Origin of the sequence: Streptomyces venetus, assembly GCF_039540295.1 — a bacterium.
Taxonomy (GTDB): Bacteria; Actinomycetota; Actinomycetes; order Streptomycetales; family Streptomycetaceae; genus Streptomyces; species Streptomyces venetus.
Genome location: NZ_BAABET010000008.1, coordinates 1 through 56552, shown reverse-complemented (window position 1 = coordinate 56552; position 56552 = coordinate 1). Strand labels below are relative to the sequence as shown.

General features: G+C 71.2%; 49 protein-coding genes and 1 pseudogene (1 of these 50 running past the window's edge). 23 read left to right on the top strand and 27 right to left on the bottom strand.

Going from position 1 to position 56552, the window contains the following annotated elements:
• The 3 genes from ABEA82_RS25430 to lanKC form a co-directional block, all read right to left on the bottom strand.
• A protein-coding gene (locus ABEA82_RS25430; protein ID WP_345663967.1) for an ABC transporter ATP-binding protein crosses the window boundary here: on the bottom strand, window positions 1–1733 show its 5' portion. 19 nt of this gene lie to the left of the window's left edge; 1733 of the gene's 1752 nt are visible here — the first part of the coding sequence; the start codon lies at window positions 1731–1733; its stop codon lies beyond the left edge, outside the window.
• An 84-nt stretch (window positions 1734–1817) separates the two neighbouring features.
• Window positions 1818–1937: a SapB/AmfS family lanthipeptide gene (locus ABEA82_RS25425; protein ID WP_345663966.1), complete on the bottom strand. Its 120-nt coding sequence runs from the start codon at window positions 1935–1937 to the stop codon at window positions 1818–1820.
• 84 nt (window positions 1938–2021) lie between these two features.
• The gene (gene lanKC, locus ABEA82_RS25420; protein WP_345663964.1) at window positions 2022–4616 is read right to left on the bottom strand and encodes a class III lanthionine synthetase LanKC; all 2595 of its coding nucleotides are present in this window, start codon (window positions 4614–4616) and stop codon (window positions 2022–2024) included.
• Window positions 4617–4802: 186 nt separating this feature from the next.
• On the opposite strand from lanKC, the gene ABEA82_RS25415 reads away from it, so the two are divergent.
• From ABEA82_RS25415 to ABEA82_RS25385, 7 genes are all read left to right on the top strand, one after another.
• On the top strand, window positions 4803–7253 hold the full coding sequence (locus ABEA82_RS25415; protein WP_345663963.1) for a SpoIIE family protein phosphatase: 2451 nt from the start codon (window positions 4803–4805) through the stop codon (window positions 7251–7253).
• Window positions 7254–7351: 98 nt separating this feature from the next.
• Entirely contained in the window at window positions 7352–7771 is a 420-nt protein-coding gene (locus ABEA82_RS25410; RefSeq protein ID WP_345663962.1) for a CBS domain-containing protein, read from the top strand.
• A 180-nt stretch (window positions 7772–7951) separates the two neighbouring features.
• Window positions 7952–8134 carry a hypothetical protein gene (locus tag ABEA82_RS25405; RefSeq protein ID WP_345663961.1) on the top strand — a complete coding sequence of 61 codons (183 nt, stop codon included), beginning with the start codon at window positions 7952–7954 and terminating at the stop codon, window positions 8132–8134.
• Window positions 8135–8238: 104 nt separating this feature from the next.
• On the top strand, window positions 8239–9306 hold the full coding sequence (locus ABEA82_RS25400) for a glucose-1-phosphate thymidylyltransferase (RefSeq protein ID WP_345663960.1): 1068 nt from the start codon (window positions 8239–8241) through the stop codon (window positions 9304–9306).
• Window positions 9303–10283, top strand: coding sequence for a dTDP-glucose 4,6-dehydratase (gene rfbB / locus ABEA82_RS25395; RefSeq protein ID WP_345663959.1), 981 nt, complete (start codon window positions 9303–9305; stop codon window positions 10281–10283). Before ABEA82_RS25400 ends, rfbB begins: the two co-directional genes overlap by 4 nt.
• Window positions 10280–11155: a dTDP-4-dehydrorhamnose reductase gene (rfbD, locus tag ABEA82_RS25390; RefSeq protein ID WP_345663958.1), complete on the top strand. Its 876-nt coding sequence runs from the start codon at window positions 10280–10282 to the stop codon at window positions 11153–11155. The genes rfbB and rfbD overlap by 4 nt, the downstream gene beginning before the upstream one ends.
• Window positions 11152–11955 carry a class I SAM-dependent methyltransferase gene (locus ABEA82_RS25385; protein ID WP_345663957.1) on the top strand — a complete coding sequence of 268 codons (804 nt, stop codon included), beginning with the start codon at window positions 11152–11154 and terminating at the stop codon, window positions 11953–11955. The genes rfbD and ABEA82_RS25385 overlap by 4 nt, the downstream gene beginning before the upstream one ends.
• Window positions 11956–12064: 109 nt before the next feature.
• On the opposite strand, the gene ABEA82_RS25380 is transcribed toward ABEA82_RS25385, so the two are convergent.
• Window positions 12065–14008: a glycosyltransferase family 2 protein gene (locus ABEA82_RS25380; RefSeq protein ID WP_345663956.1), complete on the bottom strand. Its 1944-nt coding sequence runs from the start codon at window positions 14006–14008 to the stop codon at window positions 12065–12067.
• A 209-nt stretch (window positions 14009–14217) separates the two neighbouring features.
• Between ABEA82_RS25380 and ABEA82_RS25375 the strand changes: the two genes are divergently transcribed.
• Window positions 14218–14727 (top strand): metallophosphoesterase family protein, encoded by a 510-nt coding sequence (locus ABEA82_RS25375; RefSeq protein ID WP_345663955.1) that lies wholly within the window; start codon window positions 14218–14220, stop codon window positions 14725–14727.
• A 33-nt stretch (window positions 14728–14760) separates the two neighbouring features.
• A pseudogene (locus ABEA82_RS25370) lies at window positions 14761–15575 on the top strand (methyltransferase domain-containing protein).
• Between the two features lie 58 nt (window positions 15576–15633).
• On the opposite strand, the gene ABEA82_RS25365 reads toward ABEA82_RS25370, so the two are convergent.
• Both ABEA82_RS25365 and ABEA82_RS25360 read right to left on the bottom strand, forming a co-directional pair.
• Window positions 15634–16299: a TetR/AcrR family transcriptional regulator gene (locus ABEA82_RS25365; RefSeq protein WP_345663954.1), complete on the bottom strand. Its 666-nt coding sequence runs from the start codon at window positions 16297–16299 to the stop codon at window positions 15634–15636.
• Window positions 16296–17591 carry a PucR family transcriptional regulator gene (locus ABEA82_RS25360; protein WP_345663953.1) on the bottom strand — a complete coding sequence of 432 codons (1296 nt, stop codon included), beginning with the start codon at window positions 17589–17591 and terminating at the stop codon, window positions 16296–16298. The genes ABEA82_RS25365 and ABEA82_RS25360 overlap by 4 nt, the downstream gene beginning before the upstream one ends.
• 189 nt (window positions 17592–17780) lie before the next feature.
• On the opposite strand from ABEA82_RS25360, the gene ABEA82_RS25355 reads away from it, so the two are divergent.
• Genes ABEA82_RS25355 through ABEA82_RS25330 form a run of 6 tightly spaced genes read left to right on the top strand, consistent with a single transcriptional unit; the run spans window position 17781 to window position 23313 of the window.
• Window positions 17781–18539 carry an ABC transporter ATP-binding protein gene (locus ABEA82_RS25355; protein ID WP_345663952.1) on the top strand — a complete coding sequence of 253 codons (759 nt, stop codon included), beginning with the start codon at window positions 17781–17783 and terminating at the stop codon, window positions 18537–18539.
• The gene (locus ABEA82_RS25350; protein ID WP_345663951.1) at window positions 18536–19342 is read left to right on the top strand and encodes an ABC transporter ATP-binding protein; all 807 of its coding nucleotides are present in this window, start codon (window positions 18536–18538) and stop codon (window positions 19340–19342) included. Before ABEA82_RS25355 ends, ABEA82_RS25350 begins: the two co-directional genes overlap by 4 nt.
• Window positions 19339–20229: a branched-chain amino acid ABC transporter permease gene (locus ABEA82_RS25345; RefSeq protein ID WP_345663950.1), complete on the top strand. Its 891-nt coding sequence runs from the start codon at window positions 19339–19341 to the stop codon at window positions 20227–20229. The genes ABEA82_RS25350 and ABEA82_RS25345 overlap by 4 nt, the downstream gene beginning before the upstream one ends.
• A complete protein-coding gene (locus tag ABEA82_RS25340; RefSeq protein ID WP_345663949.1) occupies window positions 20226–21329 on the top strand; it encodes a branched-chain amino acid ABC transporter permease in 1104 nt (367 codons plus the stop codon). The genes ABEA82_RS25345 and ABEA82_RS25340 overlap by 4 nt, the downstream gene beginning before the upstream one ends.
• An 11-nt stretch (window positions 21330–21340) precedes the next feature.
• The gene (locus ABEA82_RS25335; RefSeq protein WP_345663948.1) at window positions 21341–22612 is read left to right on the top strand and encodes an ABC transporter substrate-binding protein; all 1272 of its coding nucleotides are present in this window, start codon (window positions 21341–21343) and stop codon (window positions 22610–22612) included.
• 41 nt (window positions 22613–22653) lie between these two features.
• Complete coding sequence (locus tag ABEA82_RS25330; RefSeq protein ID WP_345663947.1) at window positions 22654–23313, top strand: TetR/AcrR family transcriptional regulator; 660 nt, start codon at window positions 22654–22656, stop codon at window positions 23311–23313.
• Here ABEA82_RS25330 and ABEA82_RS25325 read toward each other — a convergent pair.
• The 3 genes from ABEA82_RS25325 to ABEA82_RS25315 are packed head-to-tail and all read right to left on the bottom strand — an operon-like array spanning window position 23297 to window position 27605.
• Complete coding sequence (locus tag ABEA82_RS25325) at window positions 23297–24664, bottom strand: phenylacetate--CoA ligase family protein (RefSeq protein ID WP_345663945.1); 1368 nt, start codon at window positions 24662–24664, stop codon at window positions 23297–23299. The genes ABEA82_RS25330 and ABEA82_RS25325 overlap by 17 nt on opposite strands.
• A complete protein-coding gene (locus tag ABEA82_RS25320) occupies window positions 24661–26322 on the bottom strand; it encodes a carboxylesterase/lipase family protein (protein WP_345663944.1) in 1662 nt (553 codons plus the stop codon). The genes ABEA82_RS25325 and ABEA82_RS25320 overlap by 4 nt, the downstream gene beginning before the upstream one ends.
• 44 nt (window positions 26323–26366) lie before the next feature.
• Window positions 26367–27605 (bottom strand): choice-of-anchor Q domain-containing protein, encoded by a 1239-nt coding sequence (locus ABEA82_RS25315; RefSeq protein ID WP_345663943.1) that lies wholly within the window; start codon window positions 27603–27605, stop codon window positions 26367–26369.
• Between the two features lie 262 nt (window positions 27606–27867).
• Between ABEA82_RS25315 and ABEA82_RS25310 the strand changes: the two genes are divergently transcribed.
• Window positions 27868–28527 (top strand): TetR/AcrR family transcriptional regulator, encoded by a 660-nt coding sequence (locus tag ABEA82_RS25310; RefSeq protein WP_345663942.1) that lies wholly within the window; start codon window positions 27868–27870, stop codon window positions 28525–28527.
• 15 nt (window positions 28528–28542) lie between these two features.
• On the opposite strand, the gene ABEA82_RS25305 is transcribed toward ABEA82_RS25310, so the two are convergent.
• From ABEA82_RS25305 to ABEA82_RS25280, 6 genes are all read right to left on the bottom strand, one after another.
• Entirely contained in the window at window positions 28543–29058 is a 516-nt protein-coding gene (locus ABEA82_RS25305; RefSeq protein WP_345663941.1) for an SDR family NAD(P)-dependent oxidoreductase, read from the bottom strand.
• Complete coding sequence (locus tag ABEA82_RS25300) at window positions 28950–29345, bottom strand: SDR family oxidoreductase (RefSeq protein ID WP_345663940.1); 396 nt, start codon at window positions 29343–29345, stop codon at window positions 28950–28952. The genes ABEA82_RS25305 and ABEA82_RS25300 overlap by 109 nt, the downstream gene beginning before the upstream one ends.
• The gene (locus ABEA82_RS25295; RefSeq protein WP_345663939.1) at window positions 29338–29943 is read right to left on the bottom strand and encodes a carboxymuconolactone decarboxylase family protein; all 606 of its coding nucleotides are present in this window, start codon (window positions 29941–29943) and stop codon (window positions 29338–29340) included. The genes ABEA82_RS25300 and ABEA82_RS25295 overlap by 8 nt, the downstream gene beginning before the upstream one ends.
• 74 nt (window positions 29944–30017) lie before the next feature.
• Window positions 30018–31070, bottom strand: coding sequence for an alcohol dehydrogenase catalytic domain-containing protein (locus ABEA82_RS25290; protein WP_345663938.1), 1053 nt, complete (start codon window positions 31068–31070; stop codon window positions 30018–30020).
• A 40-nt stretch (window positions 31071–31110) separates the two neighbouring features.
• A complete protein-coding gene (locus ABEA82_RS25285) occupies window positions 31111–32118 on the bottom strand; it encodes an NADP-dependent oxidoreductase (protein WP_345663937.1) in 1008 nt (335 codons plus the stop codon).
• A 140-nt stretch (window positions 32119–32258) separates the two neighbouring features.
• A complete protein-coding gene (locus ABEA82_RS25280) occupies window positions 32259–33272 on the bottom strand; it encodes an AraC family transcriptional regulator (RefSeq protein ID WP_345663936.1) in 1014 nt (337 codons plus the stop codon).
• A gap of 147 nt (window positions 33273–33419) precedes the next feature.
• Between ABEA82_RS25280 and ABEA82_RS25275 the strand changes: the two genes are divergently transcribed.
• Window positions 33420–34355: an enoyl-CoA hydratase/isomerase family protein gene (locus tag ABEA82_RS25275; RefSeq protein WP_345663935.1), complete on the top strand. Its 936-nt coding sequence runs from the start codon at window positions 33420–33422 to the stop codon at window positions 34353–34355.
• 20 nt (window positions 34356–34375) lie between these two features.
• On the opposite strand, the gene ABEA82_RS25270 is transcribed toward ABEA82_RS25275, so the two are convergent.
• From ABEA82_RS25270 to ABEA82_RS25240, 7 genes are all read right to left on the bottom strand, one after another.
• The gene (locus ABEA82_RS25270) at window positions 34376–34708 is read right to left on the bottom strand and encodes a putative quinol monooxygenase (protein ID WP_345663934.1); all 333 of its coding nucleotides are present in this window, start codon (window positions 34706–34708) and stop codon (window positions 34376–34378) included.
• A 161-nt stretch (window positions 34709–34869) separates the two neighbouring features.
• On the bottom strand, window positions 34870–35949 hold the full coding sequence (locus ABEA82_RS25265) for an ABC transporter ATP-binding protein (RefSeq protein ID WP_345663933.1): 1080 nt from the start codon (window positions 35947–35949) through the stop codon (window positions 34870–34872).
• Between the two features lies 1 nt (window position 35950).
• On the bottom strand, window positions 35951–37039 hold the full coding sequence (locus tag ABEA82_RS25260; RefSeq protein WP_345663932.1) for an ABC transporter ATP-binding protein: 1089 nt from the start codon (window positions 37037–37039) through the stop codon (window positions 35951–35953).
• Complete coding sequence (locus ABEA82_RS25255; protein ID WP_345663931.1) at window positions 37036–37881, bottom strand: carbohydrate ABC transporter permease; 846 nt, start codon at window positions 37879–37881, stop codon at window positions 37036–37038. Before ABEA82_RS25255 ends, ABEA82_RS25260 begins: the two co-directional genes overlap by 4 nt.
• Window positions 37878–38756, bottom strand: coding sequence for a carbohydrate ABC transporter permease (locus tag ABEA82_RS25250; RefSeq protein WP_345663930.1), 879 nt, complete (start codon window positions 38754–38756; stop codon window positions 37878–37880). The genes ABEA82_RS25255 and ABEA82_RS25250 overlap by 4 nt, the downstream gene beginning before the upstream one ends.
• An 80-nt stretch (window positions 38757–38836) precedes the next feature.
• Entirely contained in the window at window positions 38837–40438 is a 1602-nt protein-coding gene (locus ABEA82_RS25245) for an ABC transporter substrate-binding protein (RefSeq protein WP_345663929.1), read from the bottom strand.
• A gap of 17 nt (window positions 40439–40455) precedes the next feature.
• On the bottom strand, window positions 40456–41481 hold the full coding sequence (locus ABEA82_RS25240) for an NAD(P)-dependent alcohol dehydrogenase (RefSeq protein ID WP_345663928.1): 1026 nt from the start codon (window positions 41479–41481) through the stop codon (window positions 40456–40458).
• A 184-nt stretch (window positions 41482–41665) separates the two neighbouring features.
• On the opposite strand from ABEA82_RS25240, the gene ABEA82_RS25235 reads away from it, so the two are divergent.
• Both ABEA82_RS25235 and ABEA82_RS25230 read left to right on the top strand, forming a co-directional pair.
• Entirely contained in the window at window positions 41666–43450 is a 1785-nt protein-coding gene (locus tag ABEA82_RS25235; protein ID WP_345663927.1) for a sigma-54-dependent Fis family transcriptional regulator, read from the top strand.
• A 175-nt stretch (window positions 43451–43625) separates the two neighbouring features.
• Entirely contained in the window at window positions 43626–46040 is a 2415-nt protein-coding gene (locus ABEA82_RS25230) for a SpoIIE family protein phosphatase (protein WP_345663926.1), read from the top strand.
• Window positions 46041–46080: 40 nt separating this feature from the next.
• Here the strand turns inward: ABEA82_RS25230 and ABEA82_RS25225 are convergent, their stop codons facing one another.
• Window positions 46081–47187 (bottom strand): XdhC family protein, encoded by a 1107-nt coding sequence (locus ABEA82_RS25225; RefSeq protein ID WP_345663925.1) that lies wholly within the window; start codon window positions 47185–47187, stop codon window positions 46081–46083.
• Between the two features lie 188 nt (window positions 47188–47375).
• Here ABEA82_RS25225 and ABEA82_RS25220 point away from each other — a divergent pair, with 188 nt between their 5' ends.
• Entirely contained in the window at window positions 47376–49349 is a 1974-nt protein-coding gene (locus tag ABEA82_RS25220) for a GTP-binding protein (protein ID WP_345663924.1), read from the top strand.
• 82 nt (window positions 49350–49431) lie between these two features.
• Window positions 49432–51291, top strand: a complete 1860-nt coding sequence (locus tag ABEA82_RS25215) for a cellulase family glycosylhydrolase (protein ID WP_345663923.1) — start codon at window positions 49432–49434, stop codon at window positions 51289–51291.
• On the opposite strand, the gene ABEA82_RS25210 is transcribed toward ABEA82_RS25215, so the two are convergent.
• Window positions 51284–52540: a YncE family protein gene (locus ABEA82_RS25210; RefSeq protein WP_345663922.1), complete on the bottom strand. Its 1257-nt coding sequence runs from the start codon at window positions 52538–52540 to the stop codon at window positions 51284–51286. The genes ABEA82_RS25215 and ABEA82_RS25210 overlap by 8 nt on opposite strands.
• Before the next feature lie 147 nt (window positions 52541–52687).
• Between ABEA82_RS25210 and ABEA82_RS25205 the strand changes: the two genes are divergently transcribed.
• Complete coding sequence (locus ABEA82_RS25205; protein ID WP_345663921.1) at window positions 52688–53347, top strand: TetR/AcrR family transcriptional regulator; 660 nt, start codon at window positions 52688–52690, stop codon at window positions 53345–53347.
• Between the two features lies 1 nt (window position 53348).
• Here ABEA82_RS25205 and ABEA82_RS25200 read toward each other — a convergent pair whose 3' ends face one another.
• Window positions 53349–54338 (bottom strand): GlxA family transcriptional regulator, encoded by a 990-nt coding sequence (locus ABEA82_RS25200; RefSeq protein ID WP_425588558.1) that lies wholly within the window; start codon window positions 54336–54338, stop codon window positions 53349–53351.
• 150 nt (window positions 54339–54488) lie between these two features.
• Here ABEA82_RS25200 and ABEA82_RS25195 point away from each other — a divergent pair, with 150 nt between their 5' ends.
• Window positions 54489–55370, top strand: coding sequence for an NAD(P)-dependent oxidoreductase (locus tag ABEA82_RS25195; protein ID WP_345663919.1), 882 nt, complete (start codon window positions 54489–54491; stop codon window positions 55368–55370).
• Window positions 55371–55427: 57 nt separating this feature from the next.
• On the opposite strand, the gene ABEA82_RS25190 is transcribed toward ABEA82_RS25195, so the two are convergent.
• Both ABEA82_RS25190 and ABEA82_RS25185 read right to left on the bottom strand, forming a co-directional pair.
• Window positions 55428–55769, bottom strand: a complete 342-nt coding sequence (locus ABEA82_RS25190; RefSeq protein ID WP_345663918.1) for a hypothetical protein — start codon at window positions 55767–55769, stop codon at window positions 55428–55430.
• 5 nt (window positions 55770–55774) lie between these two features.
• A partial coding sequence (locus tag ABEA82_RS25185) for a cytochrome c oxidase subunit I (protein ID WP_345663917.1) occupies window positions 55775–56552 on the bottom strand: 778 nt, incomplete at its 5' end.

The following is a 56552-nucleotide window of genomic DNA, read 5'->3' as shown; positions in this document are numbered from 1 at the left end:
TCGGTGTCGGTCGCGGCGGACGGCGGCCCTTCCCCGAACACCGCCCGGTACTCGGCGACCCGCCACAGCTCCTCGTGCCGCCCCACCGCCCGCACCCGCCCCCCGTCCAGCCAGGCCACGGCGTCGGCGCACGCCGCCGTGGCGCTGCGGTGGGCGACCAGGAGCCGGGTGCGGTCCGGTCCGTCGCCGAGGAGGGCGTCGGTGATGTGGCGTTCCGTCACCGTGTCCAGGCTGGAGAGGGCGTCGTCGAGGATCAGCACGCGCCCGCCGTGCGCGAACGCCCGGGCGAGCCCCAGCCGTTGGGACTCACCGCCGGAGCGCGGGGCGTCGGTGACGTCCGTGTCGTATCCGTCGGGGAGCCGGCGGACGAAGTCGTCGGCCAGGGCCGTGCGGGCCGCCTCGCGGATCAGGCCGGGGGAGGGGGACGGCAGGCCGAGGCCGATCGCCTGCTCGACCGTGCCGCCCAGCAGGGCCGGGCGCGCGAAGGCGTAGCCGACGGCCCGGCGCAGGTCGTCGTGGGGCAGCTCGCGCAGGGGCACGCCGTCGAGGAGCACCTCGCCCGCGTCCGGGTCGGACAGCCGCCCGGCCAGGGCGGCCAGCAGCGACTTGCCCGCGCCGGACCGGCCGACCACGGCCAGGGTCGTGCCGCCCGGCACGACGAGGTCCACCCCGTCGAGCACGGCGCGTCCGCCCCGCCGGGCGGTCACGCCGCGCAGTTCCAGCCGTCCGGGGCCGTCGGGCAGACGGCGCGTACCGAACGCGGTGGCGGGCTCGGTCTCGACCTCACCGAGGCGGCGGGCCGCCGCCCGGGCCCGGGCCAGGCCCGCGAGCCGGCCGACCATCACGCCCACGCCCGTCGCGAGCACCGCGTACCGCGAGGCCGCGAGGACGTCCCCCACCGACAGCCGGTCCCGGGCGAGCAGCACTCCGGCCACGGCGACGACACCGAGATGCAGCAACGGGGCCACGGCGATCGCCTGCGCGGCGGCCCGCCCCTGCACCCGCCACATGCGGTGCCCGGCCCGGGACAGGGCGGCCAGCGGCCGCAGGACACGGGCGGTCTCCTTGTCCTCGGTCCCCGCCGCCCGGACGGTGCGGACCCCCTCGACGGCCTCCGCCAGCGCCGCCGCGATCCGGCCCTGGGCCTGCTGGTAGCGCGCCGCGCTCTCGGAGGTGTCCCGGGCGACGGTCCGCAGGAGGAGGGTCAGGACAGGGGCTCCGGCCAGGAAGACGGCCGCGAGCGACCAGTGGATCACGCCGAGCGCGACCACACCGCCGACCGGACCGGCGAGGGCGGCCGGCAGAGCCGCACGGGCGGCGGGCGTGGTCCCCGCCTCGGCGGCGTTGCCCACCAGCCGCGCGACGAGATCACCGGAGCCGAAACGATCCGTGGCCCGCGGGCCGATGCCCAGGACGTGCCCGGTCAGCCGGCGGCGCAGCCAGCCGGTGCTGCGGGCGTCGACGGTGCCGGTGAGCACGGTCTCGGCCGCGTCCAGCAGGGCCAGCAGCAGGACGAGTCCGGAGCAGTACAGCACCCAGCGGGTCGCCGGGGCCTGCGCCAGCAGCAAATCGAGGGCCCGGCCCAGCGCGGCCGGCAGCAGCAGTCCGGCACCGGTCGCGGCGATGCTCACCAGACACAGTGCCGCGCAGCGGGCTCCGCTGTGCCGGGTGGCCGCACGCAGCAGCGTGCGCGCGTGTCCGGCCGCGGCGTCGTCGTCGGCACGCGTGGTCATACGGGCCTTTCGTGGGACGGGGACGGACCCCGGGCGGCCCCTCCCCGAAGGGAGAGAGCCGCCCGGAGCCGTGCAGACCTGATGTCAGAGACAGAGCAGAACGCTCGCGGCGCTGATGCAGGAGAGCAGGCTGACCGTGCTGGCGCCGCCGCCGCCGGTCGTCCGCTCCTCGGTCTCAATGGTCTGCAGGTCGAGAAGTGCCATGGTGTGTCCTTCCATTGGTTGTCCGTCCGTGGTCATCCGTGGGGACGGGGTGGTGTCACGACTCCGCCGGGTGGCGGAACCGCGTCAGTGGGGCCGCCGGCTCGGCGGCGGGAGGAACGGCAGGTGGGCGTCGGTCGCCGGGTCGAGGGCCGCGCCGAGCGCCAGCAGGCACCCTGCCGTTCCGGTGGCGAGGTCCATGGAGAGCCGCATCATCTGGTGGCCCGGGAAGGCCAGTTGGCCTTCGTACGCCATCGCGAACCAGCCGAGTCCGGAGATCTGGCCGGCCAGCCGCTCGTCGGTCGCGCCCGGCGTGGTGGTGCGGCTGAGGTGCAGGATCATTCCGGCGCGGCCCTGGAAGAGACCGGGCTGCGCGTAGAAGCGGGAGGTGGCCGCGGTGAGCACCCCGGAGCGGGCCGGCCCGAACTCCCCGGCGAGGCCGGGGGAGTGGGCCACGAGGTCGTCGAGGACCATGCCGAGTCCCGCGCTGCCGTCGCCGAGGTAGGGCAGGGTCCGCCAGCCCTCGTCGACCTCCAGCGACCCGTTCTCGCGGGTCACGCAGGACTCCAGGTCCCGGCGCAGGGCCACGGCCGCCGCCTCCAGCCAGGCCTTCTCGCCGGTCCACTCGTACTGCCGCAGCATGAGCAGTGCCGGGCCGCTCGCGCCGCGCAGCAGTCCGGCGCGCCGCCGGGACGTGGCCGGGACCGGCTCGGTGAGGCGCTGGACCAGGATCCGCGCGGCCTCGTGGGCCCGCTCGCCGAGCTCCGCCTCGCCGGTCGTGCGGGCCAGGTGCCCGAGGACGAGGCCCAGCCCGGCCAGTCCGCCGTGCAGGTCGGAGGAGAGGTTCTGCCACCGCTCCGCGAGGATGCCCTCGACCAGGTCGAGCGCCCGCTGACGATGGCCCAGCCGGTCCAGGACCAGGGCGACACCCGCGAGCCCGTCGTACAGGCCGAGCGGCGTCCCCACCGGGGCCGGCGCCGTCCGGGCCAGCAGCCAGCGCTCGCCCTCCTCGTACCGCTCGGCGCCCGACGCGTCCAGGGCGTACAGCACCCCCGCGGCGCCGTGGGCGAGTCCGAGTCCGCCGCCGTCCGAGAACTGGGCGACGTCGCCGGGGAAGAGCCGGTCGTCACGGTCCGGGGTGGCCGAGGCGAGGATCGCCTTGACCATCGAGTCCCGGCTGTACGGCCAGTCAGCGGGATCCACCGGCGAGGAGGGAGCGGCCACCGTACGGCCGGACACCTCCCGCGTGATCTCCGTGACCGCCTCGTCGAGAAACTCCCGCGGCACGTCCGGGAACTGCTCCGCGATCACCTCGGCCAGATGCGCCGCCTTGCCGCGGTCGACCACGAACAGCGTGGTCACGGGCAGGAACAGGGCCAGGCGCAGACAGGCCAGCGCATAGCGGTCGACATCCGCCCCCCGGCGGTCCGGGGGCGCGAAGAAGCCGGGGTGGGCGACGACCTGGCGGCCGTTCTCCTCGGCGGGGGCCGCGGCCTCGAAGTCGAGGAGGAAGACCGACTCCTCGTCCGGGCCGACCATGATGTTGAAGACGTGCAGGTCGTTGAAGACGATGCCGCGCGCGTGCACCGCCGCCACCGCCTCCTCCACCTTGCGGTGGATGCGCAGTGCCCACGCCGTGTAGGAGGCGACGGCCTCCGGATCGGGGTCCTGGGCGAGCAGCGGGTGCCGCTCCGCGAAGAAGGAGTTGAGCGGACGGCCCTCCAGGAAGTCCATCACCAGGAAGCGGTGCCCGCCGAGCTCGAACCAGTCGCGCACCTCCGGGACCACACCCGTGCCCGCGACCTGCTCCAGCGCCCGCTTCTCCCGCTCCAGCCGGGCCACCGCGTCGGCGCCGTCCGAGGCCAGCCCCGCGTGCGGCCGGCCTTCCTTCAACACGACCTTGCGCCCGTCCCGGCTGTCGGTGCCCGCGTACACGCCGCCGCCGTTGGAGAAGTGCAGCGCCTTCTCGATGCGGTACGGCAGCTCGCCGACCGTGGTGGTGTTGCGCGCGTCGAGGTGCGGCTGGAGGAACGGCGGCAGCGTCACCCACTCCGGCACCTGGAAGGACGGCGACCGCCGGTCCGGCACCAGCCGCCCCTCACCGTCCTGCACCGCCGGGACCAGCGAACCCCGCTCGTCCACGACGAAGGAACGCGCGAAGGCGCCGTACCGGACGTACAGCGGGCCCTCGCCCCAGCGCAGGTCCGTGAGGATGTACGGCCCCTCGAACCCCTCCAGCAGCGCGCCCAGCTCGCGCAGCACCACGTGCAGCTGCTCCTCGTCGGCCGGGTAGACCGTGACGAACTTGCCGCTGCCGTCGCGAGGCGCGTACTTGGTGTTGCGCAGATGCAGCAGGTGCGGACCCGGCACGAACTTGAAGGGGACGCGCCGCTCGACGCAGTAGTCCCAGACGATCCGGGCGACCTCCTCCGCGTTCGCCCGGACCGCCGACGCATGGATCTTCCAGCCCTGTGCCGGACCCGGCAGCGGCTCGCCGTCCGTACCGCACGGCGTCATCGTCAGCCAGTCGCCGATCCGGGCCGCCTCCCACCCCTCGGGAACCGGCCGGCGGGCCGTCTCGTAGAGGTGCGCGGCTGTCCCCTGCCCGCTCCGTGCCAGCCGGTCCGGCGTCTCGTAGAAATGCCGGTCGGCCAGCGCGTACACCTCGTACCGCTTGTCCATGCGTCCCCCTCCTCGACGGGCACCGAGCCTTCCAGCCACGCGACAGGCCTCGACAGTCACCGCTGTCACGAGATCCCCGTGCGAAACGCATGCGTAAAGACATGTTCGATGCCTTTCGAGCGCCCGCTGCGGTGCGGGTTCACGGAACGCTCACAGGGGCTGCGCAGGTGTCTCATAAGCGCTGTAATGGCCAACGTGGTCACTGAGGGCGCCCGAGCACGCGGAACGCGAACGCTGCGTGCCGAAGATGCCCTCAGGGCGATCGCGGCCGACGAGGAGTCGCCCGATCGGGTGCGCCGTGTCCTCGAACAGGCACTGGTCTTCGCCGGTGCGGCGTTCGCCGCCGTGTACGCGCCCAGCCAGGACGGCGAGCTGCTGTGCCTGGTCGAGTCGGCCGGGGTGCCGAGGACGCTGTATGGACTGCGCGACAGCTACCCCCGCGCCGGGCGATCCCCGGTCGCCGAGGCCCACCGCGACGGACGGCCGGTCTCGCTGGATCCGGCGGAACTCGCGGAGCACGCCCAGGCGCGGCGCGTGCCGTCCCAGGACTTCCACCTGACGGTCCTGCCCGTGCGGGGAGACGGCGGGGGCTGTCTCCTCGCCGTGAGCGAGCGCCCCGACGGGTTCGACCCCGACGACCTCGAGTGCCTGGCGCTCGTCTCCGAGGCGGTCGCCTTCCGCGACCCGGCGGCGCCCGCCGAGGGAGGCGAGCTGGAGCCGGGCGCGTTCAACCTCGCCATGGACACCGGCCGGGTCCGCGTCGGAGACGACCTGCTCGACCTGTTCGGCCTGGACCCCGTGGACTTCGACGGCCGGGTCGAGACCCTGCTCGGTCTGACCGTGCCGGAGGACCTGCCCTCGCTGATGTCCGTGGTGGAGGCCGACCACATGTCGATCGGCGACCGCGAACTCGAGTTCCGCGTCCTGCAGCCCACCGGGCCGCCGAAGTGGCTCCGGCTGCGCGGCCGGCTCCTGCCCGGCGGCGAGGGACGCCCCGCCCGGCTCGTCGGCACCGTCGCCGACGCCTCCACGCTGCGCTCCGACGTCACCGACGTGGCGCGCGTCCAGCGCCTGGCCACCGCACTGGCCACCGCCGTCACCGTCCGCGACGTCGGCAAGGCCGTCGTCGCCGCGCTGCGCCGGCCGCTTAGGGCCGACCGCATCGCGCTGGCCGAGCTGGAGGGCGACCGGCTCGTCGTCACCGTCCTCGACCCGCCCGAACCCGAGGCCTGGCCCGAGGTGTGGCGGTCGGAATGGCGCACCGAGTGGCCCGACGCGCCCGTGCGCGCCATGCCGACCCTCGCCGCCGCCCTGCGCGAGGGCCGCGCCCGGATCTGGCCCGCAGGCAGTCCCCTGGAACGCGCCCTGGCCGAGGTCGGCCCCGGCGGCCTCGCCGTCCTGCCGCTGCCCGCCGGGAACCGCATGGCCGGGGCCTGCCTGATCGGCTGGGACGCCCCGCACGACTTCGGCTCCGACGAGCGCGCCCTGCTCACCGCCTGCGCCGGCCTCGCAGGCCAGGCCCTGGTGCGGGCCCGTGCCTTCGACGCCGAACACGAACTCGTCGGCATGCTCCAGCGCCAGCTGCTGCCCCGCCGCCTGCCCCGGCTGCCGGGCGCGGTGGCCGTCGCCCGCTACCTGCCCAGCACCGCGGGGCTCGAACTCGGCGGCGACTGGTACGACGTCATCCCCCTGCCCGATCACCACGTCGCCCTCGTCATCGGCGACGTCCAGGGCCACAGCGCCGGCGCCGCCACCCTGATGGGCCAGATGCGCACCGCCCTGCGCGCCTACGCCGTCGAGGGGCATCCGCCCGACGTGGTGGTCGCCCACGCCAACCGGCTGCTCATGGACATGGAGAGCGACCTCTTCGCCACCTGCTGTTACGTCGACATCGACCTGGAGGAGGGCTCCGCCTGGTGCGTGCGCGCCGGGCATCTGCCGCCGGTGCTGCGGTACCCCGACGGCACGACCGAGATCGCGGAGTTCGAGGGCGGCCCGCCCCTCGGTGTGATCACCCAGGCCGAGTTCCCCATGAGCCCGCTGCGGCTCCCGCCCGGCACCGTGCTCGCCCTGGCCACGGACGGGCTGGTCGAGACGCCCGACTCCGACATCGACGAGGGCATGGACCGCCTCGCCGCTCAGCTGGCCGAAGCCGCCCCCGTCGACCTGGGCCTGCTCGCCGACGCCCTCCTCGGCAACGCCCCGCGCAGCGACGACGTCGCCCTGCTCCTCCTGCGGTACGACGGCATGGAGCTGCGCCCGCTGCGGGAGAGCTGGACGGTGTGGCGGGTCCCGCAGGCGGTAGGGCACGCCCGCCGCTTCGCCCGGCGCACCCTGCGGTCCTGGGGCGTCACCGAGGACCTCGACGCCGTCCTGCTCGTCGTCTCCGAACTCGTCACCAACGCCCTCGTCCACACCGACGGCCGGGTCCGTATGGACCTCACGCTCATCAACAACCGTCTGCGCGTCGCCGTCGCCGACGCCTCGCCCCGCTCGCCGGTCCGGCCGACCAGCATCGGCTGGGAGGCCACGGGCGGCCGGGGCGTCCTCCTGGTCGAGGCGATCTCGGCGACCTGGGGCACCCTGCCGGTCAGCGGCGGCAAGCAGGTCTGGGCGGAGCTGGTGCTGGGGCGGTGAGCGGCTTTCGCCCGTACCCGGTGACCAGGCCGGATCACCGGGTACCCGGGCGGCGCAAGACGGAGAAACCCGCAAGGAGCCGAAGGAAGAGGAACGTCATGGCTCAGCATGTCCGCGACATCATGACCAGCGATCCGGCCACGGTCGAGCCGCAGACCTCCGTCGCCGAGGTGGCGCGCATCATGCGCGACGAGGACCTCGGCGTCGTCCTGGTGACGGACGGCGACAATCTGCGGGGACTGGTCACCGACCGCGACCTGGTGGTCCGGTCGATCAGCCGGGGCGGCGACCCGGAGCGGACCACCGTGGCCGGCGCGTGCAGCGACGACCTCGTCACCGTCAGCCCCGACGAGAACCTGGCCCACGCGGTGGAGCTGATGCGCGAGCACTCCGTGCGCCGGATCCCGGTCGTCGACCACGGGCACCCCGTGGGCATCGTCTCCCTGGGCGACATGGCCGTGGAGCGAGACCCGGAGTCGGCGCTGGGCGACATCAGCGCCGCACGGCCCAACACCTGACCGGCAGCACCTTGCGTACGGTCCCGCGCACCCAGCGTGCGCGGGACCGTCGTGCGAGGTGTGAACAGCCGTACGGTCACCGGGAGTTCAGCGTGCGCTCGAGGCGTCACCGACCGGCGTTTGTTCGGTTTGTCCCTGGGCACTCGAACACCAGCGGATGCAGAAGGAAGATGATGAGTCGTGACGCCCATGGACACCACTGACAAGCCCGTCGTCCGCCGGCCCGAGACCGGCTGGTCGAAGGCGCGCCGCCTGCGCGGGAAGGCCGCGCTGCGGACCTGCCTCCCCGCCGTCGAGGACCGGGCGAGCACCGGCACCGCGCGCGCCGAGCCGGACTGGAACATCGTGCGGGGCGAGGACTGACCGCTCCCCGGGGAGCCGCTCGGTGACGATCCGGGTAACTCCGCGCGTCGACAACCAAAAGAAGTGATGTTCACATCCGCCGGATCACGACTAAGGTGAGCCGAATGAAGGCTCTCGTGCTGTCCGGCGGCGCAGGAACAAGACTGAGGCCGATCACACACACGTCGGCCAAGCAACTGGTCCCAGTGGCCAACAAGCCCGTGCTGTTCTACGGGTTGGAGTCGATCGCCGAGGCCGGCATCACCGACGTGGGAATGATCGTCGGGGACACGGCCGCGGAGATCGAGGAAGCGGTGGGTGACGGGTCGAAGTTCGGCCTGGACATCACCTACATCCCACAGGAACGGCCCCTGGGGCTGGCTCACGCGGTACTGATCGCCCGCGACTACCTCGGTGACGACGACTTCGTGATGTACCTCGGCGACAACTTCATCGTCGGTGGCATCAGCGGCCTCGTCGAGGAGTTCCGGGACAACCGGCCCGACGCCCAGATCCTGCTCACGCGCGTGGCCGACCCACGCGCCTTCGGTGTCGCCGAACTCGACCCGTCCGGCCAGGTCGTCGGCCTGGAAGAAAAGCCCGACCAGCCGAAGAGCGACCTCGCCCTGGTCGGCGTCTACCTGTTCACCCCCCTGATCCACGAAGCGGTGCGCGCCATCGAGCCGTCCTGGCGCGGCGAACTGGAGATCACCCACGCCATCCAGCACCTGATCGACTCCCGCGCGGACGTGCGCTCCACGGTCATCGAGGGTTACTGGAAGGACACCGGCAACGTCGGCGACATGCTCGAGGTGAACCGCATGGTCCTCGAGGCCATGGAGCGCCGCATCGACGGTGAGGTGGACGACGCGTCGCAGACCATCGGCCGGGTGGTGGTGGAGGAGGGCGCGCGGATCGTCGACTCCCGCATCGTCGGCCCCGCCGTCATCGCCTCCGGAACGGTCATCAGCAACTCCTACGTCGGCCCCTTCACCTCCATCGCCGAGAACTGCCGGATCACCGACAGTGAACTGGAGTTCTCGATCGTGCTGCGGGACTCCTCGATCCTGGGCGTCGGCCGGATCGAGTCCTCGCTGATCGGCCGGCACGTCGAGGTGACCCCGGCCCCCAGCGTCCCCAGCGCCCACCGCCTCGTCCTCGGAGACCACAGCAAGGTGCAGATCACTTCATGAACCTCCTCGTCACCGGAGCCGCCGGGTTCATCGGCTCCCGCTACGTCCGCGCACTGCTCGCCTCGGACGCGCCCGACGCGCCGCGCATCACCGTGCTGGACAAGCTCACCTACGCCGGCACCCTCGACAACCTCGAACTCGGCCACCCCCGGCTGGAGTTCGTGCAGGGCGACATCTGCGACGCCGAGCTGGTCGACAAGCTCGTGGCCGACGCGGACCAGGTCGTCCATCTCGCCGCCGAGTCCCACGTGGACCGCTCGATCACCGGCGCGGCCGACTTCGTGCGCACCAACGTGCTGGGCACCCAGACCCTCCTCGACGCCGCCCTGCGCCACGGCACGGGCCCCTTCGTGCACGTCTCCACCGACGAGGTCTACGGCTCCATCGAGTCCGGCTCGTGGCCGGAGGACCATCCCCTGCAACCGAACTCCCCGTACTCGGCCTCCAAGGCCTCCTCCGACCTGCTCGCCCTGGCCTACCACCGCACCCACGGCCTGGACGTGCGCGTCACCCGGTGCTCCAACAACTACGGCCCGCACCAGTTCCCCGAGAAGGTCATCCCGCTGTTCGTCACCAACCTCCTCGACGGGCACAAGGTGCCGCTGTACGGCGAGGGCCGCAACATCCGTGACTGGCTGCACGTCGACGACCACTGCCAGGGCATCGACCTCGTCCGCACCAAGGGCCGGCCCGGCGAGGTCTACAACATCGGCGGCGGCACCGAGCTCACCAACAAGGAGCTCACCGGCCTGCTCCTGGAGGCCTGCGGCGCGGACTGGGACCGGGTGGAGTACGTCGAGGACCGCAAGGGACACGACCTGCGCTACTCCGTCGACTGGTCCAAGGCCCGCGACGAACTCGGCTACCACCCTCGTCACGACTTCGGTGCCGGCCTCGCCGACACCGTCGCCTGGTACCGGGACAACCGTGCCTGGTGGGAGCCCCTGAAGCGGCGCGTCGCCCAGGAGCGCGCATGAGGTGGCTGGTCACCGGGGCGGGCGGGATGCTCGGCCATGACGTCGTCGAGGAGCTCGCCCGGCGCGGCGAGGACGTGGTGGCCCTCGACCGGGCCGCCCTGGACATCACCACGCCCGAGACCGTCGACAGGGCGGTCGCCGGCCACCGGCCCGACCTCGTCGTGAACTGCGCCGCCTACACGGCCGTCGACGAGGCCGAGACCGACGAGGCCCGCGCCCTGGAGATCAACGGCGAGGGACCGCGCCTGCTGGCCCGGGCCTGCGCCGCCCACGACGCCCGCCTGATCCACGTCTCCACCGACTACGTCTTCTCCGGCGAGGCCCGCACCGACCCCTACCCGGAGGACCACGGGCCTGCCCCGCGCACCGCCTACGGCCGCACCAAGCTGGCCGGGGAGCGGGCCGTGCTGGAGGAGCTGCCCGGACGCAGCGCCGTCGTCCGCACGGCTTGGCTCTACGGGGTGCACGGCGCTAACTTCGTGCGGACCATGATCGGTCTCGAAGCCCGCCGCGACACCGTCGACGTCGTCGACGATCAGCGCGGGCAGCCCACCTGGAGCGCGGACGTCGCCGAGCGGATAGCCGGTCTCGGCGTGCGGCTCGGTCCCGGCGCGCACGGCGTCTTCCACGCCACCAACTCCGGTGAGGCCACCTGGTACGAACTGGCCCGCGAGGTGTTCTCCCTCGTCGGCGCCGACCCGGACCGGGTGCGCCCCACCACCAGCGCGGCCTTTCCCCGGCCCGCGCCCCGCCCGGCGTACAGCGTCCTCGCACACCGCCGGTGGCAGGAGATCGGCCTGCCGCCGCCGCGCGACTGGCGCTCCGCCCTGCACGAAGCACTGCCCCGCATCCGCAAGGAGTCCTCTTCGTGAAACGCCATGAGTTCCTCCGGGAACTGCACAAGGTCAGCGCCAATCGCAACTACCTGGAGATCGGCGTCAACGACGGCCGCAGCCTGACGCTGTCGCGTGTCCCCAGCATCGCGATCGACCCCGCCTTCAAGGTGGTCTCGGAGCTGAGGTGCGACGTCCACCTGGTGAAGGCCACCAGTGACGACTTCTTCGCCCGCGAGAACCCCTTGCAGCACCTCAAGGGCGGCCGTCATCCGCTGCGCAACCTGCGCCGCGGCCGCAGCCCGATCGGCTACTGGCGCCGCACGACCCTGGACCTGTCGTTCATCGACGGCATGCACCTCTTCGAGTTCGCGCTGCGCGACTTCATGAACGTCGAGAAGTACTCGGACTGGGGCAGCGTGATCGTCCTCGACGACATGCTGCCGCGCAGCGTCGACGAGGCGGCCCGGGACCGGCACACCAACGCCTGGACCGGGGACGTCTACAAGATCACCGAGGTGCTGGCGCGCTACCGCCCCGACCTGGTGACGGTGCAGGTGGACACCGCGCCCACCGGCCAGCTCGTGGTCTTCGGCGCGGACCCGGACAACCGCGTCCTGCATGATAAGTACGACGAGATCATGGCCGAGTACAAGGTGCCCGACCCGCAGAAGGTCCCCGAGGCGATCCTGGAGCGCGCCGGGGCGGTCCGCCCCGAGGCCCTCCTGGAGGCGGGCTTCTGGCGCCCCCTGGCCCAGGCCCGCAACCGCGGCCTGCCGCGTTCCATCGGCTGGGAGCCGCTGCGTCGCTCGCTGGAGCAGGTGGGCGTCAGCCGCTGACCCCTTCGACGCGCGCGGCCTGCGGCCCCTGACCGCAGACCCGAGCGGCGGTGGGCAGGTTCCCCGGGTGCCACGGTCAGGTCCACGGACCTGACCGTGACACCGGACGTCAGTGCTTCCCGGTCTTGAACCGGGGCACCACCCTGCGCCGCGCCGCGCCGAGCACGCGTCGCGCGCCCCGGGCCAGTCGCAGGGCGACGCCGGGACCCGGTACCGGAACGACCAGGACGTCCTCGCCCGTGGCGCGCAGGGCGAACGGCAGGCCGGTGAAGCGCGGCCGGTCGGCGGAGGGCGTCAGGCAGAGGGCCACTCGCCAGGTGCCGCGCGAGAGGTCGTCGGCGGGCAGGGCCGCTCCCAGGAGCGCCCCCGACCCCTCCGCGGTGGGGGAGAGCGTGCCGGGCGCGTCGAAGTACCGCTGGGAGGACACGAACCGCAGGCGCACCTCCGTGTCACCCGGGACGTGCAGGGGGAGCAGCGCGCGGAACCGGCCCCCGGAGACGGTGACGTCGGACTGCTTCACCCGGCCCAGCCCGAGCCGCTTGCCGCGCGTGCCCAGCTCCAGGGAGAGGTTGCCGTGCGGCTCGGTCCAGTACGGCAGGGCCGAGCGGCTCCCGACGATCCCGGCCTCCGGTGCCGGCCGGCTCTCCCGCGGCGCCGGACCCAGCCGGCACTCCTTCGTCCAGCCGCCCAGCTTGACCCGGACCACCGCGTCCCAGGCGCCGTCACGCGGCAGGGCCGCCGGGTCGACGGTGGCGGTCGCCCGCAGCACCAGCCGTACCTCCTCGCCGTCCCCCACCGGTACGGTCTCCCGGGTCAGCCGCACGGGCTGGAAGTACTGCGCGGCACTGGACCGCTCCCGCAGCAGCAGGTCGGCGGTGGCCTGCCCGAAGCGGGCGGCGGTCTGCGCGGCCACCCACTCCACCGCCTCCGTCACGTCCTTGGGCGTGTCGTTCAGCGGTGCCGTCTCGACGTCGGCCGGGAAGGTCATCGGCTGGTCGCCCGACACGTACTCCGCGGTGAAACCGATGCTGACGGAGCCGTCCCGCCACTCCACGTGCTCGGGAGCCGCCTTGGGCGCGACACCCGCCTCCCACTGGGCGAAGGACACGACATCGTCGTACCGGTCGGCCGCGGTGAGGGCGGCGACGACCTGCTGCGTCGGCTGCATCGCGGCCGCCACCCCGGGCCCGAACCGCTCGACGACGACCTGGTGGATCTCCGTGAACAGTTCTCTGCGGTAGTCGTCCGGCAACTGCAGGAAGCGCCGGGCCCGCAGCCGCTCGACCATCTCCACCCGCAGCCAGCGGCGGAAGAGCTTGTCACGTACCGGGCCGGGCTCGGTGTACCGCTCGACGACGTCGAGGGCCTCACGGAGGTTCTTGAAGTAGCCGACGGGGTCGAAGCGTTCGAAGCCCGCGTTGGAGCCGTCGTCGCGCCGGATGTGGTAGTAGCAGACGTAGTCGCTGAGCACGGAGACGTTCTCCGCGCGCAGGTACGCCTCGGCGATGAAGACGTGGTCCTCCAGCCGCCGCCTGCCCTCGGGGAAACGCAGGCCGATGCGGTCCAGGAAGGCCCGCCGGATCATCTTGTGCGGGGTGAGGCTGTCGATGAGCGGCGCGTTCTCGACCGTCGCGCGCGGGTGGTTGCGGCGGAACAGCTCCACCGGCACCCCCCGGCCCTTGCCGGCCATCTTGCCCACCACGACATCGGCGCCGTTGGCCACGCCGTAGTCGTACATCCGTTCCAGGGCCTCGTCGCCCAGGTAGTCGTCGTTGTCGACGAACATGACGAACTCGCCCCGGGAGGCGGCGATGCCTACGTTGCGGGGTTTGCCCGACCAGCCGGAGTTCTCCTGGTGGATGACCTTCACCCGGGGGTCCTCGGCGGCCAGCGCGTCGAGCCGGGCCGGTGTCTCGTCGGTCGATCCGTCATCGACGAAGATCACCTCGTACTCGTCGGGAGGCAGCGACTGCCTCTGCAGCGAGGAGATGCAGTCCTCGATGTAGACCCCCGGGTTGTACACGGGGATGATGACGCTGACCTTGACCGGCATCGGGATATCGGGCCCCTTCGGGTCGCTTGCCGTAGACGTCCTGTCTTACTGCGCGTTGCCCGATGCTAACCCGGCCCGGAAGGCCGCCCCGCACTTCGATACCGGGCCGTGATCATCACCGCCCGCGGTACAACTGAGCTGCCGCTTCTGTCTGTTCACGGTCAAGCGAGTTCCGGGGTGGAGCGGTCGGCAGCCCCTAGGCTGAAGGCGTGCGACTGCTCCTCATGTCCGACACCCACCTGCCGAAGCGGGCCAGGGAACTGCCCGCGCGGCTGCTGGCGGAACTCCCGCGGGCCGACGTCGTGTTCCACGCCGGCGACTGGGTCGACACGGCCACCCTCGACCTGCTGGAGGACCGCTGCCGCAGGCTCGTCGCCGTGTACGGCAACAACGACGGCCCGGACCTGCGCGTCCGGCTGCCCGAGGTGGCCCACGCGGAACTGGGCGGACTGCGCTTCGGCGTGATCCACGAGACGGGCCCCGCCCAGGGCCGGGAGAAGCGCTGCGCCGCCCGCTTCCCCGACCTCGACGTCCTGGTCTTCGGCCACAGCCACATCCCCTGGGACACCACGGCCCCCACCGGCCTGCGCCTGCTCAACCCGGGCTCCCCGACGGACCGCCGCCGCCAGCCCCACTGCACCTACATGACCGCCACCGTCGCCGACGGCCTGCTCACCGACGTGGAACTGCACCGGCTGCCGGCCCGCACACCGCGCTGACCGGGCTCGGCCGCACCCTGACATGATCGCCGCATGGCTCGGGGCGAGGGGTACCTCCTGGACAACCGGCAGAGTGAGGCCGGCACCCGCTTCGACGCGCTGGCGGCCCTCTTCGACGCGTCGACGTTCCGGCACTTCGAGGCGGTCGGGATCGACGAGGGATGGCGCTGCTGGGAGGTCGGGGCCGGTGGGTCGAGCGTCGCCGCGTGGCTCCACGCGCGCGTAGGCCCGGGCGGGCGCGTGCTCGCCACCGACATCGACGTGTCCTGGGCCGAGACCGCCGCCATCGCGGAAGTCGAGGTACTCCGCCACGACGTCGCCCGCGACGAACCCCCGGCCGGGCCCTTCGACCTGGTCCACGCCCGACTCGTCCTGGTCCACGTGGCCGAGCGCGATACGGCGCTGCGCACGATGGTCCGAGCACTGCGCCCGGGCGGTGGCTGCTGGTCGAGGACGCCGACCCGGCGCTGCAACCACTGATCTGCCCCGACGAGTACGGCCCCGAGCAGGAGCTCGCCAACCGGCTCCGTACCGGCTTCCGCCAGCTGATGCGGCAGCGCGGCGCCGACCTCGCCCACGGTCGCAGGCTGCCCCGGCTGCTGCGCGAGGCCGGCCTCGCCGACGTGGAGGCCGACGCCTACTTCCCGGTCACCTCGCCCGCGTGCGACGTCCTGGAGGCGGCCACAGTCCGGCAGGTGCGCGACAGACTCGTCGCCGAACGCCTCGCCACGGACGAGGAGATCGAGCGCCACCTCGCCAACATCGCGGCCGGACGTCTCGACCTCGCCACCTCCCCGATGATCTCGGCCTGGGGGCGCCGGCCGGCAGGCGACGGCTCGCAGCCCTGACGCACGGCATGCGTGGCGGCGAGCCCGCGCAGCGGACGGTGGACTTGGACCCGGTCGTTCAGCCGGGCAGAGCCGACAGGTGGACGAGGATGCCGCACACCGCGTCCACGATCTCCCGGGCCTCCCCCTCGTCCTCGCAGTCGCCCAGCTCGCGTGCCGCCCCGCCGATGACGGTGGTCAGCACTCTCACCCGAACCCGGCCGACACGTCGCTTCTCGTCCACCTCCAGGAGCCGGGCGTTGCGCCGTACCCACGCGCGGTCCCACTGGCGGCGCAGCGCGTCGAAGCCGGCGGGGCCGTCGTCCTCCACCAGGAGCATGGCGAGACGACGGTTGTCCCAGGCCCCCTCCAGATAGGCCCTGGCTCCCGCGACGAAGAGGTCGACGGGATCGTCCACGCCACGCTCACGCTCGGCGGCCAGCGTGGCCGCGGTCCGGCGCTCCTGCTCCTCCCGGAACTCCTCCCAGAGGGCGAGGTACAGACCGCGCTTCCCGCCGTAGTGCTGAAAGAGGCTGCCCACCAGGAGGCCGGAGCGCGCCGCGATCTCGGTGAGGCCGGCCTCGGCGTAACCGCGCTCGGTGAACACCTCGAGGGCCGCGCCCAGCAGGGTGTGCCGAGCCGAGCCGTCCGGCTCGGCGTGCACGTCCGGCAGCCGCGTCGTCGCCTCTCGGTCCGGTTGCCTGCGTGGCGTCTGCGTCCCCGTCGTCTCCACGATTCCACTCACTGGTGTTCTCCGTCTTCCATGGCCCCGTCGCGGATGGCGAGGGCGACCAGCAATTCCAGGAGGTCGGCGATCCGGCGCGGATTGCGCCCGGTGCGTTCCTCGATGCGGCGCAACCGGTAGTGCGCCGTGTTGTGGTGCACCCGCAGCCGGTCGGCGGCCAGCCGCAGGTTGAGATCCGCCTCCGCGAAGGCCCGGATGGTGGCCGCCAACGGGTCGCCCCGTCTTCGGTCCTCCTCCAGCAGCGCACGCACGCGGGGATCGACCAGCTGGCGGGCGAGGTCGTCGGCACGCAGCGCCAGGTAGTCGAAGGGGGACAGGCGCGGCAGTGCCGCCACCCCGCCTTCGTCCGACACCAGATCGAGGGCGGCCCGGGCCTCCTCGTGGGCGCGCGGCAGTTCGCCGGCGCCCCGGGCGACGGTGCTGATGCCCATGGCGAGCTTGGTTCCCTCGCCTGCGAGCCGCCGCTGCACGGCCTCGAAGTGAGCGCAGATGTCCTCCGCGTCCATGCCGGTGCGGACCACGGGCACGGCCACCACCTCGCCGTGGCGGACGACGACCAGGGTCCGGCCGGCCCAGGGCCCGGCGACGCTGAGGGACGCGCTGGTCGCGTAGCCGTGCTCGGCGGAGGTGAGGTCGCCGGTGCGGGTGTCGTCGACGCACACGGCCACGACCGCCATCATCGGCGAGTGCGGCCCGATGCCGTACGCCTGGGCCGCGGCGAGCAGGGGGCCGCGCGTCGGTGCCGCGCCGGACAGAAGTTGGTCCAGGAGATCCCGGCGCTCCCGGTCCGCGTCAGCGACCACGTGCTGCTTGTACTCGACATAGGCCTGTGCGGCATGGGTGCTGGCGTAGTCGACGTACCGCATCAGCGGGGTGACGAGTGACAGCGCGGCCTGCTGTGCTTCGGCGGACGGGCCCGCGCAGTCCAGCAGAGCGTCCCACAGCACCTGCCGACCCACCCGGAACGCGCTGATCCAGTCCTCCAGAGCGAACCCCGCGCGCGCCCTGCGCATGGCTGCCGCGCGGCTGAAGACCAGGTCCTCGGGGGCGATGTCGCGGTCGCCTGCCAGCGCCGCCAGCTGCATCCGGTAGTGGGTGAGCACCTGGTCCCGTACGTCGTTGAAGAACCGTTCGTCCTGTAGGGCGTACGACGGGATCTCCGTGCGCATCACCGTGACGGTGGTCTTCGCGATCTCCTCGAGCCGATCCTGCACGGCGTGCAGGATCCGCTGCCGCTCCCGGCTGAGCGGTTCGGAGAGTGCGGGGGCGCCCTGGGCGGGACCACGAGGCATGGCGCCGATCGTCGCTGTCCGCCTCGTGCCCCGTCAACAGGCGCGGGGGAGGAGATGCCCAGGTGGTTGGGCGCGGCGCACAAGTCGGTGGCCGCGAAGTTGGGTGCTCGCACCCAATGTGCGCCCGGAAGACCCCCACCTACTGTGACGCTCGCTCACCCCCCCAGCACCTCGGAAGGGGCGTCACTCATGCTCGCGGTCGACGGTATCAGCGTGCGCTTCGGCGGGATCACGGCACTGGACGGTGTCGCGTTCACCGTCGAGCCGGGCACCGCCGTGGGGCTCATCGGACCGAACGGAGCCGGCAAGACCACCTTGTTCAACTGCCTCACCAGGCGCTGTACCCCCGATGCGGGGACGGTGCGGTTCGACGACGAGGACCTGCTCGCCCTCCCGCCGCACTCCGTGGCCGGGCGCGGTATCGCCCGCACCTTCCAGAACCTGGGGCTGTTCCCGCGACTCACGGTCCGGGAGAACGTCATGGTCGGCGCCCACAGCCGGGGGCGCACCGGTCACTTCGCCGCGGCGCTCCGGCTGCCCCGCGTCCGGCGGGAGGAGAGGGAACTACGTGACCAGGCGGAGGACTCGCTGCGGCGGCTGGGGCTGGCGGATGTCGCCGACCACCCCGCCTCCGGGCTGCCGTTCGGCACCCTCAAACGCGTCGAGCTCGCCCGGGCGCTCGCGGCACGCCCCCGGCTGCTGTTGCTCGACGAACCCGTCAACGGCCTCAGCCACGGCGAGGTCGACGCATTCGCGGATCTGGTCAGGGCGGTGCGCGAGGACTTCGACCTGACGCTCGTGGTGGTCGAACACCACATGGGGTTCGTGATGGGCCTGTGCGGCAAGGTGGTGTGTCTCGACTTCGGGCGCAAGATCGCCGAGGGCCCGCCGGAGGAGATCCAGCGCGACCCGGCGGTCATCGAGGCGTACCTGGGGGTGGCCGCATGAGCGAGCCCACCACCGCCCCCACCGAGGCCGGGGCGAGTGCGGAGCCGGACTTCCTGAAGGTGTCCGGCCTGCACGCCGGATACGGCCAGGCCCGCGTGCTCCAAGGCCTGGACTTCACCGTCGCACGCGGCGAAGTGTGCGCGATCCTCGGACCCAACGGTGCGGGCAAGACAACCACCATGCGGGCCCTGAGCGGCATGGTCCGCGGTCAGGGCTCGGTGACCCTGAGCGGGACGGAACTCCTGGGCCGATCGCCCGAGCAGGCCGCGCGGCTCGGCGTGGCGCACGTGCCCGAGGGCCGGGGCACCTTCAACGACCTGACCGTCGAGGAGAACCTGCGCGTGGGCGCCCATGTGCGCACGGGCCGGTGGCGGCGGGGCCGCGCCGAGCGCGCGGTCGTGGCGGCCGACCTGGAACGGATCTACGACTACTTCCCCAAACTGCGCGATCGGTCCCGTCAGACGGCCGGCAGTCTCAGCGGCGGCGAGCAGCAGATGCTCGCCATCGGCAGGGCACTGATGCTGCGGCCCTCGCTGCTGCTCCTGGACGAGCCGTCGCTGGGGCTCGCTCCGCTGGTCACGCGCGAGCTGTTCGAGATCGTCCGGGCCGTGAACGAGGAGGAACGCACCACCGTGGTCGTCGTCGAACAGAACGCCCAACTCGCGCTGGATGTCGCGCACCGAGCCCACGTACTGGAGGCCGGCCGGCTGGTGCTGTCCGGACCGGCCGCAGAGATCCGCGAGGACGGGCAGGTCGCCGAGGTGTACCTCGGTGTCTCCGTCCGCGCGGGGAAGAACGGGTGAGCGCCGTGACCGAAGTGCTCCAGCAAGTGGTGGAAGGGATCGGCTCCGGTGCCGTCTACGCCAGCCTGGCACTGGCCCTGGTGCTGATCCACCGGTTCACCGGCATCGTCAACTTCGCACAGGGCGAGCTCGCCATGATCTCCACGTATGTGGCGTGGCAGCTCGTGGCGTCCGGGATGTCGTTCTGGCTGGCGCTGCCGGTCACCCTGGCGGTGTCGTTCGCCGGCGGCATGCTGGTCGAACGGATCGTCATCCGTCCCGTGCGGAACTCGCCCGAGCTGACGACGGTCATCGTCACGGTCGGCCTGTTCATCTTCGTCAACGCCATGGCCGGCCTGATCTGGTCGTTCACCGTGAAGGACTTCCCGCAGCCGTTCCCCGACGGCGGGATCGACCTGGCCGGGGTGCGGGTGGACTGGTCGACGCTCGGGATCATCGTGGTGGTGGCCGTCGTGATGGGCCTGCTCTACCTGCTGTTCCAGCACACCTCCGCCGGCCTGGTGATGCGGGCGGCCGCGTGCAATCCCGCCTCCGCCCGGCTGTCGGGCATCCGGGTGGGCCGGGTGCTGATGCTCGGCTGGGGGCTGGCCGCGACGGTCGGCGCGGTGTCGGGCGTGCTCGTCGCCCCCGTGTTGTTCCTGGAGCCCAACATGATGGGCGGAGTGCTGATCTACGCGTTCGCCGCGGCCACCCTCGGAGGCTTCGACAGCCCGGTCGGCGCAGTCGTCGGCGGCTTGGTCGTGGGCGTCGCCGAGACGCTGGCCGGGGCGTACGTCGGCGTGATCGGAGCCGATCTGAAGGTCGGCGTACCCCTGGTGATCATCCTGGCGGTGCTGCTGGTGCGGCCACAGGGCCTGTTCGGACGGGCGGCGGTGGAGCGCGCATGAGAACGATCCTCACCACACTCGGCACCGGCCGCGCCCGGAGCCTGGGGGCCGCGCTCACCGCGCTGCTCGCAGCTGCGGTCGCCGTCGGCGCACCGTTCTACTTCGCCCCGTTCCAGGTGTTCCAGCTGACCATGGTGCTGCTGTACGCCGTGGCACTGGCCGGACTGAACCTGCTCGTCGGGTTCGGCGGCCAGATCTCGCTCGGGCACGGTGCGTTCTTCGCGGCGGGGGCCTACACGGCGGCCGTCATGCTCGACCGCTACGACAGCGCCCACCTGGCCACGCTGCCGGTCGCGGCCGCAGGATGCTTCCTGCTGGGCCTCGGATTCGGAGTGCCCGCCCTGCGCCTGCGCGGGCTGTACCTGGCTCTGGTCACCCTCTCGTTCGCGGTGTTCCTGCCACCGCTGCTCAAGCGGCTCGAGCCGGTCACGGGCGGCTCCATGGGACTGACCGTGGACAAGCTGCAGCCGCCCGCGTGGAGCGGGCTGGCCGAGGACCAGTGGATGTACCTCGTCGTCCTCGCCGTCACCGCGGTGGCCCTGCTGCTGGCCCGCAACCTCCTGCGGTCGCGGGTCGGCCGGGCACTGCTCGCCCTGCGGGACAACGAGAGCGCGGCGGAGGTCATGGGCGTACGGCTGTCCCTGCACAAGACCCTCGCCTTTGCCTGGAGCGCGATGTTCGCCGGCGTCGCAGGGTGTCTGTACACGTGGGTGATCGGCTTCGTTTCGCCCGACTCGTTCAGCTTCGTCCTGTCGATCACGCTGCTGGCCGGCCTCGTCGTCGGGGGCCTCGCCTCACTGTACGGGCCGTTGCTCGGGGCGGCGTTCGTGATGTACGTGCCGAGCGTGGCCCAGGACGTCAGCGACGCGGCGCCCGGTGTGGTGTTCGGCCTGCTGATCATCGCGGTGATGTTCGTGGCCCCGACGGGACTGGCCGGCCTCGCGGGCCGTGCCCGGGACGCCGCCACCCGCCGCCTCACCCGTACCGCCCCTGCCGCCGGCCGCACGCCCGGACCCGCGCCCACCACGGCCCCTGCCGCGGATCCCGCACCTGCCGACGCCGAACCCGTGGGCGCACCGCCCCGCACGGAAAAGGAATGATTCACATGCGTATGACGACTCCTCTGCGGGCGGCCGCGGCCGCGTCCGCCGCCCTGCTCCTCGCCACCGCCTGCAACAGCCAGCGCGGGCAGGACGACAAGGACGCCGCCGCCGACGGCGCGTGCCGGGGCCAGCAGACCACCGGCATCACCGACAAGAGCATCAAGCTGGGCGGGATCTACCCGCTGTCGGGACCGGCCTCCGCGTACGGCACCATCGGCAACGGCGTGAACACCTACTTCAAGTACGTCAACGACAAGGGCGGAATCGACGGCCGCACCGTGGAGTTCGTCGTCCGCGACGACGGCTACCAGCCGCCCAAGGCGGTCGAGGAGGCCCGCAGACTCGTCGAGCAGGAGAAGGTCTTCGCCGTGTTCCAGACCCTCGGCACCCCGTCCACGGCGGCCGTGTGGGACTACCTCAACAAGCGAAAGGTGCCTCAGCCCTTCGTCGCCACGGGCGCCTCCGTCTGGGGTACGGACGACAAGCACCCGTGGACCACCGGCTGGCAGCCCAACTACGTGTCCGAGGCACGGGTGTACGCGAAATACCTCAAGGAGGAGAAGCCGAAGGCCAGGGTCGCCGTCCTGTACCAGAACGACGACTTCGGCAAGGATCTGCTCGGCGGGTTCAAGGCGGCCGTCGACGGCAGCGGCATCAAGGTCGTCGCCGAGGAGAGCTATGAGGTCACGGACCCCTCCGTCTCCGCGCAGATGACAAGTCTCGCCCGGTCCAAGGCGGATGTGCTGCTCGACGTCACCACGCCGAAGTTCGGCAGCCAGGCCCTCGCCGCCGACGCGAAGAACACCGGGTGGGACCCGCTGCACATCGTCAACGCCGTGTCCGCGTCCACCAGCGTGCTCAAGCCCGTCGGGTTCAAGAACGTCCAGGGCCTGGTCTCGGCGACCTATTTCAAGGACCCCGCAGACCCGCAGTGGGCAGACGACGCCGAGATGAAGACGTACAAGGACGCGCTGAAGAAGTACGCGCCCGACTCCGATCCGGCCAACCAGTTCAACGCCTACGGCTGGGCCGTCGCCTCCAGCCTGCACAAGGCCCTGGACAGGATGAAATGCCCGACCAGGGAGGGGTTGCGGGACGCGGTGCGCGATCTGAAGGACGTCAAGGTGGACATGCTGCTGCCCGGTGTCACCCTCTCCACCGGGTCCGACGACGCCTTTCCGCTCGAGACGATGCAGCTGATGCGGTTCAAGGGCGAGCGCTGGCAGCTGTTCGGCGAACCGGTGGACACCCGCAAGGAGTTCGGTTCTCCGGAGAACTGAACCCGACACCGCCGGCCGGTGCCTCCTCTAGAGTCGGCCCTATGACGGAGGCACCGGCCCTGGACCGCGGCGCGCGGTCCCGCGACGCGATACTCGACACCGCCGGCGACCTGATGGCCCGCCACGGCTTCGCCGCCACGTCCATCTCGATGATCTCCACCGCCTGCGGTCTGCCGGTCAGTTCGATCTATTGGCATTTCGGCAGCAAGGACGGGATCTACGTCGCGGTGCTGGAGCGCGCCAGGACCGCTCTGCTGGCGGCCCTGCCTCCGGCCGAGGTGCCGGGCGCTGACGTCGCGCAGCGTCTGGACACCTTTCTCACGGAGGTGGAGAGGGCGTTCCGGCGTCAACCGCGAGGTGTGAAACTGCTGTTGGGCCTGGGCATGGTGCAGCAGGACGCCAGCGCGGCGGCCGTGGCCGAGGTGCGTCGCTACCGCGACGCGCTGGTCACCTGGGCCCGGGATTCCGTGAGTTCCGTCTTCGCCCTGCGTGACCGTCCCGAGGTGGCGGACGAGCTGGCGCGCTTCACACTGAGGATGACGAGCGGGACCGCGGTGGCCCGTTGGTTCGAGCCGGGCGCTGTCCTGGAAACCGGACCGCTGCGCGTGGCATTGCTGGCGCTGGCGACCCACCACGGCGTTCCGGTGGGGGGCGCCCCCGGCGAGGACGCCCCCTCCCGCGGTGTCACGTCCAGGGAATGACGACCCGGTACTTGCCGCCCGGAGACTGCTGGGGTGGCTCGTGGGCGCGTTCGACGCTCACCCGGCCCGCACCGTGGGCGGTGAGCAGGGCGACCATCTCCTTTCGCACCGCCGTCCACAGCCGGTCCCGATCGGCTCCGGCGGCGAACAGGAGCCGCACGCGGAGGCAGGTGGGCGCCGTCTGGACGATCTGGAACAGGTCGATGCCCGGGATCCGCTCCAGGAGCGTCTCGAAGGCCATGGGCACGATCCGCACGCTGCCGCCGTCCCGGCGCGGAAAGGACAACAGGTCAGCCGCACGGCCACGTACCCTGATCGCCGGCAGCGGGTCTCCGCACGGGCACGCGTCCGGGCGCAGCAGGACGCTGTCGCCGAGGTCGTAGCGCAGGATCGGCTGCGCCCACCGGCACAGGCTGGTCAGGAGCACGGTGAAGGACTCCCGGCCCGGCGGGGTGGGGCGGTGGTCGGCGTCGACGGGCTCCAGGATCAGCCAGTCGCTGTGCACGTGGAGCCAGCCGAACGGACAGCCGTAGGCCAGGGCGAGGCTCTCGTTGCAGCCATAGGTGTCGACCAGGTGCGCCCCGAAGGCAGAGCGGATCCTTCGGCGGTCGTGCTCACTGACGCCCTCGGCCAGCAGTGACACCACGGCCGGGGCGATGCGCAGCCGACCGGCCAGCTGCTCGCCGGCGAGCAACGCGATCACGGTGGCGTAGCCGGCCAGGAACACCGGGCGGAACCGGTTGAGCTGCTCCACCACCTCGGGCAGCGGACTGTGTACCGACAGCACCCGGCTGCCCCGGGCGGGCAGCCGGCCGGCCGCGCGGGAGCGGACGAGGACGGCGTGCGCGGCCAGATGGCCGCCGGTGGCCACGATGTGCGCCGACCGCACGCGGCGAGCGAGCAGCCGGGCCGTCACCCTGGGGGTGAGTGAACGCCGGGCGGCCCGCAGCGACAGGGCCCTGACCACCGCCGTCGCGCGGTCGTCGAGCAGGAACAGGCCCCGGTGGCCGGTGGTTCCGGACGTGGTGGTGACCAGGTACCGGCCCAGGAAGCGCTCGCCGACCCGTCGCGGATCCGCGACGAAGGCCTGCACACGGTCGAGGGACACCTCCGGGTCGGTGACCCAGTCGTCGAAGCGCGCCATCAGGTTCTGCTTGTGGGTCACCGGCAGCAGGACGGGGTCCTCGACGCGTTCGGGCAGGGCGCGGTACAGCTCGCGGTAGTAGGGGGAGTGGGCACGGGCGAAGCCGACCATCGCGGCCAGCCGCTCCCGCTGCCGGTGCGCCAGGGCGTCCGAACCCTGCCGCAGCGTTCGGCGCCCGTCCCGGATGAGGGCGAGTGTCGATGTCATCGCACGGCTCCTCCGGGAACGGGAGCGGGCTGCCAGAACGCGCAGTGGTGGTCGGCCGCGAACCCGGTGGTGGGTCCGACCCGGTCCGGTGTCAGCACCTGGATGTGGTCCCCGTCGGCCGTGTAGCGCGGCCAGGGCTCAGTCCCGGGCGCGTTGGGGTCGCCGGTGGCCGCGAAGCGGGCCCAGTAGGCGGTCATCGTGGCGGACAGCCGTCGCTGGGCGGGCGTCAGGCGCGCTACCGAGTCCATGGGGAACAGATAGGCCAGTTCGGAGGCGTGGAAGGCACCCTGCGGCGTGTGCGGTGCCGGGATGAACGGCGGTGCCTGGGGGTCGTGGAACTCGTAGGCGTAGACGGGAGCACGGCTGCTGTACAGCCGGCTGTCGGCCCGCGCCGGGCAGGCGAACCGCTGGTCGGTGCCGACGGCGGAGTAGGCCAGGTTGGGGGACGGATACGCCGAGGCGGGGTACGTGTCCAGGACCGCGGCCGCGCGGTCGCCGTACTGGAGCTTGATGAGCGCGGCATACGAGTCGGGGGTCAGTGGGCCGCCGCCGAGCAGATCCATGTACAGCGCGGTGAAGTAGCGGTATTCGTCGTGGGTGCTGCCGCTCAGCGTCGGGACCGCGTTCACCCGCTCCTCGGCCCACGCCGTGTGCGGGGGGCGGGGGAGGACTCGGGGACCGGTGTTCGGGGCCCACAGGGAGGCGGTCCCCGGCCCGGTGGCGCGGATGAGGTCGGTGGTGGGTACGGCACGCAGGCAGCCCGCCGCGGTCGTCGGGTCGGCGCAGCCGACCGAGGCCGCGAAGTCGCTGCCCTTCCGCTCGGCCGCGTCGAGCGTGAGGGGCGTCAGACCGCCGCCCCCGGCGCACGCTCCGCTCTGCTGGATCGCCCGGTGGAACAGGCCTTTCGCGGTCGGCGAGGCGATGTGGAGGCAGGTGTCCGCCGATCCGGCGGACTGGCCGCCGAGCGTCACCCGATTCCGGTCGCCGCCGAAGGCACCGACGTTGCGCCGTACCCAGCGCAGGGCGGCCTGCTGGTCCATCAGGCCGTAGTCGCCGGACGCGTGGTCCGCGCTCTCGGCCGACAGGGCGGGATGGGCCATGAACCCCAGTGCTCCGAGGCGGTAGTTGACCGTCACCACGACCACGCCCCGCGCGGCCAGTGCGGCACCGTCGTAGTCGCTGCCCGCGCCGGATGCGTTGGCGCCGCCGTGCAGCCACACCAGCACCGGCGCCGGCCGGCCGCTGCCACGGGGCGGTGTCCAGACATTGAGGTACAGGCAGTCCTCCACGGTGCTACCCGTGCGGTTGGACTCGCCGGGCAGGACGGGGCCGCCGTCGGGGAGCAGCGTCATCGGTAACTGGGGGCAGGGGTGGGCCAGTGCGGTGGCGTTCCGTACGCCGGACCACCGCGCCGCGGGTCTCGGCGGACGCCAGCGCAGTTCACCGGTCGGCGGGGCGGCGAACGGGATCCCGTGGAAGACCCGCCCGCCGTCGCGGACGGCCGCGCCCCGCACCCGGCCCTGGTCGGTGCGCACGACCAAGGAGTCGGGGCCGGAAGCGGCGCCGGCAGAGGGCGGGGGAAGGGTCAGGGACAGGAACAGGGCCGCGAAGGCGGCTGTGGCGCGGGCCAGAGTGGGGCGCAGGCGCGGGACTCTCACCCGTCCCTCCGAGTGACGGTGCGGGCAGGGGTCGCGGCGCGGGATCATGACGTGGCCTCGAAGGCTCCGATGTCGCAGGCGGCGCCCTGGGGGCGGGTGACGCCGCGCTGATCGGTGGCCGGGCAGCCCTCGGCCGCGTCCAGGGCGGGGCTGCCGGGCCGCAGCGCGACGGTGTCGGTGGGGCCGCCGTTGTCCGCGAGTGGTCCGAGCAGGGGTGTGCGGTTGGGCAGATCGTCCGCGCCCGTCAGCCGGCAGCTGCCGTCGCCGTCGAGGTTGTGGCCCTGCGACGTGATGGTGGCGAAGGCCTTCTTGCAGTCGGCGGGCGCGCCGTCGACGGTGTTGTTCGCGATGACGGAGTTGCGCAGCGTCATGCGCCCGAGGGGCAGATCGATGATGTCGGGGATCGGTGAGGGCAGGCTGTCGAGATAGGCGGGGGCGATGTTGATCCCGCCCCCGCCATCGCTGGAACTGTTGCCGGTGATGGTCGAGTTGAGGATCTCCACGGGCCCCGTTCCCCTGATGTCGATGCCTCCGCCGTAACCGGCGAGGCTGCCAGGGCGGTCGCCGGGGTTCGTCACCCGGTTGTCCGCGATCGTCGAGTTGGTCACGGTGCCGGTGTCGTCGAACCTGATGCCGCCGGCCTCTCCCGCGACGTTCCCGCTGACGGTGCTCTCGATCAGATCGAGGTGGGAGTCCGGGACGTTGAAGATGCCGCCGCCGTAACCCGCGGAGTTCCCGGTCACGGCCACTCGTCGCAGCGTCATGTGATGTCCGTTGGCGATCGCGCCCCCACCGGTGTCGGTGATGGGCAGTTCGCGTTGCGCGGTCTTTCCTCCGGTGATCGTCAGATCGGACAGCCGGCTGTCCGCCTGCATGCGGAAGGCCCGGTCCAGGCGGTTGGCGTCGATGACGGTGGTCCGCGCGCCCGCGCCCTTGATCGTGACGGGGGCGGCGACGTTCAGGTCGCCCGTGGTGGGGTCGGGGTTGTCGCCGATGATCAGCCGCGGGTCGGGCGGGATCGTCAGCTTGTAGTGGCCGGGAGGCAGCGTGATCGTACTGCCCGGCCGGGCGTTGGCGGCCATCACCGCGGCACGCAGGCTGCACGCGCCCGAGGCGGTGCGACACCGGCCGTCCGCCCCGTCGGCGTCGACCGTGTCGGACGTGGTGTCCACGGTGAACTCCGCGGGCCCGGAGGGCGCGGGAGCGGCGGCATGGGCGACGGGAGGCAGGGCGGTGGCGAGGAGGACGACGGCGATGGCGGCCGTGACGGCTGTGCACTTCATGTGGAACCCCTCTCGGAGAGGCATCAGGGCGTACCAGGACTCGGCTTTCTGCCAGGACTTCGTGCTGGTGAGCGATGCGCGGCTCGTACGGGGAACGGCGTCGGCGCTTCCGGGGGCGCGCCTCGTGGGTACCGCCCCTCGGTCTGGAGGGAGCGTTCCATTCAGACCGCCTCGTGTCCACCGACGGACCGGAAATGGCCGAATGGGGATGTCACCGCCACGGGGCGGGGAGCCGCACCGGCAGTGGCATACTGCTGGTCCGATGAGCGAACCAACCAAGGGGGCCGCACGCCCCGCGACCAGGCGTGATGAGCAGCGCGAGGCCTCCCGCCGCGGGCTCTTGAAGGCGGCGGTGGAGATCCTCGCGGAGGAGGGCTACCGCGGTCTGACGGTGAAGAAGGTCGGCGACCGTGCCGGAGTCAGCCGAGGCATGGTCAACTACCACTTCACCTCCAAAGCGGGGCTCGTGGAGGCCGTGGTCGCCGATATCCGCGAGACGTTCATCGACGTGCTCCGGGCCCGGCCCGGATACGCGCGGATGAGCGGGCTCGAAGCCGTCCTGGCCAAGCTCGACCAGTTCTTCGCCCGTCTGGCCGAGCCCGAGCCGGGGCTACGGGCGCGCGCGTTGCTGGTGCTCCTCGTCGAGGCGGTCGGCACCGCCGACGGCGTCAAGGGCGTGATGGCCGAGCATCTCAGCCTGGTGCGGACCGGCGTCGAGGAGGACATCCGGCGCGGGATCGCGGACGGCAGTATCCGGCCGGACCTGGACTCGGTCGCGCAGGCGTTCCTGGTGGAGAGCATCGCTCGCGGCGTGCTCCTGCAGTATCAACTGGACTCGGCCCGCACTCGCCTGGCGGACATCGCGCGGGCCGCCCATGAAACGCTGGTTCTCGGACTCACGTCGACGCGCGGCGAGGACTGAACTCCCGGCCGCGCGTCACACGGCACTGAGCCCGCCGTCCACCACCAGGCTCTGGCCCGTGATGTAGGAGGCGCGGTCGGAGAGCAGGAACACGACGGCCTCAGCGACTTCCCACGCGGTGCCCTGGCGGCCCAGGGGAATGCGCGCGAACGAGGCTGTCCGGGACGCCCGCCCGGCGGAGGCCTGCCGCCCCATGGGTGTGTCGATCAGACCGGGGACGACCAGGTTGGCGCGGATCCGGCGTGCCCCTCCCTCCTTGGCGACATGGCGGGTGAGCCCGAACAGGCCGGCTTTGGAACTGTCGTAGGCCGGCGAGTTCGTGGCCGCGCGCAGTCCCGCGACGGACCCGATGAACACGACGGCCCCTCCGTCGGCCAGCGCCGGAAGACCGTACTTGGCGGCCAGAAAGGGCGCACGCAGATTCAGGGCGAGCGCCTGGTCCCAGTCTTCGGGGGACGAGCCTTCCAGCCCGGTGCCGAGACCCACCCCCACGTTGACCACCAGTGCGTCCAGCCCACCCAGTCCGCGCACGCCTCAGCGACCATGGCGGCCGACTGCTGGGCTTCCGTGGCGTCACCCACCACCGTGATGCCCGACCTCCCCTCGCGGCCGACGAGTTCGGCGGTCGCGGCGGCGGCCGGCGCGGCCACGTCGGCGCACGCAACGTCGGCGCCCGCGCGAGCGGCGAGGACGGCGATCGCCCGGCCGTTGCCGACCGGCGCCCGTGGGTCGTCGTCGGGGCGGGTGCCCGCGCCGACCACCAGTACCTTGCGGCCGGTCAGATGACGGGCCGGCTGCTCAAGGCGGCCCTCACCCATGGTCCCTTTCCTCCTCCGCGAAGCCGGTGCCGTCGAAACCCGGTTCCAGTTCCACACCGGTGGCATTCAGGAAGAAGGCCACCATGTGGTACTGCCCCACCAACATGGTGATCTCGATGAGTTCGGCGTCGCCGAAGTGCTCGGCCAGAGCCTCCCAGGTGGTGTCGGACATCGTTGCCGAGCGGTTCAGCTCGTCCGCCGCCCGGATCAGGTGCCTCTGAAGGTCCGTCCAGCCGGGTGCTTCCGGGTCCTCGGTGACGCGGTCGATGTCCGCGTCCGCCACGCCCGCGGCCCTGGCCAGGGGAAGGTGCCGTCCCCACTCGTACCGTGCGCCGGTGTTCCACGCGGTGCGCAGGATCAGCAACTCGCGCAGCTCGCCCGGCAGTCGGCCCCTGCTCAGCAACTGGCCGCCGAAAGGCATGATTTGCTCGTAGAGATCGGGATGACGCACGAGCGTGGTGAAGATGTTCGGGATCCGGCCCCCAGGGTCGTGGGGTGCGATGGCCAGCAGTTCCCGGGTCCGTGTGTCCCACTGTTCTTCGGGGAGCGGCGTCAGCCGCGGACGGGTCTGCCGGGCGGCTTCGTTGCGCTGTGACATGACGACCTCCAGTCTCCGAGGGGCTCACCCTAGGAGACTGGCTGAACGCTTAGCAAGTGAATGGACCAGGAGTGTCAGGCGGTCGGGTCGAGAAGGATCTTGCGGACGCCGTCGGAGCGGCCCGCGAACAGTTCGTACGCCGCGGGGCCTTCGGAGAGGGCGAAGCGGTGGGAGATCACGACCTCGGGCTGGATCCGGCCGGCCCGTGTGAGGGCGATCAGGGGCGGGAGTTCGTAGTGCACCGAGCACAGCCCGATGGCGAACTCCAGTTCCTTGATCTGCGCCAGCCCCATGTGGAAGGGGAATGCCTTGTTCTGGCTGACCCCGATGACGCTGACCCGGCCGGCCTGCCGGACGGACTTGAGGGCGAGCTGGATGGTGGCGTCGGAGCCCACGGCTTCCACCACGGCGTCCGGCCCGCGTCCGCCGGTCATGTCCCGGACGGCGGACCGCGCGTCATCGCCCTCGACCGGCTCCACACCCAGGCCGGCGGCGAAGGCACGGCGCTCCGCGACCAGGTCCGCGCCCAGCACCCGCGCCGCGCCCATCGCGAAGGCGGACTGGGCGGCCATGAGGCCGACCGGGCCGAGGCCGATGACCAGGACAGTCTCGCCGGGCTGGATGCGGGCCCGGCGGCAGCCGTACCAGGCGGTGGGGGCGTTGTCCGTGAGGACGACGGCGGCCTCGTCGGAGATGTCCTCGGGCAGGTGCACCAGATTGACGTCGGCGTAGGGCACGGCCAGGACCTGGGCCTGGCTGCCCTGGAGCTGCGGGCTCACTCCGTAGCAGAGCTCCGTGCTCGACTTGGCGCGCTCGCACCGGGCGGTGAACCCGGCCGCGCACGACCGGCAGTGCGTACAGCCGGCCGAGGCGGGCACCAGGACCCGGTCGCCCGGCTTGAATCGGGTGACCTGGCCGCCGGTGTCGACCACCACGCCGACGCACTCGTGTCCCGGTGTGTAGCCCAGTTCCGGGCTGAACCCGTTGCCGCCGTAGATGTGCAGGTCGCTGCCGCAGATGCCGGCCGCGGTCACTCGCACCACCGCGTCGGCGGGGCTGGTGACGGCCGGGTCGGGGACCTCCCCGTAGCGGATGTCGTGACGGCCGTGGTAGGTCAGTGCCTTCATCGGATCTCTCCCTCCCTTTCCCTTCCTCCCTTCGGCCCGGTCAGTCCGCGATCTTCAGCACCAGCTTGCCGCGGTTGTCACCACGGAAGAGGCGCATCAGGGTTTCGGGGAACTCCGTGACCGAGCCGGACACCACGTCCTCCAGGGACTTCAGCCGGCCCTCCGCCCGCCACGTGGCCATCTGCGCGATGCCCTCGGCGTACCGGTCGGCCCAGTCGAACACCACGATGCCCGTCATGGAGGCGCGGTTCACCAGCAGCGACAGGTAGTTGGCGGGGCCCTGCGGCTTGGTGCTGTTGTACTGGGAGATCGCGCCGCAGACCACGACGCGGGCGCCGCGCGCCAGCCGCAGCAGTACGGCGTCCAGGACGTCGCCGCCGACGTTGTCGAAGTACACGTCGACACCGTCAGGGGCGTGCTCACGCAGGGCCTTGCGGAGGTCCTCGTTCTGGTAGTCGATCGCGGCGTCGAACCCGAACTCGTCGACCACCATCCGGCACTTGGCCTCGCCACCGGCGATACCGATGACCCGGCAGCCGAGGATCTTGGCGATCTGCCCGACGACGCTGCCGACGGCCCCGGCCGCTCCGGAGACCACGACGGTCTGCCCGGGCTCGGGACGCCCGACCTCGATCAGGCCGAAATAGGCCGTCAGGCCCGGCATGCCGAGTGTGCCGAGATAGGTCGGCAAGGGGGCCGCCGCCGGGTCGACCTTGGTCACGCCGCGCCCGTCCGACACGCAGTACTCCTGCACGCCGAACGTGCCCGACACATGGTCGCCGACCGCGAACCCGGAGTGCCGGGAGGCGATCACCCTTCCGACCGCGCCGGCGCGCATCACCTCGCCGATCTCCACCGGGCGGATGTAGGACCGGCCGGCGTTCATCCAGCCGCGCATCGCGGGGTCGATCGACAGACAGAGCACCTGCACCAGGAACTCCCCGTCGCCCGGCTGCCCGGCCGGCTCCTCGACGTGCTCCCAGTCGGTGGGGCGCGGCTCTCCCACGGGGCGTGCGGCCAGGCGTATCTGGCGGTTGATCGTGCTCATCTCCGGCGGCTCCTTCGGCAGTCCATCCGACATTCCCCGAGTTCATACCGGCTAGTCGGTATGGATGGGGAGCGTACGGGTGCCGTGCCGTCCGAGACAAGAGGGGGCCCGGTGCGACACACGGCTCGTGCCGGGGCGACCTATTCGCCGGGCAGTCCGTGGTCGCGGACGGCACGCGCGGTCGTGCCCCACCAGCGCCGTGCGTAGCGGCTCATGACGGCTGCCTCGCTGAGCCCGATGTTGCGTGCGACCTGGGCCAGTGGCAGATCCGACTGGATGAGCAGATCCGCGGCCCGTTCACGCCGGACGTCGTCGAGGACTGCCGCGAAGGTCGTTCCCGCCGCGGACAGATGACGCTGCAGGCTCCTCGGCGACATGCCGAGTGTGCGTGCGGCGAAGGCCAGGGTGCCGGGGCCGGTGCCAAGTGACTGCTTCAGAAGTGTTCTGACACGCCTCGTCATAGCGCTGCCCGTGACGGAGGGCTGGGCCTCGAGGTAGGCGAGCGCCACCCGGCGGGTCAGCTGGTCGCCGCCCTGGACGGGGCGTCCGGGAAGATCACTCGCGACACGGAGGAGCGCTTGCGGCTGGGCGAAGCTCACCTGGGACCCGAACAGTTCCTCGTAGCGCGCGCGTGCGGCCACGGCATGATGCGGCAGTTCGACGGTCCGCAGGCCGTACGGTCCGTCGAGCAAGGAGATCAGGACGCGGTGGAGGAAGAGCAGACCCATCTCGACGCTCTGCGGGGGCACCCGGGCGCCCGGCGGGTAGCCGTACCGCACGGCGACCGCCGTGCGATCGCCGTGCGGATCGGTCCCCAGGGCCACCCGCAGATTGCGGTCGTGGACGAACAGATAGCGCGACGCGCATTCCAGGGCTTCGGCGACGGTCGCGGAGTTCTGCACTGCAACGGCCAGCGGGCCGAGCATGCCGAGGTCCTGTTCGAGGGCGACCCGTAGCCCGAGGTCGGGGCAGTCGAGCCGGCGAGCGGCGGTTTCGAGGAGGACGGCCACGGTGGTGTCCTGCACCAGCAGCTCATCGTCGTCGAGCACGCCCCTCGGGGCTCCGGCCGACCGTGCCAGGGCGTCGGCGTCCCCGCCGAGCTCCTCGACGGTCCGCCGGACCCCACGCAGTGCCGCTGAGCGCACCCAAGCCATGACCTCCATGGTCCGGCCTTGGCGCGATCGGTCAAGTCTGTGGCGTGATCGGTCAACGATGCCCGCTTCCCGCGCGCCTACGTTGACCTCAGCCATCGGGTGCTCCGCTCGTTCAACCCGGTGACCCCGACATGCCCGGGAGGCAGGATGACCCACCGCACCGTGCTCGTCGAACAGCACGGCAATGTCCTGGTGGCACGGCTCGACAGCCCGCCCTCCGCGCTGATGACCCGCGAGATGGTCCTGGAACTCGGGGCGCTGGCACGCCGTGCGGACGCGGATCCGGCGGTGGGCGCCGTGGTGCTCACGGGCACCCACGCGTCGCGGTTCCTCGCCCACTTCGACGTACGGCTGATCCACGGAGGCGCCAAGCGGTCTCCCAAGGTGAGCGCCTCGGTCGTCCGCGCCGGGCTCCGGCTCACCGGCGCGGTGCTCAAGGCGCCGGGCGGCAGCGCACTGCTTGCCCGCTCGCCACTGGTGGGGCTCATGGCCTGGGAGCAGATGAAGGACGTCCTCCACGCCATCGAGACCTCGTCGGCCGTCTGGGTCGCGGCCCTGAACGGGGACACCGGTGGCGGGGGCTGCGAACTGGCCCTGGCCTGCGACTACCGCTTCATGGCCGACGGGCGCTTCGGCATCTCCCAGCCGGAGATCCTCCTCGGGTTCCCGCCCGGCTCCGGCGGCACCCAGCGGCTGGCACGCCTGCTGGGCGGACGCCGTGCTCTGCAGATCTCTCTGGAGGGCACACCCATCAGCCCGGCCGAAGCCCAGGAGATGGGCCTGGTGGACAGAGTCGTACCACCCGACGCGCTGCTCCAGGAGGCCGTCGAGCACGCGGGCCGGCTGGGCCGGCGGCCGAAAGCGGCGATCGGGGCCGTGAAGCGGGCCGTCCGGGAGGGAGGCTCCCTTCCGCTCCGGGAAGGACTGCGGTTCGAGGGCGCCGAATGGCTGGCGGCCACCACGACTTCGGAGTCGCTGGAAGCCCAGCGCGCGTACCTGGCCCGGACCAAGGAACTCGGTGACGTGGCCGGGCTGGACCCCGCGACGCTCGAAGAGGCGGTGGCGCGCGGGCGGTTCGCCTGACAGCCGGCCGGCCCGCCGCGCTACTCCTGTCCCGGTACCGCCATCTCCCCGAGGAGCGCCCAGTCGTCCTGCGGAATCGTCGCGTTCACGATGCGCGGTGTCTCGGCCAGATGGGGCGGGAGCGTCTGCTGCGCGGCCTTGAAGTGTGCGGACCGCACATGTGCGGCCCCGGCCTCGTCGTCGCGGAAGGCCTCGACCAGGACGTACTCGGTCGGCTCGTCCACGCTGCGCGACCAGTCGAACCACAGGCAGCCGGGCTCGGCGCGCGTCGCCCGGGTGAAGTCGGCGCTGATCTCGGGCCAGCGGTCGGCGTGCTCGGGACGGACCCGGAACTTGGCGGTGATGAAGATCATGGGATTCCTTTCGCTGATGCGGCAGGCGGGCCGTGCTCGCGTTCCGGCCGCGCCTGCGGGAAACAGGGCTCATGGCGACACGATCGTACGAACCCGGCTTGCCGGTGCCGGCTTGTGGGCCCCACGACACCGGACACGTCGCGGCAATGGCGGACGGATCGTCACGACCGGAGTACCAACGTGCCGTCGGCGTAGGGAAGGACCTTGGCACGTGGCAGGTGCACCAGCACCTCCTCGCCGACCGGAACTCCCTCCTCCCGGGGCATCTTCGCCTTGACGGGCTGTCCGGCGACCTCGACCTCGAGCACGCGCTGCGCGCCGTGGTCACTGACGCTCCGCAGCCGGCCGGGGAAGGTGTTGGGGCCGGGGTCGGTGACGATCTTGACGTATTCGGGCCGGACGCCGACCTGGACCTCGGCGGTGCTCCGGGGGATGTCCCAGGCGAAGGACAGCGGCCGGCCGCCCAGCACGAAGGGCCCGTCACCGCGGTCCACGGTCAGGAAGTTCATCGCCGGTGAGCCGATGAAGTAGCCGACGTAGGTGGCCGAGGGCGCCTCGAACAACTGCTCAGGGGTGCCTTGCTGCACGGCGCGGCCGTCCTTCATGACGAGCAGTTCCTGCGCGAAGCTCATCGCCTCGTACTGGTCGTGCGTCACATAGATCACGGTGGGCCGGAACTGCTCGGTGATCTCCCGGATCCTGCGCCGCAGCGAGTGCTTCAGCTGAGGGTCGATCACGGTGAGCGGCTCGTCCATCAGGACGGCCGCCACGTCGTCCCGGACCAGGCCCCGGCCGAGTGAGATCAGCTGCTTGTCGTCGGCGGTGAGCCCGCGAGCGGGCTGCTTCAGCCGGTCGTGCAGGTCCAGGGCCTCGGCGACCTGCCGGACCTTGCTGTCGACCCTCGCCTTGTCCCAGCGCCGGCACTGCAGCGGGAAGGCGAGGTTGTCGTAGACCGTCATCGACTTGTAGATGACGGGGAACTGGAAGACCTGAGCGATGTTGCGAGCCTTCGTGGGCAGTGCGGTGACGTCGGCGCCGTCGAACAGCACCCGCCCCCGGGACGGTCTGACCAGGCCGGACAGGATGTTCAGCAGCGTCGTCTTCCCGCAGCCCGAGGGCCCCACCAGGGCATAGGTCCTGCCGGACTCGAAGGTCAGCTTCAGCGGCTTGAGAGCCCACCGCTCCTCCTCGGCACCGGGCGCGTACGCGTGCCCGACGTCGACGATGTCCAACTGCGCCATGTCAACGCCCTTCCACTGGAGCGAGATCGTATGAAGGTGTCCGCACGAGCGCCCCCTGCTCGTCGAAGGCGAACAGCCGGTCGGGACGGAACCGGAGCTTGACGAGGTCGCCGAGGGCGACGTCGTGGATGCCCTCGATCTGCACGACGAAGGGGATCTCGCCGACGACCACATGGACGAAGGTCTCGGAGCCGGAGATCTCGACGAACGTGACCTCGCCCTCGACTCCGCCGGCGGCCAGGCTGACGTCGGTGGCGCGCAGGCCGAACATGTAGGCGCCGTCGGGCAGATCGGCCAGGTGCGCGGAGATGTGCGTGGCCTGGAAGCCGGCCACCGTGACCTGCCCGCCCTCGAGCCGGCCCGCGAAGATGTTCATGGGCGGGTCGTTGATGATGGAGGCCACCGTGGTGGTCGCAGGGCGTTCGAAGACCTCCTGCGGGGTGCCTGTCTGGACGATCCGCCCCTCGTGCATGACAAGGACCACGTCCCCGAGCATCATCGCCTCGGCGGGTTCGGTGGTCGTGTAGACGACGATCGTGTCGCCCTGGTCCGAGAAGAGGGCCTTGAACTCGTCGCGCAGCTGTTCGCGCAACTTGTAGTCCAGGTTCGCCAGTGGCTCGTCGAGCAGGAGGATGCCGGTACCGCGGGCGAGGGCGCGAGCCAGCGCGACACGCTGCTGCTGGCCGCCGGAGAGCTGGGAGGGCCTGCGCTTCTCGAAGTCCGTGAGCCCCACGCTCGCCAGGCTGTGCCGGACCCGCCGCCGGATCTCGTCCCGGGACAGCCCGGCCCGCTTCAGCGGGAAGGCCACGTTGGCGAACACGGTGAGATGCGGGTAGTTGATGAACTGCTGGTAGACCATGGCGGTGTCGCGCCGCCACACCGGTGTCCTCAGGAAGTCCTCTCCCGCCCGGGTCAGCGAGCCGGAGTCCACTTGCTGCAGGCCGGCCAGGGCCCGCAGCAGCGTCGTCTTCCCCGCCATCGTCCGGCCGATGACGGTGTGCAGCCGTCCCGGCCGGAAGGTGGCGGTCACGTTCCTGAGGTGGTCGACGCCGTCGACGGTCAGGCACAGATCAGTGGCGTTCAGATTCATCGGACCGCTCCCGACAGATTTCCCTTGGACAGCAGGCGCTCCACCCAGAGGGCGAGCAGGATCAGCGGTGCCACGCCGAAGAGCGCGGCGGCGGACAGCGTCCACCACGGTGGAATGGAGGAGTTGAGGGCGACGACCGCCTGGGGCAGGGTCTGGACCTCGGTGAAGGTCAGCCGGAAGGCGAAGAAGAAGTCGTTCCAGCCGAACACGGCGCAGAACATCGCCGCGACGGTCAGCCCGGGCAGGGAGTTCGGCAGGATCGCCCGTACGAAGGTCTGGAACGGCGGGCAGCCGTCCAGCATCGCCATTTCGTCGATCTCCCGGGGGATGCCGTTGAAGAAGTCCACCATCACCCAGACCGCGATGGGCAGCAGGAGCGCGACCGTCACGATGACCAGGCCCAGGACCGTGTCCAGGAGGCCGCCCCACTGCAGGAGGTAGAAGAAGGGGATCACCAGGACGACGGGCGGCATGATCCGTTGGGAGACGAAGAAGAAGACGATGTCGCTGTTCTTGATGAAGCCCAGCCTGAACCGGTAGCGGGACAGCGCGTAGGCGGCCAGGGACCCCAGGGCCAGGCTGATGGCGGACGCGGCGATGGTGACGACCGCACTGTTGATGAAGGGATCGATCACATCGACGCCGCCGGCTCCGCCGAAGATGTTGCGCCAGCCGGTGAGGGTGGGCTCGTACTGCACCCACGGGACGTAGGTGGCACCGCCCTGGACGGCGTTGGCGTTCTTGAAGCTGGTCGTCATCGCCCAGAGGAAGGGTCCCGCGACGAAGCAGGCCCACAGGGCGATCACGGTGTACTTGAACACGGGGTACAAGCGCGACCTCATGAGGCTCCCTTCAGCTTGAAGGCCCTGGTGAGCAGGGCGGCGACGACCGTGAGCGTGACGATCATCAGGACGAGATAGGCCAGGGACATCGCCCCGCTGTAGCCGGTCTGCTGGTCGCGGAGCCCCTGGATGTAGAGGTAGTAACCGGGGGTCTCCGTGGAGGAGCCCGGCCCGCCGGACGTCAGGACGTAGACGCTGTCGGAGAGTTTGGACGCCTCGACCAGCCGGATGACGACCGCCGCGACCGAGACCGGTGCCATCAGAGGGAAGGTCACCTTGCGGAAGGTGCGCCAGGTGCCGGCGCCGTCGATCGCGGCGGCCATGAACGGTTCCCTGGGCAGGCTCAGCAGGCCGGCCAGCAGCAACAGGAACATGAAGGGGGTCCACTGCCAGACCTCGACGGTCATCAGCGCGACCAGGGCCGGTCCGGACTCGGTGAGCCAGGGGATGCTCGTCAGGCCGACCATCCCCAGCAGGTCGTTCACCGGCCCCAGCGACTCATGGAAGATCGTCTGCCAGATGGCGGCCATCACCACGGGCGTGGTCATCATGGGGACGAGGAACAGCACCCGCCAGAATCTGCGGCCGCGTACCTCGCGCCAGACCAGCAGGGCCATGCCGAACCCGATGAGGTACTGGATCAGGACGGTGCCGCCCGCCAGCAGGATCAGCCGGGTGATGGAGGCCCAGAAGCGGCTGTCGTGCAGCATCGCGGTGTAGTTGGCGCCTCCGATGAAGTCCATCCGAGGGTTGCTGACGTTCCAGCCGGAGAAGCTGACGCGGATGGTGAACAGCAGCGGGAAAATGATGATCAGGAAGAGCGTGAGCAGTCCCGGCAGCAGGAACATGCTCTTGTGCCGGCGCAGGCCGTCCATGGTTCTCCTTGCGGAAGGGGCGGGAGTGCCCGGGTGGCCGGCCGGTGCGGTCCGGCCACCCGGGGCGTCCTGCGTTCGGATCAGGACTTGTCCTCGAGCGCGACCACGTTGCGATAGGCGCTGCGGACCTTGTCCTTGCCGATCTGGTCGGTGATCTCGGACCACTCGCCGGCCACGCCGTCCAGTGCCCGCTGCGGGGACTCCTGGCCCGCCAGCGCCGCGGCAACGCCGTTGGCCAGCGCGGACATGTACTGGTTGACACCGGGGACACGCAGGTCGAAGAGGCGGTTGGGGCTCTCCTCCATGCCGGAGAGCGTCTTCACGTACGCCTCGGCGACGTCCTTGTCCCAGCCCTGCTTCTCCCAGAACGCCGGGTCGAAGTGGGAGATGCGGTAGGGGTTGACGCCGAAACGTCCGATGGTGAGGTCGAGCGCGGTGTTGGCCTCGTTGCCGAAGAAGCACAGGTAGTCGAAGGCCATCTCCTGGTGGCTGGAGGCCTTGGCCACCGCGGAGGTCCAGCCCCAGGTGAAGTAGGCCGCCTGGTTCGCCTTCTTGTCCCACGACTTCGTGGTGCGGTTGTAGACCTCCGACGAGCCCGGCAGCGGGGCCGCCTGAACCGTGTTGCGGATCTTGCTGTCCGGCTGCTGGGCCTGGATGAAGGCGTCGTCCCAGGAGTAGGACATCAGCGTCTGGCCGCCTCCGAAGGAGAAGATCTCGTCTCCCAGGCCGAAGTTGGCGCCGCCCGGTGCCCAGGTGGACTTGGCCTTGACCATGTCCTTCAGGGCGCGGACGAAGCCGGGCGTGTTGATCAGCGGCTTCATGGTCTCGGCGTCGAAGAAGACACCGCCCTTGACCTTCGGGTTCTTCACGTACGGCGCCGCACGGCTGATGAACGCGGAGAACGTCAGGTCATCGCGCTTGGTGACCTCGGCACTGCCGTAGTTCTTCTTGCCGTCGCCGTCGAAGTCCTTGCCGCTGAAGACCTCGGCCGTCTCCTGGTATTCCGCCCACGTCGTGGGGACCTTCAGCTCCTTGCCCGTGGCCTTCTTGTACTCCGCCTGCCACTTGGGGTCCTTCAGCACATCGGTGCGGACCTTGAGGTAGTGCCGGTCACCGTCCACCGGGTACTGCACGACCTTCCCGTCCCAGGTCGCCACGTCCATGTAGGACTGGGTGACGTCCCGCATGCCGGGGGTGTTCAGGTACTCCTCCGGCACCGGTGCCAGGTACGGGGCCATGTCCCCGATCCACAGGGACGGGTAGAACATGACGTCGTACGCCGGCTGGCCCGCCTGGAGGGGCGTGAGGATCTTCTGGTGCAGCTCGCCGAAGGGGACGTTGACCACCTCGACCTTCCCGCCGGTGATCTCCTCGAACTGCTTGGCGTGCAGCTGCGTCGGCTCACCGATGACCGGAACGGCATGACTGATGATCTTCAGCGTCTGTCCGGAGTAGTCCTTGCGGCTGATCGACTCGTAGCTGCAGGGGCCGGGGCCGTCCTTGACCTTCGTCGCCGGGTAGCTCTTGCCGTACTTCTGGTAGCTGATCTCCGAGCCGGGCTTGAACAGCGCGGCCTTCTGCTTGGACTTGTGCTGTGCCTCGCTCTGGGCGGTGCACGCGGTGGCGGTCAGGGCCGCCACGGCCGCGACGGCGACCACACGCGTATACGGTCTGCTGCGCATCAGGCTTCTCCTGCGTGTCAGGGGATCAAGATCGCTCGGCCGCGCACGGCACCGGCGTCCAGGTCGTCGAGGGCCTGCCGGAAGGAGGCGAGGGGGTACCGCTGGGTGTGCAGGGCGACGTTGCCGCGGGCCGTCAGCACCATCAGCTCGCAAAGGTCGTTGTACGACCCCACGAGATTGCCGATGAAGTTGATCTCCGTGGAGATGACGTCGATGGTCGGCACGTGGAGGTGGCCGCCGTAGCCGATGACGTAGTAGTTGCCGTTGCGGCGCAGGCAGGCCACGCCCGTCTCGACGGCGCCCCCCTCACCGACGAAGTCCAGGACGGCCTCCGCCCCGTGCCCCGAGGTGAGGTCCCGTACGTGTTCGGCTTCGCTGCCGTCGGCGAGGAGCGTGTGGTCGGCGCCGAGTTCCTTGGCCAGCGCGAGGGCCTCGGGGCTGCGGTCGATGACGATCATCTCGACCGGTGACAGTGCCCGCAGCACCTGGATGCCGATGTGCCCGAGTCCGCCGGCGCCGATGACCACGGCCCTGTCACCGGGCCGCAGTGCCCGGGCCGCCTTGGCGACGGCGTGGTACGCCGTGAGCCCGGCGTCGGCCAGCGCCGCCACCGAGGCCGGCTCCAGGGACGGGGCGAGGGGCACGACCGAGCGGGCGCTGGTCTTCAGGTACTCGGCGTAGCCTCCGTCGGCGTCGATGCCCGGGAAGGCCGAGTTCACGCAGTGCACGTCGTCACCGGCCCGGCAGGCACGGCACAGACCGCAGGTCGCCAGCGGGTGCAGGATGACCGGGTCACCCACCTCGACGTTGGTGACGGCCTCCCCGACCTCCGCGACCCAGCCGGCGTTCTCGTGACCGATGGTGTACGGGAGGACGACCCCGCTCTTCTCCTTCCACTGGCCTTCGAGGATGTGCAGATCGGTCCGGCAGACCCCGGCGCCCCCGATCTTGACGATCACGTCCAGCGGGCCGGTGATCTGCGGGTCCGGCACGTCCACGAGCACGGGCGGCTCGTCGTACTCGATGACCTGCACGGCTTTCATGGCGGCTCCCTGCGAGTCGGCGGGTGTGGGGGGTGCGCCGATTACACAGGCCGCCGACGGCAGGTCGATGTCTCAGAATCCGTCCGCGGATGTCTCAATGTGATACACGCCGTAGGCGCGAGCCCGCCGGGCTGTTCCAATCACTGCACCGAGGAATGTGACGCGCGCCGCACGGGAGTGTTAAATGCCCCGACACCAACCCGGGAACTCACTGAGAGCAGCCAGAGAGCTCTATCTGGAGGTCACCAACGATCCGAGCGCCCGGCCGCTCGTGGTCGCCTCATGGCAACGCTCGATCGAGTACGAGGTGAAGTCGGGCAGCCTCGACGCCCCCTACCTGGACAACCCCAATCTGGACAGCCCCCTGGCCAGGGCGGCGCTGCCCATCCTGGACACGCTGCACGAGCAGCTCGCCGACGACCCGGTCTCCACCATGATCACAGACCGGAACGGCGTCGTGCTGTCCCGGAAGGTGTCCCACGAGGGTTTGACGACGCACCTCAATCGTGTGCATCTGGCCCCGGGCCATGTGTTCTCCGAGCGGTACGTGGGCACCAACGGCATCGGGACCGCGCTGGCCAGCGGCCGCCCTGTCGTGATCGCCGGGAGGCAGCACTACGTCGAGGACCTGCGGGAGTTCCACTGCGCTGCCGTACCGATCCTGCATCCCACTCGGCGCACCCTGCTGGGGGCGTTCAATCTCACCAGCATCCGTCAAGGCTCCGACGGCATGCTGATGGCCTTCGCCCGCTCGGTCGCGGCCCAGATCGAGGCCGAGATCGAGGCGATCACCTCGCGGCGCGAGCGGGCGCTCTTCCAGGACTACATGGAGGCGTGCTCCTCGGCGCGCCCGGGACCCGTGCTGGCACTCAACCGCGATGTCGTCATGATGAACGAGCAGCTCAGCACCGCCGTGACCGGTCCCGATCACCATGCGCTGCTCGACCACGCCCGTGAGATGGCCGACCATCCCCGGCTGGAGGGGACCCGCAGCATCCCCTTGCCCTCGGGGCGCGTCGCCGAACTCAGGATCAGTCGCTGCCGGCGCGAGGACAGCGACGCGGGCGCCGTCTTCCGGGTCCGGCTGATCGGACGGCCCCAGTCCACACCCGCGCTTTCCGTCCCGCCGGTCCGCTCCGGCCTGGGACTGGTGGGCTCCTCCCCGCACTGGCTGCGCGCGGTCGCCGACAGCGAGACAGCGTTCGTCGCCGGAACATGGCTTCATCTCCTGGGCGAAGCCGGCGTCGGCAAGAGGACGCTGGTCGAGGCCCTGCACCGAGCCCACGGCGCAGGACGCCGGCTTCACACACGGGAGGCGCCGCTGTCGGATTCACCTGCCGTCACCGAGTGCTGGCTGCACGACATCGGCGAGCTGCTCGCCGAGCGGTCCGACGTACTCCTCCTCAGCGATGTCCACCTGCTGGGCGACCAGCTGCGGCAGCGGCTGACGGACCTGCTGCTGCGGCGGGACGGCGGCGCGACCGCGCAGGTGGTCATGACCAGCCAGCCGTCGATGGTCGGCGCCGACGACGAGCTCGACCGGCTCTGCGGCGCCTCGGTGGAGGTGCCCGCCCTGCGCCATCGCTACGGGGACACCGAGCAGCTGGCGCGGTTCTTCCTGCGCAAGTACCGGCCGAGCGGTGAGAGCCGTTTCTCCGGGGATGCGCTGACCGTGCTGCGGCGATGTCCCTGGCCGGAGAACGTACGGCAGCTGGAGTCGGTGATCCGCGGCCTGGCGCGGCGGCGTTCGGGCCGGATGATCCAGGCGCAGGACCTGCCCCCGGAATGCCGGGTGTCGTCGAACAAGGTCCTCACCACCATCGAGGCGCTGGAGCGCGACGCCATTCTGCGGGGGCTGATGGACCACAACTCCAACGTCCAGCGGACCGCGCAGGACCTCGGCATCTCCCGCGCCACGATGTACCGCAAGATGCGCCGCTACGGGATCGTCCCGTCCAGCCTGACGTGACGGGCTGTTCCGGCATGCGTACCGCACCTGTGGCGGGGCAGGCAGGGCGGATCCATCGTGGAGCAAGGAGCCACGAAGGGCGGATCCATCGTGGAGCAAGGAGCCACGACACCCGAAGACGAGGGTGGAGCACATCCGTATCCGATACGAGGTGGTGTCCGGGGTGGAAAAGCGGATGACAGTGCTCAGCGAGAGCCCGGACGATCCGTTCGCACTGCACCGCGCCGCCTCGGCGGTGCTCGACGACCGGGGGACCGTGGTCGGCTGGAGCCGGCGCGCCGAGGAGTTGCTCGGCCACCCGGGGTCCGAGGTGATCGGCCGTCCGGCCTTCGAGGTCCTGATCGACCCCGGCGACCTGCCGGCCGCCAAGGATGCCGCGGCGATGTGCAGGAGAGACGGCGGCTGGTTCGGCGTACTGGCCGTGCGGCATCGCGGCGGGCGGCTCGTGGAGATGGGTTTCCGGGCCCGTGAGCTGCTGCGCGGGGACCAGGTCCGCGAATGGTTCCTCGTCGGGGCGCCCGCGGCGGAGGTCCTCGAGTGGCAGAGGGACCGTGCGGTCCTCGACGGGTTGTTCCGCCGGTGCCCCGTCGGCCTCGTCGTGCACAGCCCCGAGATGACGATTCTGCGGGTCAACAGGGCGATCGAGCAGTTCACCGGGATGCCGGCCGCCTCCTTCCCGGGAATGCCCACGGGCGACCTGCTGGTCGCCGAGGACGCGCGGAGGTCCGTGGAACGGGTGCGTCAGGTGATGGAGAGCGGGAAATCACTGGTCGCCAGTGAGCAGTACGCCCGTCTGGAGCGGGATCCGACACGCGTGCGGGCCGCGTCCGTCTCGGCCTTCCTGCTGCAGGACCCCGCCGGGCGGGTCCTGGGAGTGGCGGAGACGGTGGAGGACGTCACCGAGCGCCATCGGGCCCGACGTCGCCTGGCGCTCCTCGACCAGGCCGGTGCCCGTATCGGTTCGACGCTCGACGTGCGGCAGACGGCCCGCGAGCTCGCGGATGTCATGGTTCCCCACCTGGCCGACCACGTGACCGTCGACCTGTCGCAACCGGTGACGCGCGGCGAGGAGCCGGCGCAGGCACTGGCGGGGCCCGTCGTACGAGTCGCGGTCCGCGGCCTCGCGGTCCGGCAGCCCGACCTGCCGCCCCCGGAAGGCGAGCCGGTGCACCCGGCACCCGGCACACCACAGGCCAGATGCCTGGCCGACGGGCGTCCCCTCCTCGAACCCGTCCTCTCGCCGGACTGGTTTCTGGCGGAGCCGCGCCGGGGCGAGCAGGCGCCGGACCTCTCGGCTCACTCCCTGATCGTGGTGCCCCTGGCCGCGCGCGGCCTGGTCCTGGGCGTGATGAGCCTGTGGCGGTCGCGGCACCCCGAGCCGTTCGAGGCCGACGATCTCACCCTGGCCCAGGAACTCGCCTCGCGCGCCGCCGTCAGCATCGACAACGCTCGACGCTTCACCCAACAGCAGCAGACCGCGTCCACCCTGCAACGCACCCTGCTGCCGAGGACCGTTCCGCACCAGCCGGCCCTCGAAGTGGCCCCTCGCTACCTCCCGGCCAGTACGGCTCCCGGACCCGGAGGTGACTGGTTCGACGTCATCCCGTTGTCGGGGGCCAGGGTCGCGCTCGTGGTCGGCGACGCGGTGGGGCACGGACTGCACGCCGCTGCCACGATGGGCCGACTGCGTACCGCCGTGCACACCCTTGCCACCCTCGACCTGGAACCGGACGAGGTGCTCTCCCGGCTGGACGACCTGGTCAGCCTCCTCGCCGCCGAACAAGAGACAGCCGACGAGCGACTCGCGGGGGAGCAGATCATCGGCGCCACCTGCCTGTACGCCGTCTACGACCCCGTCTCTCGCCAATGCTCCGCGGCGCGAGCCGGCCACCCGCTACCGGTCGTGACCTCGCCGGACGGAGAGGCAGCCCTGTTCGACCTGCCCCCCGGCCCACCGCTCGGCCTGGGCGGACTGCCATTCGAAACGCGGGAGATCGAACTGGCCGAGGGCAGCCTGCTCACGCTCTATACCAACGGACTCATCGGCGAACGCCATCTGGACGTCGACACGGGCCTGCGACGGCTGTGCACAGCGCTCACCCACCCGGCGGACCCCTTGGAGAAGACGTGCCAGGCGGTCGTCGACTCCCTCGTGCCCGGGCAGCCCGCTGATGACATCGCCCTGCTCATCGCACGCACCCGGGTCCTGCCACCGGAGAACGTCGCCTCCTGGCAACTGCCGGTGGGGCCGACCGCCGCGGCACAGGCCAGAACACTCGCCACGACGCAACTCACCCTGTGGGGACTGGAACACCTGGCGTTCGCCACCGAATTGATCGCCAGTGAGCTGGTCACCAACGCCTACCGCTACGCCACGGGCCCCGTGACCCTGCGACTCATCCGTGAACGACGGCTTGTCTGCGAGGTCGCCGACGCCAGCCACACCTCACCGCACCTGCGTCGGGCCCGCACCACCGACGAGGGGGGACGCGGCATGTTCCTGGTGGCCCAGGTGACCGAGCGCTGGGGCACCCGCTACACCCGCGAGGGCAAGACTGTGTGGACCGAACAGTCGCTGCTCGGGCTGTGAATTCCTGTGAGACCGGCGGCGACCCGGCGAATCCCGGTGATCAGGAGAAGCGGTGCGGATGCACCGCTCCCTCCGTGGCGGTCAGCGGGGCGCCGCTGCCGCCCCACCGCAGCGCCACGATCTCGGCCGCGACCGACACCGCCACCTCCTCCGGGGTACGGGCCCCGAGATCCAGGCCGACCGGTGACCGCAGCCGGGACAGCTCGCCCTGCGTGAGTCCGGCCTCGGCCAGCCGCCGCGCCCGGTCGGCATGGGTCCGGCGGCTGCCCATCGCCCCGATGTAGGCGGCCGGCCGGCGCAGTGCCTCCTCCAGCAACGGAACGTCGAACTTGGGGTCGTGTGTGAGGACGCAGACCACCGTGCGCTCGTCGGTGTCCGTGCCTCGCAGATAGCGGTGCGGCCACTCCACGACCACCTCGACGCCCTCGGGGAAGCGCCGGGGCGTGGCGAAGACGGGGCGGGCGTCGCAGACGGTGACCCGGTAGCCGAGGAAGTCCCCGATGCGGGCCACGGCCGCGGCGTAGTCGATCGCGCCGAAGACCAGCATCCGCGGCGGTGGCGCGAAGGACTGGAGGAACACGCCGACGGAGTCCTCGCGGCGCTGCCCCTCGGGCCCGTAGTGCCGCAGGCCGGTGGCGCCCAGGGCGAGTTCGCCGCGCGCGTCGGCGGTCACGGCGGCGTCCAGGCCGCTCGCGCCGAGCGTCCCCGCGACCCGGTCCGGCCAGACGGCGAGCGTCGCCCCGCGCGGCGCCGGACCGCCGGTCACCGTGGCCACGGTCACCGGCTCCCCGGCACCGACCGACGCGGCGACCTCACCGAAGGCGGGATCCAGCTCGGCCGTCACGGGCCGCACGAGCAGGGTGATCTCGCCGCCGCAGGTCAGCCCGACGGCGAAGGCGTCCTCGTCGCTGTAGCCGAAGCTCTCCAGCCGGGCCTCGCCGCTCGCCACGACGTCCCCCGCCAGCTCGAACACCGCACCTTCGACACAGCCCCCGGACACGCTGCCCACGACCTCCTCGTCCGGACCCACGGCCATCGCCGCACCCGCGTCGCGCGGCGCGCTGCGGCTGACCTCGACGACCGTGGCGAGGCCGAACGGGTGGCGGGCCGCGTACCAGCGGCCGAGCACCGGGAGGATGTCACGCACGATCCGCCTCCTTCCACGCGGGGCCCACCGGGTACCCCGACGGCGGTTAATTCCGTTGTGGCCCACCGGGCCGGTCTGCTGCACTGCACGGGACGAAGACGTCCCGGAGTCCCGAGGAGCACAGATGCGCACTCCCTACATGTCCCCCCAGCCAGGAACGGACCTCTCTGTGAAGGACATGACGCTTCGTGCACGTGCTCAACCTCGGGATTCTCGCCCATGTCGACGCCGGTAAGACCAGCCTGACCGAGCGGCTGCTCCATTCGGCCGGGGTGATCGACGAGATCGGCAGCGTCGACGACGGGAACACCCGCACCGACACCCTCGCGCTGGAACGGCAGCGCGGCATCACCATCAAGTCCGCCGTCGTCTCGTTCCCCCTCGGCGGTGTGACGGTCAACCTCATCGACACCCCCGGTCACCCGGACTTCATCGCCGAAGTCGAGCGTGTGCTCGGTGTGCTGGACGGTGCCGTCCTCGTCGTCTCCGCCGTCGAGGGAGTGCAGGCACAGACCCGTGTGCTGATGCGGACCCTCCAGCGGCTGCGCATCCCGACCCTGCTGTTCGTCAACAAGATCGACCGGCGTGGGGCGGGGTACGAGACGGTCCTGCGGTCGATCCGGGCGAGGCTGACCCCCGCGATCGTGCCGATGGGAACGGCCACCGGCCTCGGTACGCGTGCGGCCCGCTGCACCCCGGGCCCCGGACCGGCCGCCGCCCTCGACGTCCTCGCCGACCACGACGACACCCTGCTGTCGGCGTACGTCGAGAACACCCTCACGGACGCGCTGCTGCGCACCTCCCTGGCCGCCCGGACCCGCGAGGCCCTGGTCCACCCCGTCTACTTCGGCTCCGCCGTCACCGGCGCCGGTGTGGACGCGCTGCTGACCGGCATCGAGGAACTGCTGCCGACGGCCGACGGGGAGGCGGACGGTCCGGTGTCGGGCACCGTGTTCAAGGTCGAGCGGGGACCGGCGGGGGAGAAGGTCGCCTACGCCCGGATGTTCTCCGGCACCCTGCGCACCCGCGACCGCGTCCCCTTCGGGGCGGACGGCGCCGACGGCCGCGTCACCGCGATCAGCGTCTTCGGCCACGGCACGGACACCAGCGGCGAAGCGGTCCGCGCCGGGCAGATCGCCCGGCTGTGGGGCCTGGGCGACATCAGGATCGGCGACGCGCTCGGCGAACCCCGCAAGGCGTACGAGCACGTCTTCGCCCCGCCCACCCTGGAGACGGTCGTCGTCCCCGGCCCAGGCGTGCACCGGGGCGCACTCCACCTCGCGCTCACGCAACTCGCCGAACAGGACCCGCTGATCGGCCTGCGCCACGACGAACGGCGGCAGGAGACCTCCGTGTCCCTGTACGGGGAGGTGCAGAAGGAGGTCGTCCAGGCCACCCTCGCCGACGAGTACGGCCTCGACGTCACCTTCCGCGAGACCACCCCGCTCTGCGTCGAACGGCTGCTCGGCACGGGACAGGCCGTGGAGTTCATCAAGAAGGACGCGAACCCGTTCCTCGCGACGGTCGGCCTGCGCGTCGACCCCGCGCCCGTCGGTTCGGGCGTCGTTTTCCGGCTGGAGGTGGAGCTCGGCTCCATGCCGTACGCGTTCTTCAAGGCCGTCGAGGACACCGTGCGGGCGACCCTCGACCAGGGCCTGCACGGCTGGCAGGTCCCCGACTGCGTGGTCACCATGACCCACAAGGGCTACTGGCCCCGCCAGAGCCACGCCCACCAGGGCTTCGACAAGAGCATGTCGAGCACCGGTGCCGACTTCCGCGGTCTGACCCCGCTGGTCCTGGTGGCGGCGCTGCGGCAGGCCGGCACCCGGGTCCACGAGCCGATGCACCGCTTCCGCATCGAGGCACCGGCCGACACCCTCGGCGCTCTGCTGCCGGTCCTGGCCGGGCTCGGGGCCGTGCCCGAGACCACGCTGAACCGGGACGACACCTGCGTCCTGGAGGGCACCGTGCCGGCGGCCCGGGTGCACGCCCTCGGGCAGCGGCTGCCGGGGCTCACCCGTGGCGAGGGCGAACTGGAGAGCGCCTTCGCTCACTACGCGCCCGTCACCCACGGCACGGTCCCCGAGCGTCCGCGCACCGACCACAACCCGCTGAACAGGAAGGAGTACTTGTTGAATGTGACACGAAGGGTCGGCGGCTGAGGTGTGCGCACTGGCCGAGAGGGAACTTACTCCGGAGTCAGGGGTGTTGACGGTGTCCTGATATCGCCGGACTGTAGTGGACATGCCAACTATCCGACTGCGTCTGCTGGTTGTCCTGGCTGTCCTCTTCGGCTCCGTGTCGGTGGCGGGCGTCCCGCCCGCCACCGCCGCGCCCCCTCCCGGCTCCCTCTGGTTCGACGACCCGACCCTCACGGTGCGGGGCGGCCGCTTCACCGACGAGTTCGGCCGCGAGACCGTGCTGCGCGGCTACAACGTCTCCGGCGAGACCAAACTCGCCGAGAACAGGGGCCTGCCCTTCGCCTCGGTCGCCGACGCCCGCAAGTCGGCGACCGCCCTGCGCGCCGTCGGCGGCGGCAACACCGTCCGCTTCCTGCTCTCCTGGGCGTACGCCGAGCCCGAGCGCGGCCAGGTGGACACCGCCTATCTGGCCGCCGCCACCGACCAGATGAAGGCCTTCCTCGACGCCGGAATCCGCGTCTACCCCGACTTCCACCAGGACCTCTACTCCCGGCACCTGTTCGACAGCGACAGCTGGTACACGGGCGACGGCGCGCCCGAGTGGGCCGTGGAGGCCGGGAACTACCCCGACGAGTCCTGCGGGATCTGCCTCTTCTGGGGGCAGAACATCACCCAGAACGAGGCGGTGAAGCGGGCGTCGTACGACTTCTGGCACAACGCGCGCGGCGTGCAGGACGCCTTCCTCGCCACCGCCGAGAAGACCATGACGTACCTCGGACAGCACCTGAGCGCCGACCAGTTCAAGGGCGTCGTCGGCTTCGACCCCTACAACGAGCCGCACGCCGGCACCTACGACTCCGGGCAGACCAGCCGCGCCTGGGAGAAGGACGTGCTGTGGCCGTTCTACGAGAGGTTCCGGGCCCGCATGGACGCGGCCGGCTGGCGGGACAAGCCCGCCTTCGTCGAGCCGAACCTCTTCTGGAACGCCAACCTGGACTTCCAGAAGCAGGAGGGCGGCCTGCTGGACGCCGGGAAACTCGGACCCCGCTACGTCTTCAACACCCACTTCTACGACCAGAAGGCCATCTCCGGGGTCTTCATGTGGGGCAAGGCCGCCGACGGCCAGTACGCGAACGACTTCCGCACCGTCCGCGACCGGGCGTCCGCCGCGCAGACGGCCGCCGTGGTCAGCGAGTTCGGCCACCCGCTGGCCGGCAACGTCTCCGACAAGGCACCGACGGTCCTCAAGGCGATGTACCAGGCCCTCGACTCAAGGCTCAAGGGGGCCGACTGGTGGTCCGACCCGGCCGCTTCGGGGCCGGTGCTCTCCGGATCGCAGTGGCAGTGGGACATCTACAACGGCCGCCACCGCGAGCTGATGAACGGCAACCCCGACAAGGTGCTCACCGCCGGTGACGCCTGGAACGACGAGGACCTGTCGGCGGTACGTCTCGACGACACGGGCACGCCCGTGCTGCGCCAGGACGCCAGGCTCGTGGACCGCCTCTACCCGAGTGCCACGGCCGGTACGACCATCGGCTTCACCTACGAGGACCGCTCCCGGGACGGCTCGACGACCCTGACCTGGAATCCGGTGCCCCAGTCGCTGCCGAACGTGCGGCGGCTGGTGGGGTCCGGGCAGTACGGGCTGCTGCTGTGGCGCTCGAACGGCGGCGCGGCGCCCACCGAGCTCCATCTGCCGGCGAGCTTCCCGGCCTCGTCCACCACGGTCGTGTCCGACCTGGGCACGGCCCACTCCCCACCCGCCTACACCTCTGCGACCCCGATCGGCGTCGCCCAGGAGCCCGGCGGCACCGGGAGCCGCCGCCTGCTGCTCACCGCGCCGGACTCGGGCGTCCCGCACTACGCGCTGGTGACCAACGGGGCGACGGCTCCCTCGGCGGACCTGCTGAACGCGGCCCGCGCCGAGCTGGCGGCGTGGGCCGCGAAGGAGGTCACCTAGCGGGCGGGCTCGTCCAGCCGGTCGTCACATGGCCGAGCCGGACGCGCTGCGGGTGGTCGCCGACCGGTACGGACACGACCTTCTCGCCGGTGGCGAAGTCGATGGCCGTGACCTGGTCGGTGCCGCTCTCGGAGACGACGCAGGACCTGCCGTCACCGCTGACCGTGGCCCAGTAGGGCTTGGAGGCGGTGACGAGCGGGCCCTCCTTCAGCGTGGTGCGGTCGACGACCGTGGCGTAGTCGTCCATGGTGCCCGCGACGCACAGCTTCTTGCCGTCCGGGCTCATCGAGAGGCCGTGGTGGCGGGAGTCGTTGACGAAAGTGGTGCGGTCGTCGCTGGTCGCCGGGTTCTTCGGCAGCGTCTTCGTACGAGTGATCTTGTCGGTGGCCAGGTCGTACTCGAAGAAGCCGTTGAAGAACGACACCTGGAAGTACAGCTTGGACTCGTCCGGTGAGAACACGGCCGGCCGGACCGCGTCGGAGTAGTCCTTGAGACCGATCGCGTCCAGTCGCTGACGCATGTCGATGACCTTGACCTGCTCGTACGTGGTCGCGTCGATGACGGTGATGCGCCGGTCGCCCTTCGTCCAGTCCAGCCACGGGGCGTCGGTCTGCGTGTTCACGTCGCCGATCGACATGTTGTAGATGTACTTGCCGTCCTTGGTGAAGATGTTCTCGTGCGGCTTGTCACCGGTGGCCGCCTTGCCGAGCTGCCTGCCGGTGTCGATGTCCAGCACGTGCACGGTGTTGCCGGTCGACGCCGACACCGCGACCCGCTTGCCGTCGGGGGAGACCGCCATGTGGTCGGCGCGGAAACCGGACACCGGGAAACGCCAGTTGAGCCGCCCCGACGCGAGATCGATCGAGACGACGTCGGCGAAGCTCGGCCGGGAGACCACCACCGACTTCCCGTCCGGCGTGGAGTACATGTCGTCGACGAACTGGTCGTGCCCCTCGCCGACGCTGTTGCGGATCGTCATGAAGGCGATCCACCGGATCGGATCGGCGTTGATCTCCGCCATCCTCTCGTCCTTGTCGGGGACGACGTCGATCCGGCCGATCTTCGCGAAGTCGCCGGTGGACTTGATGACATCGGCGGTGCCTTCCCAGTTGTTGCCCACGAACAGCACCTCGCGCAGCGCGGCGGAGGCGTCCGGGGCGTCCGCGTGGGCGGCGGTCGCGGGGGCGGTGAAGGTCAGGGCGAGGGCGGCGGCCGCGAAGCACAGGTGCCGTCGTCGGAAGGCAGGCATGACTGCTCCTTGGAATCTGAACACACGTGCTTTCAGAATGAACTTACTGAAAAGTAAGGAAGGGGCGGCCTTCTCCACAAGACCGCGTGCACGACAAAATCGGTGTGCGAAACGACGCGCGATGCTCGAACCACGAAGGGAGGGCCGGTGCCGGGCAGACTCAGAGCGCCGACCGGCCGCTACGGCGGCAAGACCGCCGAGGAGCGGAAGGCCGAGCGGCGCCAGAGGTTCCTCGACGCCGCGCTCCGGCTGTTCGGCGGCGCCCCGGGCTTCCGCTCCACCACGGTCGCGGCACTCAGCGAGGCCGCAGGGCTGTCCACCCGCCAGTTCTACGAGGAGTTCCGCACCCTCGAGGACGTGCTCGCCGCGTTGCACCTCCAGGTCAACGACTGGGCCGAGGCGGCGGTGCTGGAGGCGGCAGCCGGAGCGGCGGACCTGCCGCTCGTCGAGCGCGCCACCGCGATCTTCCGTGCCTACGCCGGGAACGTCACGGCCGATCCGCGCCGTATCCGCATCACCTTCGTCGAGATCATCGGTGTCAGTGTGCGCCTGGAGGGACAGCGGCTCGCCCGCCGGGCAGGCTGGGTCGACCTCATCTGCGCCGAGGCCCAGGCCGCCGCGGCGCGCGGGGAGGCCGCACCCCGCGACTACCGCCTCGCGGCGACGGCCTTCATCGGCAGCGTCAACGGCCTGCTCCACGACTGGAGTGCCGGCTGGGTCGAGGCGACTCTGGACGAGGTCGTCGACGAACTGGTCCGGCAGTTGCTGGGGATCCTGCGGCCGCCCGGCTGGGCCCCGCAGGGATGACTCAGCTGCGCGGACGCCCGTCCCTGGTCGCCCGGGCCCCGGGAAACGCCCGCCGGTAGCCGCCGGGCGACACTCCGAGGTGCTTGAGGAAGTGGTGACGGAGGTTGTTGGCCGTGCCGAGGCCGCTCAGCTCCCCGATCCTCTCGACCGGCAGGTCCGTCGACTCCAGGAGTGACCGGGCACGCCCGAGCCGCTGGTGGAGCAGCCACTGCAGGGGTGTCGCCCCGGTGGCCGCCTGTAGGCGCCGGTAGAACGTACGCGGGCTCATCGCGGCCCGCCGCGCCAGGTCCGCGACCGTCAGCGGCCGGTCGAGGTGCTCCCTCGCCCACTCGAGGACGGGGGCCAGCCCCTCGTCGTCGCCCAGCGGCACCGGCTGCTCGATGAACTGCGCCTGACCGCCCGGCCGGTGGGCGGGCACCACCATGCGGCGCGCCAGCTGGTTGGCGACGTGTGCGCCGAGATCGCGCCGCACCAGATGCAGACACAGATCGAGCCCGGCGGTCAGCCCCGCACTGGTCAGCACCTCACCGTCGTCCACGTACAGCACCGACGCGTCGACCTCCACCTTCGGGTATCGCTCGGCCAGTTGGGCGGTGTGCATCCAGTGGGCGGTCGCGCGCCGCCCGTCGAGCAGCCCGGCCTCGGCCAGGGCGAAGGCGCCGGTGCACAGGGACACCATGCGGGCACCCGCCTCGTAGGCCCGGCGCAGTGCGGTGACCAGCTCCGGCGGCAGGGGCCTGCCCTCCTCGACACACGGGTCCGGCACCGACGGCACGATGACCGTGTCGGCGCCGACCAGGTCGTCCAGTCCGTACCGGGTGCGCAGGCTCAGCCCCTGCGGGCCGTCCTCCGCCCCGCCCCCGGTGCCGCACAGCCGCAGGTCGTACCAGGGGTCGGCCAGATCCGGCTGTGGCTTCCCGAACACCGTGCAGGGGATGCTCAGTTCGTACAGGTCCCAGGAAGGGACCCCGATCTCCTCGGTCACGACCACCGCGACGGAACCGGCACTCATGTTCCGCAGCCTATGGCAGGAATTTGGTGGAGGCCGTCACCCCCGTCACTGTTTCCGATCTTCGCGCGCTGCGAACGTGAGCCGTACGTGATCACACGTCACCTGTGCACGTTCTACGAGGAGTTGGATATGAACGCGGAACACTCGGCCGTCACCGTCCTCGGACTCGGCTCGATGGGCTCGGCACTGGCCGCAGCGCTCCTGGACCGGGGCCACCCGACGACCGTCTGGAACCGGTCCCCGGACAAGGCCCGTTCCCTGGCCGAGCGTGGGGCGCGCCCGGCCGCCACACCCCAGGAGGCGGTCGCGGCCTCCCCGCTCGTCATCGCCTGCGTACTGGACTACGAGGCGCTGTACACCGTCCTCGACCCGGTCGCCGGCGACCTGGCGGGCAGAACCCTGGTCAACCTCACCTCCGGCTCACCCGAGCAGGCCCAGGAGGCCGTCCGATGGGCGCACTCCCACGGGGCCGACTACCTCGACGGGGCCATCATGACCACACCGCCCGGGGTCGGCGACCCCGCCATGATGTTCCTCTACAGCGGCTCCCGTCAGGTCTTCGAAGCCCACCGTGCCACCCTGGCGACCCTCGGCGACCCCCTCCACCTGGGCACCGACCCGGGCCTCGCCTCCCTCTACGACGCCGCGCTCCTCGGCCTGATGTGGTCCACCATGACCGGCTGGCTGCACGGCACCGCCCTGGTCGGCACCGAAGGGACCCCCGCCACCGACTTCACACCCGTCGCGATCCGCTGGCTGGACACGGTGGCCCGGTTCCTCACCACCTACGCGCCCCAGGTCGACGCCGGCCACTACCCGGGCGACGACGCCACGGTCGACGTGCAGATCGCGGCCATCGGCCACCTCATCCACGCGGCGGAGGCCCGGGGCGTCGACAACGCGCTGCCCGAGCTGCTCAGGGCCGCCATGGAGAAAGCCAGTGCCCAGGACCACGGAAAGGACAGTTACGCCAGCTTGATCGAGGTACTGCGGCCCGCGCCGAGGAACTGAGCGGCTAGGGCCTGTCGTTCGGATCACGACGCAGACGCGGGGCCCGAACGACAGGCCCTAGCCCGACACCAGCACCACGAAGTTCACGGCCGCCACCAGCGCGAACCCCAGCAGCAGGCCGGCCAGCAGCCGCGTACGGAGGCCTCGGTACACCGCCTCGTACTCGTCCCGCAGCTCCTCCCCACGCCGCACGGTCCGCCGCCAGGAGGCCCGGGCGAGTTCGAGGTGCTCCGCCGCGAACTGCCGTTCCACCTCGTGCCGCTGGGCCTCGGTCAGCCAGTCGAGCCGCGCGGCGAACCGCTCGGCGGACGCGCGGGCCTCGTCGTGTGCGGCCGCCGCGAGCAGGTGGCCCTCGACCTCGTTGTGGAACGCCCGCATGTCCATGGGAAGGTCCTCCATGGCGGTCACCGGAGCGTCAGCTCCCGCTCCGCCGCCGCGACCTCCGCATGGTGCAGGTCGAACGCCGGGGACTCGCTGCGGATACGGGGGAGCGCGACGAAGTTGTGGCGGGGCGGCGGGCAGGAGGTGGCCCACTCCAGGGAACGGCCGTAGCCCCACGGGTCGTCGGCCGTGACCCGCTCGCCGTACTTGGCCGTCTTCCAGACGTTGTAGAAGAACGGCAGCATCGACATGCCGAGCAGGAACGAGAAGACGCTCGACACCGTGTTGAGCGTGGTCAGGCCCTCCACCGCCAGATAGTCGGGGATCCGCCGCTGCATGCCCTCGGCGCCCAGCCAGTGCTGGACCAGGAACGTGCCGTGGAAGCCGATGAACAGCGTCCAGAAGGTGATCTTGCCGAGGCGCTCGTCCAGCATCTTGCCGGTGAACTTGGGCCACCAGAAGTGGAAACCGGAGAACATCGCGAAGACCACGGTGCCGAAGATGACGTAGTGGAAGTGGGCCACCACGAAGTACGAGTCGGAGACGTGGAAGTCGATCGGCGGCGAGGCCAGCAGGACCCCGGTGAGTCCGCCGAACACGAACGTGATCAGGAAGCCCATGGCCCACAGCATCGGCGTCTCGAAGGACAGGCTTCCGCGCCACATGGTGCCGACCCAGTTGAAGAACTTCACACCGGTCGGGACCGCGATCAGGAAGGTCATGAAGGAGAAGAACGGCAGCAGCACACCGCCGGTGACGTACATGTGGTGCGCCCACACCGTCACGGACAGACCCGCGATC

Excerpts from the sequence above, each read along its gene's own strand:
- ABEA82_RS25425 (WP_345663966.1), bottom strand. The coding sequence starts at position 1,937 with ATGGCACTTCTCGACCTGCAGACCATTGAGACCGAGGAGCGGACGACC.
- lanKC (WP_345663964.1), bottom strand. The coding sequence starts at position 4,616 with ATGGACAAGCGGTACGAGGTGTACGCGCTGGCCGACCGGCATTTCTAC.
- ABEA82_RS25415 (WP_345663963.1), top strand. The coding sequence starts at position 4,803 with ATGGCCAACGTGGTCACTGAGGGCGCCCGAGCACGCGGAACGCGAACG.
- ABEA82_RS25410 (WP_345663962.1), top strand. The coding sequence starts at position 7,352 with ATGGCTCAGCATGTCCGCGACATCATGACCAGCGATCCGGCCACGGTC.
- ABEA82_RS25400 (WP_345663960.1), top strand. The coding sequence starts at position 8,239 with ATGAAGGCTCTCGTGCTGTCCGGCGGCGCAGGAACAAGACTGAGGCCG.
- rfbB (WP_345663959.1), top strand. The coding sequence starts at position 9,303 with ATGAACCTCCTCGTCACCGGAGCCGCCGGGTTCATCGGCTCCCGCTAC.
- rfbD (WP_345663958.1), top strand. The coding sequence starts at position 10,280 with ATGAGGTGGCTGGTCACCGGGGCGGGCGGGATGCTCGGCCATGACGTC.
- ABEA82_RS25380 (WP_345663956.1), bottom strand. The coding sequence starts at position 14,008 with ATGCCGGTCAAGGTCAGCGTCATCATCCCCGTGTACAACCCGGGGGTC.
- ABEA82_RS25360 (WP_345663953.1), bottom strand. The coding sequence starts at position 17,591 with ATGCCTCGTGGTCCCGCCCAGGGCGCCCCCGCACTCTCCGAACCGCTC.
- ABEA82_RS25355 (WP_345663952.1), top strand. The coding sequence starts at position 17,781 with ATGCTCGCGGTCGACGGTATCAGCGTGCGCTTCGGCGGGATCACGGCA.
- ABEA82_RS25350 (WP_345663951.1), top strand. The coding sequence starts at position 18,536 with ATGAGCGAGCCCACCACCGCCCCCACCGAGGCCGGGGCGAGTGCGGAG.
- ABEA82_RS25340 (WP_345663949.1), top strand. The coding sequence starts at position 20,226 with ATGAGAACGATCCTCACCACACTCGGCACCGGCCGCGCCCGGAGCCTG.
- ABEA82_RS25335 (WP_345663948.1), top strand. The coding sequence starts at position 21,341 with ATGACGACTCCTCTGCGGGCGGCCGCGGCCGCGTCCGCCGCCCTGCTC.
- ABEA82_RS25330 (WP_345663947.1), top strand. The coding sequence starts at position 22,654 with ATGACGGAGGCACCGGCCCTGGACCGCGGCGCGCGGTCCCGCGACGCG.
- ABEA82_RS25325 (WP_345663945.1), bottom strand. The coding sequence starts at position 24,664 with ATGACATCGACACTCGCCCTCATCCGGGACGGGCGCCGAACGCTGCGG.
- ABEA82_RS25315 (WP_345663943.1), bottom strand. The coding sequence starts at position 27,605 with ATGAAGTGCACAGCCGTCACGGCCGCCATCGCCGTCGTCCTCCTCGCC.
- ABEA82_RS25310 (WP_345663942.1), top strand. The coding sequence starts at position 27,868 with ATGAGCGAACCAACCAAGGGGGCCGCACGCCCCGCGACCAGGCGTGAT.
- ABEA82_RS25300 (WP_345663940.1), bottom strand. The coding sequence starts at position 29,345 with ATGGGTGAGGGCCGCCTTGAGCAGCCGGCCCGTCATCTGACCGGCCGC.
- ABEA82_RS25295 (WP_345663939.1), bottom strand. The coding sequence starts at position 29,943 with ATGTCACAGCGCAACGAAGCCGCCCGGCAGACCCGTCCGCGGCTGACG.
- ABEA82_RS25290 (WP_345663938.1), bottom strand. The coding sequence starts at position 31,070 with ATGAAGGCACTGACCTACCACGGCCGTCACGACATCCGCTACGGGGAG.
- ABEA82_RS25285 (WP_345663937.1), bottom strand. The coding sequence starts at position 32,118 with ATGAGCACGATCAACCGCCAGATACGCCTGGCCGCACGCCCCGTGGGA.
- ABEA82_RS25280 (WP_345663936.1), bottom strand. The coding sequence starts at position 33,272 with ATGGCTTGGGTGCGCTCAGCGGCACTGCGTGGGGTCCGGCGGACCGTC.
- ABEA82_RS25275 (WP_345663935.1), top strand. The coding sequence starts at position 33,420 with ATGACCCACCGCACCGTGCTCGTCGAACAGCACGGCAATGTCCTGGTG.
- ABEA82_RS25270 (WP_345663934.1), bottom strand. The coding sequence starts at position 34,708 with ATGATCTTCATCACCGCCAAGTTCCGGGTCCGTCCCGAGCACGCCGAC.
- ABEA82_RS25265 (WP_345663933.1), bottom strand. The coding sequence starts at position 35,949 with ATGGCGCAGTTGGACATCGTCGACGTCGGGCACGCGTACGCGCCCGGT.
- ABEA82_RS25260 (WP_345663932.1), bottom strand. The coding sequence starts at position 37,039 with ATGAATCTGAACGCCACTGATCTGTGCCTGACCGTCGACGGCGTCGAC.
- ABEA82_RS25255 (WP_345663931.1), bottom strand. The coding sequence starts at position 37,881 with ATGAGGTCGCGCTTGTACCCCGTGTTCAAGTACACCGTGATCGCCCTG.
- ABEA82_RS25250 (WP_345663930.1), bottom strand. The coding sequence starts at position 38,756 with ATGGACGGCCTGCGCCGGCACAAGAGCATGTTCCTGCTGCCGGGACTG.
- ABEA82_RS25245 (WP_345663929.1), bottom strand. The coding sequence starts at position 40,438 with ATGCGCAGCAGACCGTATACGCGTGTGGTCGCCGTCGCGGCCGTGGCG.
- ABEA82_RS25240 (WP_345663928.1), bottom strand. The coding sequence starts at position 41,481 with ATGAAAGCCGTGCAGGTCATCGAGTACGACGAGCCGCCCGTGCTCGTG.
- ABEA82_RS25235 (WP_345663927.1), top strand. The coding sequence starts at position 41,666 with ATGCCCCGACACCAACCCGGGAACTCACTGAGAGCAGCCAGAGAGCTC.
- ABEA82_RS25230 (WP_345663926.1), top strand. The coding sequence starts at position 43,626 with ATGACAGTGCTCAGCGAGAGCCCGGACGATCCGTTCGCACTGCACCGC.
- ABEA82_RS25215 (WP_345663923.1), top strand. The coding sequence starts at position 49,432 with ATGCCAACTATCCGACTGCGTCTGCTGGTTGTCCTGGCTGTCCTCTTC.
- ABEA82_RS25210 (WP_345663922.1), bottom strand. The coding sequence starts at position 52,540 with ATGCCTGCCTTCCGACGACGGCACCTGTGCTTCGCGGCCGCCGCCCTC.
- ABEA82_RS25195 (WP_345663919.1), top strand. The coding sequence starts at position 54,489 with ATGAACGCGGAACACTCGGCCGTCACCGTCCTCGGACTCGGCTCGATG.
- ABEA82_RS25190 (WP_345663918.1), bottom strand. The coding sequence starts at position 55,769 with ATGGAGGACCTTCCCATGGACATGCGGGCGTTCCACAACGAGGTCGAG.